Genomic DNA, 52,881 nt, shown 5'->3' with positions numbered 1-52,881 from the left:
CTCCAAAGCAGAAAGGCCCGCCAGCGTGAACAGGCGGGCCTCGTGCTCATCGACCGAGCCGTGAGCGGTGCATATCGAGATACGCATAGGCCGAAGCTCCGAAAAACAAATCAGACGAAACTGACGCAGATTAGGGCACGGGCGCTGTCTCGTACCTGCTTACTTTTCCCGATACAGTGACTTCGATGGGCGCCGTCGGCGGGTGGACGGCTCCGGCGTTTCTGCCAGCCTCAGCGCCGGGGCCGTTCCTCATGAAGCCCAGATACAAAGGACCTTGTCTCGTGCGGCCACTGCTCGCAATTCGCGATGGATTTGCTCCCCTCTGAGTGATCGGTGTCATGCGCTGGCTGGTGCCCACCAGGGCTACCCATAGATGCTTCCCGGTTGCCACTCTTTCCCAAAATGGTGACGCTGCGCTGCGCTCGAAAAAGCGGGCGGCTCCGGTGTCGCCAGCCCCCGGGGACGTCTGCTTCGCACGACGATCCACTGGGAGCAAGGAGCGTCAATGGACCTTGCCAGAACGCGAAGAATGAACAGATGTACGAGCTGACGGATAAAGGGCGGCGTGCCGCTCAATAGCCCTCACGAGTTCGGTGAGGGAGCGATGATTTGTACTCTGTTGGTCATGAAGATTGATGCAAGAGGCATCCACCAGGGGGACCGGGCGCCCAGGGCAAAACCATGGTGAGTTGAACCGCTACCCCGATGCAGATCACTCGTCGGACCTCTCAGAGCGAGCGCCTCTCTTCCGGTCCGGCGAGGCGGTATCCGCGTCGCGTTCTGTTTGGCGAGGGCGTGGCGTGGGCTTCGACATACCGGCTTGCCCGCCGTGTTTTCCTCCCTGATCTTGGACGCCTTCCAAGTCGTTTTCCTTTGGCACGCTGGTTCTCCCGTCGCTCCGAGCGCTCACCGGCGCTCGACCTTCTTTGCCGACCTTTTTTGACGGCCTTCTTCACCGCCGGGCGCTGTGTCCTTCCGCTGTCTTCGCCACGACGATCTCCTTCTAGAAGCGGAACGCTGCCGCATCTGCTAGGTTCCTTATGCATCTAGGTGTGGGGGAGTTGTCATTGGCGTTCCAGCGCAAGAAACCGGCGGCCATCGGCACTAAGGCTCCGTTTCCCGGCTTCATCGAACCCGCGCTGGCGACTTCCGTCGAGAAGGTCCCAAGCGGCGCTCGCTGGACACACGAGATCAAATTCGACGGATACCGGGTGCAGGTGCACATCGCTAATGAGGCGGTTAAGATTTACACCCGGCGCGGTAACGACTGGACCAAGCGCTTGCAAAAGATCGCCCACGATGCATGGCACATCGGCGCCGGATCGGCGATCATCGACGGCGAGGTCGTGGTGCCTTCAAAGGATGGAACCACGGACTTCACAGTGCTGCAAAACGAACTGAAGGGCAAATCGTCCAAGATCGTTCTGGTCGCGTTTGATCTGCTCTATCTAAACGGCCGCGATCTGCGGAAGCTGCCGCTGATGGAGCGCAAGTTGCACCTGAGGAAAATTATCCACAGCACCGACGTGCAGTACAGCGAGAGCTTCGAAGTCGACGGCAAGGATATGTATGCGCACGCCTGCAAGGTCGGGCTCGAGGGCGTGGTCTCGAAGGTGCGCGACAGCGTCTACACGTCCGGTCGAGGCAATAATTGGGTTAAAAAAACCTGCGTGCAGAGGGAGACGCTGGTGATCGCGGGCTTCGCCCTTGACGGCAACAAATGGGACGGCATCTATGTCGGCCGCCGCCAGGGCGAGAATCTGATCTATGCGGGCAAGGTCGATCACGGCTTCGACAAGGCATCCGCTGCCGATCTGCGCAAGCGGCTGACGCTGCTGATCCGCAAGACACAGCCCTACACCAAGCGGATTGCGCGCAAGGGTATCTGGGTCGAGCCCGAGCTTCTGGCCGAGGTCGAGTACCGGGCAAAGTCCGCGCAAGGCAAAGTCAGGCACCCATTCTTTCGGGGCGTTCGCGAGGACCTCTAGACCGGTACTACGCGGCTACACTTTGAATGCGGCTCTGCCGACGAGACCGAAGCGGCAGCTTAGGAGCATCGCTCCGGTCCCGTCTCCACGGCGGCTAGCTGACGGACCGCCGGCACCGGAAGCCAAGACGACAGATGCCTTCGGTTTCCCTGCCCGTCTCATTCCGAACAGTGGAAATCAAAATCATGCCGTCCGGGTTTCGAGTGCAACGCCAAGCACCGCCTCCGAGCAATCGGAGTGCTCTACCGCGTCGCCATTGTTCTGGCCGTGCCAAACGAGAGCGCAAAGTCCACGTTCCACGCAGAGCTGCGCCCCCTTGCAAGGTACCTGCCTCATTGCTCGCCCGCGCCGACGAGGTGATCGAATAGAGATAGGGTTTGCAGCGGCGCATGAGGCCGGTGATGGCCCTTCTGCGACGACTCCGCACGCCTCGCCGGTCAGTGGAACGGGATTTTGCGAATTCGGTTCGCAAACATGCACACCGAGACCATGAGCAGGGTAGCATGAGCTTGCGCACGAACGCGCTGCGGAGGATTAAAATGAAAATCGACGGGCGTTGTCACTGCGGATACATCACCTTTGAGGCCGAGATCGAGCCGGACAAGACCCTGCTCTGCAATGCACCGACTGCCAGACGTTTTCCGGCTCTGCATTCCGCGTGCACGCCTTCACGCGGGAAGACACTTTCAGGTTGCTCTCGGGCCAGCCGAAAATCTACGTCAAGACCGCCGAGAGCGGCAATAAGAGGCCACAAGCGTTTTGCCCGGAATGTGGAACGCATGTCTACGCGACGGCGCTCGGAGCAGGCCCCAAGATTTACGCCATCCGCGTGGGCTCCATTCGTCAACGCGACCAGATCGTCCCCCATACTCAGTGGTGGTCTCGCTCCGCGCAGCCATGGCTCACATCCGTAGGCTCGATGCGAACTTTCGAGAAGCAGCCTTAGAGCGATCAAACCGGCAACGTAACCTTGACACTGATGGCTGTCGGACGCAGTGGCCGCACCGATCGCTCTGCGATTGGCCCATCAGCAAAGTATCCGCGCGCCTCGTCGAGGTTCGGACACGGGGGTCAAGCGGACGAGATTTGCTCACATTGAGTTCTTCGCTTTTTGACCCAAGGCGGACGAAACTGGCCGTTCATTCCCTACTTCCTTTGGTCTTGATGAAATCGCATAATATCCCTGGCAAGGGGGGTGGCATGAAGCGGCGCGATTTCATGGCCGCCGCCGCCGGTGCGGTGGTCAGGCCGACGGCAGTGGGCGCTCAACAGGCTAGCAGGCTGCCGACGATAGGATTTCTCGGCGCGAATCCAACTTTGTTCGCGCCGTGGGTTGCTTCCTTCACGGCGCGCTTGCGCGAGCTTGGCTGGATAGACGGCCAAACGGTCACAATCGAATATCGATGGTCGGAAGGACGCACCGAGCGTTACGTTGAGATTGCGGAGGAATTTGTCCACCGAAAAGTGGACGTCATCGTTACCGTCGGAAGCGCTGTTCCCAGCGTAAGGCAGGCAACCAGTGTCATCCCTATCGTATTTGCCGTGGCGATCGATCCGATCCGTAGCGGCCTTGTCTCGAGCCTGGCGAATCCAGGCGGCAACGTGACCGGATTATCGTTGCAGGCCACCAACCTTGCTGGGAAGCGCCTGGAAATATTGCGCGAACTTATACCGCAGCTACGTCGGTTGGCTATTTTCTTCAACGGTGGCAATGCCCAGACAGTTCTGGAGATGAGTGATACGGAAGCAGCGGCGCGCGAACTTAAGATCGACGTCACTCCTATTGAAATTAGGGGTAGACAGGACATTGCTCCTGCCTTCGAGAAACTAAACTCCCAGGCGGACGCGCTTTATATCGTGGTCGATCAACTCATCGTTGCCAACTTCAATCGTATTCTTACCTTTGCGCTCAGCACCCGATTGCCCATGATCTACAGCACCCGTGATTTTGTCGAAACGGGGGGACTCATGTCCTATGGGCCAAGCTACGTGGACCTTTTTCGCCGTGCAGGTGATTACGTGCATCGAATTCTGCATGGCGCGAAACCGGCCGATATGCCGGTCGAACAGCCGACGAAATTCGAGCTGGTCCTCAATCTCACAACGGCGAGGGCTCTCGGTGTAAAGGTTTCCGAACAGTTCTTGCTGCGTGTGGACGAAGTGATCGAATAGGCTGATATGTCCGCTTCTGGCCCAAAGCGGCGGTCCCGGAATGTCTGCTCTCGTGCCGCTGTTGGGGATTAAGCAGACGTGAGCCCCGAGGTATTTTTTTTGACCTCCGCCCGAGGTTCGCGCACACAGCAGACACTCGCTGGAAATCTCCGACGCGTTTACCTATTCACAGCCACGACTGACGGTGGTCTTGCGGCGCTCTAATCCACGAGGGATTGATAATTTGCCAGCAAGGTCGTGCGCCGCTTTGATCGTGGCATGCCCGCCCTCACCCGCCGCCGCAGCAAGGACGATCCACATCGCGAGACATGGCTGATCTACAGCAGCGACCTCCGTGTCGGTGTCATCGGTCGCCGCGCCGGTGTCCCGAACTCGGCCCCGCAGTGGAGTTGGTCCTGCGGCTTCTATCCCGGCACTGATCCGGGTGAGGGCCGCTGCGGGATTGCCGAGACGTTTGACGAAGCCCGCACGAGTTTCCAAGCAGCGTGGCAGGAGCTGGCCGCCACACGCACCGAGGCAGACTTCGAGACGTGGCGTCGCCAGCGTGATTGGACCGATTGGAAAGACCGGATGCACCGGCTAGCACTTCCGCTGCCGACACAGCGCCCAGAGGGGACTGCACGCTGCTTCTGCGGCGAGGTAATCACGAACCCAACTCTTGATTCCCACATCCGCGTTGCCCACCGCCTCATCGATCCATGAAGCTCACCGCCGAACGTCCCTTCGCCAACCCGGAAGCCGCAGCCCGCAAGCTCGTCGAGATCGCCGCCGGCATCGAGCCTGTGCAAGACGGCCGCATCCATATCGAGAACATCAACGCGTCGTTCCTCTACACGCTGAAAGCAACCGGCCCCGAGTTCGGCGCCGGCCTCAAGGCGGCGGTCGAGCGCGGTTGGCTCGAGCTGCATGAGAGCGGCACGTATGTGCGGCTCTTGAAGACAGAGCCAGCCAAGCGATAACAAACCCCCGTTCGATCTTCTTTGGTTCTCTACGCGCACACTGAATGTGCTTTGTCGGTTGTAAAAGAACAAAACGTGTCAGCTCTGGCTCGCCTGCATGCGGTGTTCCTTAGATGCGCAGAAGCAAATTAAGACATCCCGTTCTTGCCTATCTTTCCCGACATAGTGATATGGGTGCGAACGGCGGCGGCCGAGCATGTGGACGGCCCCGGCGTTTCTGCCAGCCCCAAGCGCCGGGGCCGCTCCTCATGTACAAACAGAAGCAAAAACTCCGCCCGCTTAAATGTATCGCGGACGGCGGCGTTCCAGCCCCGGGGTGGGGATGATGCAAAAATCCCGGTACCAATTAGTCTGGTTGAACTAGGCTACGGTTCAACCCATTGCCACTTTCTCCCGTCTTCGCACTTGCGAACGCTCGGGATAACGCTAATGCCGCCGCGAACGCCCAGCATTGGCGTTACCAGTTTTTCCCAGTTTCTGCCTGTTCGTTGATCTAGCTCAACTGCCGCCCGGCAAAACAGAGCGCTTGCTGTTCTGGAGCAGGAGATCTCGAAGGGGGGCGATATGCGGACCCCGCCATCATGGACATTTCATGTGTTGGCTTGGTCGTTAGCGGCAATCGGCCTGATAGCGATTGCCTCTATGATCCCTCGGCCTGGAATTGAATGAGCGCCGGGCGGCCCTTTTGAAGCAGCAGTCCTGAAACCATTTTGAGCGCCCCAAGAAGAAATTCAGCAACGTTTCGGGGGGTAAGCCTTCTCCCAGCCGACGTGCCGAGCAGAAGTTGCGGTCAAACAGCTTCTGAGGCGGGCAGCTAACGTAGCCGCCTTGGCCAAGCCTCCGCAGTTGTCCCCCCACGCAGCTAGACTCGGGCGTTTATGAAGCACGAAAGATTGTGGCTCATTGTACCGGCTATCGGCGTCACAATTACGTCGGCAACAATAGTTCTGCTCATTGGCAGGTAAGCGTCCCGGCATATGCTTCCGCGCATCAGAGTCTCGCGCATGCCTCTCGGTTGCGGTTGGATTTCGCTCGGGTGATCCAAAGCAGAAGCCGAAGGCGATACGTCAGCGGGGCATTGGATTCGCAATTCCTGAGTTCGACGACCACGAGGTTCAGCTCTGCGCCTTCGATATTTTGGTCGAGGCAGTGATGATCTCCGCAAACTGCCGCTGCACTTGCGGAAGAACAACCTGGAGCGACTGCTCGCGCGCCGGCCGGACGGCATCACCGTTGCGCCTTTTCGAGCGAGGCGAGATCGGCCCAGACCTATTCCGTGCGGCGCGTCGCATGGGCCTTGAACGTCTCGTCTCGAAGCATCGCGAGCGGCCTTACCGCGGTGGACAAAAGTTCTGGATCAAGATTAAGAACCGAAGCCATCCAGCCGTGGAGCGCGAGCTATGAGTCCCTATCCGTACGCCTGAACACCGAAATGCGGTGGTCGTCCCGCCACAGCTCGACTGCTTCGCCATCCTTGGGTTGCCTAGCACGGGCCTTGGCCGCCTCGTCTTGGCACAGCGGCATCATAGTGCCGGCGAGATCGCTCAGTTGCGGGACTGGATTCTGGGTGGCGCAATTGGGAGATGCTGGCGATATGCTGAATGCCACCTGTTGCCTCTCCTGCAGCCCTTGGGTTGATGTGTGAACCTCGCAGCAGCCGAAACATACTCACATTCATAGTCTAAAAAATTTGCTCAGAAGCAGGGACGTCGCGATGCTGGTCGTGCGCTGGATCCCGCTAATCGGCTTTATCGCGCCTGTGGGGCTATTGCTGACGCCGCTACCGGCGATGGGGCGCGACCTCGACGGGCGTTACGCGAATTCTCTACTCAAGCCGTGGTTTGACCAACTGAAAAGTGGCAACGGCCTCTGCTGTTCGTCTGCCGACGGCTACGTTGTCCAAGACGCCGACTGGGAAGCGAAGAACGGTCACTATCGCGTACGAGTGCCAAAGAGCCCCGACTCCAACATCATGGTATGGGTCGATGTGCCGGACAATTCCGTCATCAGCGAGCCTAATAAGGCCGAGCGGACCATGGTCTGGCCTGTCTATTTCGAAGGCGATACCGACGACGAAGACTATCCATACATATTTATCCGCTGCTTTATGCCGGGGAGCATGACCTAGATCGGCAGCTCCAACGCCGAGGAGGTGATGGATGAGGCGAAGAGCGTCTGCTTCTGGCGTTTTAGCTTCTTTGGGTGTGAATGGGTTCACAACGGCGTCGCCAAGCGAATGCTATGCTTCCAGCCATTCAACTGCCGACTGGGTTTTTTTGAAGAGGGTCTCTATTCCGAACAGCCTCTAGGAGAGGGTCATGTTCAAACAATTCCTTCTGGTCGCGGCAATTGCCTCTCTCACGTTAACGACATCCTCTAGAGCCCATTGCGAATATGCTTTGGAGCGGAGCGCGACCACCGGGTCGCGTCCGGTTGCGTTGCATTCTGATGTAACTCAAGCTGCGGAAGATTTGTTCGATGAGATTGTGGCTTGGCTCACATCAAATTTTGACCTGCCTGCCATCAAAGAACGTCCCGCCATTGAATTTACTTCGAGGATGGAGCTTGCGAGGTTGCGTGCAAGGGACCTTGCTTCTTCTCAAAGCTTCATAGGAAACGATGGGCAACTCGCTCAGCGCGAGGTTGTCGCACTCTACGACAACAATACGAGAACGATCCTGCTTCCTGACGATTGGGGTGGGACTTCGCCGGCGGACCAATCGGTCCTGGTACACGAAATGGTTCATCACCTTCAAAATCTAGGAAAGCTCAAATTTGATTGTCCACAGGCGCGAGAGAAGACGGCCTACCTGGCTCAGGCTAAATGGCTAGAGCGGTTCGGAATGAGCCTGGAGAAAGAGTTCGACGTCGACATGTTTACGGTGCTGATTTCTTCAGCATGCATGTATTGATCGTGACCCGTCGATTTGGTCGCTGTTTGACGATTGCCTTTCCGAAACAGCGCAAAGCCAAGATTTCGTAGGCACGAACTTTTCAACGGATTTGACGGATGGCCAAACTCTTGGTGGTCCTTGCAATTGCATTGGCGATCCTGGTGATGGCGCGGGGGCAGCAGAATCAATTTGTACCGCAGCCAACGGAACCACTGCCAGCCGCGCTTATTCCCTGAGTTATCCTAAGGTGACGCGTTCGTGCAATCAGCCGGTGGCGCACAGGTCCACACATGGCCCACATCGACAGACCCCGACGGCTATCGACGTGTCGGCTGTGAGGGGTAAATCCGCCATGGCCGCGACGCGGAGACATCCACACGAATGGTATCGGCTCAAGCCGAGGCGGAGATCGGGTCGCAACCCCTTCCGGAGGGTCCGCCTGAACTGATATGATAATCAATACACGGCTTGGGAGCATTCATGCGGCGGCGCGATTTCATCACGCTGGCAGGGTGGCTGGCGCTGCTGTCGCCGCGCGCTGCTTTCGCGCAGCAAGGCGTGGGCCGTATGGCGCGGATCGTCTATCTCGGACCAACCGGCGCCACTGTGGTCGACCCGCGCCAGATCGAGGGCTTCAAGCAGGGCCTGCTCGAGAACGGATTGATAGAGGGCCGCAACGTCACCGTCGATTATCTTTGGGCGGATGGCGACCCCGCCCGGCTGCGGCAGCTCGCCGCCGAAATCAGCAAGGGCGGCTACGACGTCATCGTGACTGTGAGCGGGCCGGCGATCAAGGCACTGATCGCCACGGGGACGACCGCGCCAATTGTCTTTGCGGTTCTGGGCGACGCCATCGCCAGCGGCATCGTGACGTCGCTGGCACGGCCGGACGGCAATGTCACCGGACTCTCGATGTCGAACGCCGACCTTGAGAGCAAGCGGATCGAGATACTGAAGGAAGCGGTGCCGGCCGTCACACGACTGATGGCGCTGCAAGACGCCATAGTCGGTGCGGTCGGCCTGCAAGCAGCGGCTGCAACCGCCAAGGCACTCGGCCTCGAATTCGATGTCGTGGAGGTGCAACCGGATCAATTCGAGGCCGCGTTCGCAGCTGCTGTTGGCAAGGGCGACAACGGATTGACGGTGTTCGCCTCGTCCTTCTTCAATTTCCACCGCCGGCCGCTGATCGATCTGGCGCTCCGTTATCGCTTGCCGTCCATCTGGGAGGCCGCCACCTACGTCAGGGACGGCGGGCTGTTGTCCTACGGTCCAAGCTTTGCCGACATGTACCGCCGCTCGGCCGGCTATGTTGCCAAGATACTCAATGGCGCCAAGCCGGGAGACCTGCCGGTCGAGCAGCCAGTGCGATTTGAGCTATCCGCCAATCTTAGGACGGCGCGATTGCTCGGCATCACCCTGCCGCCAACGTTGATCGCCCGCGCCGACGAGGTGATCGAATAAACGCCGCCTGCTGGCCCATTTCGACCAGTCTAATCGCTCGTCAACACGTCGGCTTTCAGAACTAGGCTGGCAACGGCCGACCCGCTTCAATATCGACGCGAATGACCCATCTGCGACCTTCGGAACTTGAGAGAGAAAAGTCATCTATGAGAGAAGCACCGCCATAGAAGACGCAATGAGAACGATATCACATCAGCCAGCACATATCTTTGCGAAAGCTTACTGGCGAGATCGACTCTTGGCCCGAAGATTAGCTTCGTCGTCGGCTGATTAACGGGTCCAAGGGCATCAAGCGCACCAGCAGTTTTTGGATTCGCCGACCTTAAGACGGCTGAACAGGGCCGCCAACCGATCACTTTTGCTTGTTGGGCGGTGAAAATCGATCAGCGGCCAGGGCGATTAGAGGGCCGGCCTTCATTCGAAGGTGCGGGCTCAATATCGAGCGTTGGATCCGGGTCGAGTGTCACTGGTTTTGCGCCCGGTCGATCGACCCATTGTTTGCCGGTATTGTTATAGGTGAAACTCGTAGCGGTTTCTGGCAGCATGGTCGCATTCCAATTGTTCCATTCGGCGACGAGACGATCGTAGATATCCTTGCGCCGCTCTTTCAGATTGGCGCGCTCCATCGGATCGTCGGCAACGTTGAACAGAAATGTATTGTCGAGAATCTTTAGATATTTCCAGTCCCCGATGCGCGCGGCACGCTGCCAGAGCGCCTTGTAGCGCCAAAACAACCGCCGCTCCACCGGAGGCGCGCCCTCCGAAAGCTGTGGCAACAGATTCATCCCGTCCGATGGATAGGCCGGATCTTGTGCTGCGCCGGCTGCGGCAAGCAGCGTCGGAAGCCAGTCCATATTCGCGGTCACCTGCTGGCTAACGAGCCCCGCGGGAATGCGCGCGGGCCAGGAGACGAGGGCAGGAATGCGCAGACCACCCTCCAAAAGCTCCGTCTTTCGCCCACTGAAGGGCCAAGTGTCGGAAAAGCGTTCGCCGCCATTGTCGCTGGTGAAAATCACGATCGTGTTGCTGGCGAGGCCGTGGTCGTCTAGCGCTTTCAAGACGCGTCCAACCTGATCGTCGAGCGCAAGTATCATCCGCCGATACGTCTCGCTCGAACCGCCGTCAAGGTGGAACAGATTGCGTCCCCCAAGACGCTCGGCCTCGGCTTGGTCCTCCGGACCTTCCCAAGGCCAATGGGGCGCGCTGAAATGAAGACTAAGGAGAAACCGCTGATCCGCGCGTGCATAATCTTCAATGATCTTCACCGCCCGATCGCCAAGAAGGGTGGTCATATAGCCGGTTTGAGATACTGGTTGGTCTTCGTCCCAAAAATCCGGCTTGCCCTCCGTGTCGACGTGGAGGAAATAGTCAACCGCGCCGCTTCTATAGCCGTAAAAATGGTCATAGCCGCTCCTCAAAGGACTAAATTCAGGCAGGTTGCCGAGGTGCCACTTGCCGACCAGCGTCGTGCCGTAACCGACCTTCTTCAGAAGCGACGGCAAAGTCGGATGCTCTGGCGGCAAGCCAATGCCCGGTTTTGTGACTCGCGTAATCGGCTCTTCCATTCCAACCGGCAATCTGGCTTGGTACCGGCCTGTTATGATAGCAACGCGCGATGCCGTGCAGACCGGCGAGTTGGCGTACGCTTGGGAAAAACGCGCACCCTGCATGGCAATGCGATCGATGTTCGGCGTCATGAAGTCGCGTCGACCGTTGCATGAAATATCCGCGTAACCCATGTCGTCGGCGACGATGAAAACGATGTTTGGCCTCTGCGGCTCGGTCTGAGCGAGAGAAGCGGAGGAGCCCAACGCCAAGGTAACGCCGCCGGACGCAGCGTTCCGCAGAATTGCTCGTCGCGTGTATTTTGTCCTCATCGCTTGTCCTCCCTTCCTTTGGACTTTTGGCCCGCCTGATATCGTGTCGCCCCCTGAGCCCGCTTTAGAGAAACTTGACCAAGTCTGGCTCGCAGACCTGACCGATCATATTCTTTGGGAGACTGAAGCCAAAGACCTCACGTTCGAACAACCGTCGCTATTCAGAATGACTCTATCATTTTCGAGACTGCAAAGGCACGTGGCGACGCTTCCCATGCTGCGGTGTATGAGCCTGTTCTTGGCCCATCAGCGGCGGGGCCGTGCGCAAGGTCCGAACACGGAGGCATAGCGGACTAGATTTGCTCACGTTGAGTTCTTCGCCTGCTTAACCAGAGCCGACTTTGATCCATCACCGGTCGCCTGACACCCGTAAATAAGCAACCAAGTCAGTCGGTCGGCGCGTTCGCGACCAGTCGCCGCGCGACGAGAATATTGCTGATACACTGCAACACCGTCTCGCGTTTTTGATTTCGCAATAGGACTTGGTTTCGGACAATCCCCCGATCGGATTTGGACTTCGACTCGCGTTTTTCCAGAACCGTGATTTCCAGATCGAGCGCATCGTCCGGGCGTACAGCATTCGGCAGCATCAGCTCATCCCAGCCCAATCCGGCAAGGACATGAAGCCGCGGCTGAAGCCGGGTCGTCAACAAGATGAAGATGGAAAAGGTATGGGCGCTGGTTGCGGTTAGCCCCCCAAACACTGAACGCGCCGCAGCCTCCTCGTCGATGTGGCGGGGTATCGGATCATATTGTTTAGCGAATTGAATGATTTCGCTCTTGGTTACCAGATAAGGGCTAGCCCGGAGGCGGGTACCGACTTCCGCGTCTTCAAAGTACAAGTTTTCAGGGTACAAATTGCTCATCGAATTATCCCTCCGAGAACAGCTCGACTGAATCAATAAGGATACCAAGCTGCCCCGCGTCCATCGGCCCTTAGCGACAATATCCAACGTGTCGTCCGCCTGTCAGCTGCCGGGGTAAACCTAGGGCACGTTAACCGGTGGCATGGATGCGGTCGGGCGCGGCACGAAATCTGTTTGATGCTGGCCTCGTGTGGCCAACATAAGCGAAAACGCTATAAAGAGGATGAGAAGCCCTCGCATCACTCGCCCTCAAATTAGGGCATAGCCAACATAATGGCGAGCGCAGCCTCGCCGTTTCCAGGGCCGCCCGACGCAAAATAGAGCGCAGCAAGCGCGATTAACCCTAGGATGGCATAACCAGCAGTGATCCATCCGTCGTACTCTCGTGTCGCCCGAACTGATGACGCGGTATGATTATATTCTATGGTTGCCATGACCTCACTCCTTCGAGTTTGGCGCGCGATGGGCGCGCTGAGATGACGGCGAATGCCTCCCCGCCACTTGTAAAATGCGTCAGATGTTACTGGTTAGATCGGATGTCTTCACGCAAGGTGGCATGCTGTTCTATGCCGCCTGACGCGGTTACCCTGAAGCATCGTTGAAACCACCAAACCAGACTTCGGGAGAAAGTGGTAACGTGGTCTGGCACGTGCGAGAAACCTGTGAATTCGATCATGCATCTGGCTGCTCTGTTTCGGCGTGCGAGCACGCTTTCGGTCGGGCACTGGCTACCGGATGGTTGGGGCTTCTTTCGTCGCGATGCCATCGCTACCCCGATCGCCAGGGCCGGCAGGATTGCCGGCATCCCGATCCGCTTCTGGGATTTCGTCGCCAACAACCGGGACCAGGAGCTGCTTTCGCATTTCGGCGAGGCGGGCACGGCAGTATTCACGGTAAAGCATGTCGACCAGGGTGGACATGATCGAACCCTCGCTTGATCATCACCGTTGACGTCCTACGCGGCAAACTTCAACCATTTCAACGGCTGCAAACATATAGTGCCGGAGGTAAGTTTGTGTCCGACGAACTCTGATGATGGTGTGGCGGCCAAGGCACGACACGAAATCGGTATCAGAGAACTGCCGGTTCTACAGAACAGTCTGCGCCGCGGGTCGTTGATTTCGACCAATCGCGAATGACGCTAGAAACTGGATTTGCACTGGCACCTACCAGAGACGTCTAAATTGGATCCGATGGCAGCAATTAGAAATAGAGCCATCACGACCGTCACCTCTAATGGCGATTTTTGGCACCACGCTTTCACAATCACTATAGGCGTAATTTTCTGGCCGCCACGTGAACCAGTTCACATCAGCATTGATCACAGGTGAATGAGACTAGCACGTCAATGGTGCAACTTCTTGGACTCATGCGCACGGCTTAAGATATGCCAGTGCACGAACTGCAAATCACAGATACCGACCGTAATTTGCCGCAGCATCTAATCCCGACGTCTTATCAGGGCTGGAGGTCCCCATGTCTACGGACGCAGCCGAATTCGTGTCGCATCGATTCTCGACGCGCGAGCTTCCGGAGCGGATGAGAGTCCCCCTATGGCGGGAGAACTTTGGGCGAGACATAGTCCACGTCGATATAGAGCCCTTGTCGGACGTTCCGTTTCAGGCTGACGCAACGCTGCAAGCCGTCCCGGGTTTGCGCAGGCTCGCACTGAAAGGCTCCTCCATGCAATTCAAGCGCCTGCGAGCAAGCATCGCTGATGGTGACGACTCGATTGGAGTCATTGTCTGCTCTCCCGGCAGAAGTCTGCTGTCGCAGCGCTGCCAGGAAATTGAGCTTCGCGCCGGCGATGCAGTCGCAATTCTGCATTCCGAGCCCGTCACTGTCACCTATGTCGACGGATTGCTATTCGGTCTGGCCGTGCCCCGCGACGCGTTTGCACGGCGCGTGACGAATGTCGAAAGTCTCGCCATGCGGCCGATTTCTCACCGAAATGAAGCGCTCCGACTCCTCATGGCTTATCTAAAGTCGGCATTCAAGGATGGGGCTCTGGCCGCCCCCAGGCTGCGTGATGCGGTCCTGGCTCACATCCATGATCTCGTGGCGCTCGCGATCGGCGAGCGCACTCCCTTAGGCGAGAGCAGTGTGAGCGCGGTCGGGGGTGTGCGCTACAGCGCCGCCCTCGATTACATCGCGGCACACTTTCAGCAGCCAGAGCTTAGCGTCGAGATGGTAGCGCGCCGCCAAGGCATCTCACCTCGCTATCTGCAGCGACTGATCGCGTCATCAGGACTATCGTTCACCGGGCACGTGAATGAGTTACGTCTTCAACGGGCGCTCGAGCTGCTAACTGAGTCTCACGCAAGCACACAGCGAATTTCCGACATCGCGTTAGAAGCCGGCTTCTCGGATGTTTCGCATTTCAATCGATTGTTCCGGGCTCGCTTCGGCGATTCGCCACGTGGCGTGCGTTGCGCCGGGAGCTGCACCAGGTGACCTGGAGCCGCGAGTGCCACGAGATCTGGGGCCTTGACCGCAATCCGAGCTATCATCAACGGGCCCGTCCGCTCGGCCGCGCTTGAACCGATTCGTGTCGATCAAGACATACGTGGGAATGGGAGGTGGCGGTGGCATCAACTCTGATCGGCAAGCAGGCCGTCGTGATCGGCGCGGGAATGGGCGGGCTCGCGGCCGCAGGGGCGCTGGCCGACCACTTCGAGCAGGTCGTTGTTCTGGAGCGCGACACTCTGCCCTCGGAGCCCGCGCATCGCGCCGGGACGCCGCAGGCGCGGCATGTGCATGGGCTGCTGCTCAGCGGCCAGCGCGCCCTCAGCGAGCTGTTCCCGGGGTTCGAGCAGGATCTCGCACGGGCGGGAGCCGTGCGGCTCCAGGCCGGTCTCGATCCTCGCCTCGAGCCCCCGGGCTACAATCCCTTCCCACAACGCGATCTCGGCTGGTGCGGTTACGCGGCGTCACGGCCCACCATCGAGCGCGTCGTGCGGCGTCGGGTGGAAGGTCTCGCCAACATCATGCTGCGCCAGCGCTGCCGGGTCACGGAAGTGTTGGCGTCGCCAAATGGAGAGGCGGTCACCGGCGTGCGCTGCGAGAGTGGCAAGGGCGCGAGCGAGACGATCGCTGCGGATCTTGTCGTCGACGCCTCTGGACGCGGCACGCCCACTCTCGCCCTGCTGCAATCGATCGGTCGGCCGCTGCCCGAGGAGACCACAATCGGCATCGATCTCTCCTATTCCACATGCGTCTTTGCCGTCCCCGACGACGCCCCGACCGAGTGGAAAGGCGTCATCACCTTCGCCCAGGCGCCGCACAATCGCCGGGGCGGCATCTTGTTTCCGCTCGAGGGCAACCGGTGGATGGCAACGCTTGGCGGCCGCCTCGGTGAGGTCCCGCCCGGCGATGCGGAGGGCTTCCTGACGTATGCTCAATCGCTTCGGACGCCGACGATCTACAATGCGATCAAGCACGCAAGGCGCCTGGACGGGGTCGCGCGCTACGGCTTCCAGGAGAGCATGCGGCGCCATTTCGAGCGGCTCGATGGTTTTCCCCGCGGGCTGTTGCCGATCGGCGATGCAATTTGTCGGTTCAATCCCGTCTACGGGCAAGGCATGAGCGTGGCCGCCCTGGAGGCGCGCCTGCTCCAAGGACTTCTCGAGAGACTAGCAGGAAACAGCGATCCAATCGCCGGGCTGGCACCTGCTTTCTTCGCCGAAGTGCCGACGTTGATCGAGACGCCGTGGTCGGTGGCCCTACTCGACTTCGCGTTTCCCGATACGCGCGGGCAACGTCCGGCGGATTTTGAGATGACGCGCAACTTCGGTATCGCCCTGACCCGACTCGCCGCCGAAGATCCGGCCGTCCATAAGCTAACCGTCGAGGTCCAACATCTGTTGAAGCCACGCAGCGTCTATCGCGATCCTGCGCTCGTGCAGCGTGTGCTTACGAAAATGGCCGAGGTGTGACTCTTGGGGAGGATTTGACGCCGTTTTCAAGCGGCCGACGTGCACGCCGCCGCAATGGATCAACCAAGACGTAATTGCTGCTGTGCATGAGTCTCTTCATGGCCGATTCCGTTGAAAAAGGCGAAAGTAACGCCACGGCAAAAACATCGCTGAAATTAACTTAGAGCGAGCTCCGGCAAGAAACGCCTTCGTAGTAAAGCTAGGAAGATCACCGAGCGATCCTGACTATGTTGACGCGATCTCCCACGTCCCGCTGCGTCAAACGCATCAGAAGTCTTCAGAAAATGGGCATGCTCGCGACAAAGGCCTTTTTCAACAGAATCGGCCCCAAGCCGAACTGCGCTTAAGTCGGTGTGATGTCGGCTGTCGGCGGTAAACCGGACGCCGGGGTGTGCTTGCCTCGACCGCCGCTTGTGACCCATCTGAGACATCAACGAGTTAGTCGGTTTCTGCGACCCCAGACCAATCCGGGCCTTCCAGAGCGCTGCCCTCGCCCGATAAGATGCCGGTTCTGGACCGGATACGATGTCGTCTGAAACCAGCCCGAACCGAGGAGGACGCCGTGACACGGATCACATCGATCGAGGAATTGGAAAAACTCTACGATAAGCAAAGGCTGGCATCTGGTGTGAAGGAGATCGACTACATCTCGGACGACTACCGAGTGTTTATCGACAAGGCACCGTTCGTGGTCATCGCGACAGTCGGGCCGGAGGGCCTCGACTGTTCGCCGCGTGGCGATCCAGCGGGTTTCGTCAGGGTGCGCGACAGGAAAACGGTGCTGATCCCCGATCGGCGCGGCAACAATCGGCTCGACTCGCTGCGCAACATCGTGCGCGATCCCCGCATATCCTTGTTGTTCATGATCCCAGGTATCGGGAACACGCTTCGGATCAATGGCCGCGCCGAAATCCACGACGATCCCGCGTTGTGTGCCGAGTTCGAAATGCAAGGCAAGCTGCCGCGTACGGTCCTGTCGGTCACTACCGACAGCGTCTATTACCAGTGCCCGAAGGCACTCGTGCGCTCGCGGCTATGGAGTGCGGACGCCCAGATCCCACGCTCGGAACTACCGTCGATGGGCGCCATTTTGGAGAAGCTGTCGAAGGGCGACATCGACGCCGCCGAATTTGATAAGGCTTATCCTGCTCGCTTGAAAGCCGAGATCTACTGAGGCTGGTGCGGTCGCGTTATCGACCGAGAGTACCAAGTTCGTGACCCAGGCGACGGCCCGACGCTCGGTCGAACATACGCGGCGGCTGAGTTTCAGCTATTTCCGGTTATGGCCCTTCGCGTCATTTCGCGTGCGCGTAACAATCAGGTCGCTTTCAGGTAAGAGCCGACATCAAATAGCAGGCGGGACCGGCTGGCTCAGTCGAAGAGGAGCCGTCATCGCCCGCCAGTTTTATTGTGATGCACAACGTGGCTCTCACTTAACGATGTGGTAGCGTGTCGGCCTCGCTTGGAGAGAGGAGCCGCATGGAGAGAGGAGCCGCATGAGGCGACGCGACTTCATGACGCTGGTGGGCAACGCGGCGACTGCGTGGCCGCTCGCTGCGCGTGCGCAGCAAGCTCAACGCATGCGGCGTGTCAGCGTGCTGATCGGCTTTGCGGAGACCGATCCGGATGTGAAGTCTTGGTTCGCGGCTTTCCGGGGCGCGCTCGCGATGCTGGGGTGGACAGAAGGCAGCAATTTTCAAATCGAACTTCGCTGGGCCAGCGATGATCTGGATAGGATGAAGGCAGTCGCAAAGGAGCTTGTCGATCTGCGACCCGACGCAATCCTCAGTGTGACCACGCCCGTGACCAACGCTCTTGTCCGCGAGACGCAGACAATTCCAATCGTGATCGTGACCGTAGCCGATCCGATTGCCAGTGGTTTCGTCACGAACGTCGGACGTCCGGGCGGCAACGTTACCGGGTTCGCGCTTTACGAGCCCTCGATGGGTGGGAAATGGCTAGAACTGCTCAAGCGTATCGCGCCGGGCGTGACGCGAGTGGCGCTGCTTTTCAACCCGACGACAAGCGTCCCGATCAAATTCTATATGGCTTCAATTCAAGCCGCCGCGTCATCGTTTACCCTCCAGGCCAGTGCTGCTCCGGTTCACGCCCAGGATGAGATCGAAGGCGTTATCGCCGCACTAGCGGGTAATCCAGGTGCCGGCATTATCGCAATGCCGGACCTATTCAACACGATAAATCGTGACGTGATTATTGCGGCGGCCGCCCGCTACCGCATCCCCGCGATCTATTTCGTTCGCTCTTTCGCGGACTCAGGCGGCCTGATCTCTTATGGGCCAGATTTCGACGAACAGTATCCGCGGGCAGCAGGGTACATCGACCGCATCCTCAAGGGCGAGAAGCCAGGGGACCTTCCGATCCAAATGCCAATCAAAGTACCGTTGATCATCAACTTGAGGACGGCAAATGCGCTGGGCCTCGACGTACCGCTGGGCCTGCTGAACGCTGCCGACGAGATTATTGAATAGGTGCGCAGTTTTTCCGCGATTGATCACAGCCGGTTCTGGCCCGTAGCTGACCCTTTGCCGAGACCGCCGCAATGTCTAGTTGCATGAGACGAGCCGACCAAGGTCGAGCAGTCTGCCGAGGCCCGCTTGTGCCCTCTTGACCGACCGCCGGTCCAACCACCAACCGAGTAAACACTTGCGTTGGCATGTCATTCTTTCCCAGCCAATCGTGGCTCGATCGAAGATCACTGCGCCTGCTTCAAATAGGCTTCGACCTCCAACAGGTCCCGCTGCGCCGGAAATGACATGAGAGCCTGAGCCGGACTGCACCACGGGTAAGGAAGCGAAGATAGCCAGCGCATCTCGCCATCGAGTTGCGTGCCTGACAGGATTTTCATGACTTCTATGGTGATGACGAGCCTCACCACTTTTCCGTCCTGATTGAAATGCCAGTCGTAACGTCCACATCCAACTCGCAGCGGCTGTCCGGTGGCTCTTGCGGACATCCCAACCAACCAATGGCACTGAAAGCGGGCTCGGCCGGGCTCGGAGGGTTGGAATAGGCAGAACGTATAGATGTTCTCGTATTCGACACCGAAGCGACGAACCAAAACGTCCTCCACGGTGCTCAAGCCGGTCGCCGTGCTGGGAAATGAAATGGCGTCGGTCTTGACCACCATCTCTAGTGCAGCGTCTTCAGAGAACGTCTGTCTCATCAAGAACGGGCGGTTGCCGTCCTTGGCCAAGATATAGTTTCTTACTGCTTCGGCGGGCGACGGCATGGGCCCAAGCTTAGCACGTTCAAGTACCAATGCATCTCGCCCAGAGCGGCGTCCCGGAATATCTGCTCTCGTGACGCTGTCGGGGCCTAAATAGACGGGATCGCAGAAGGGTCCCGCACAGAACCTGGAGAGATGTCTGCGCACGAAAAGTGTCAGTAATCGGTACCGGTACCTGGTCACTTTCAATCCCGGCTCAGCGCCCCGGGGGCACCCACCACCCCTTCAACGACAGCTGTCCACTGTCAGAGCCGTAACGTGGCGTAGTTGGGCATACTTTGCTTTGTAGCCGGGCTTGAACCACCTCAGTTCAGTTGGCCCCTTCGCATCCTTGTCCCAAACAAACCAGCCATAGGCAGTTGTCCCACTGCCTTTCGGCTCGACACCGCTTGGGTAAAAGGTAATGCGCTCACTGAAGACCCAGACGCGGGCGGGTGGCATCTTGGAAAAAATCTTATTCGCTCTGTTCGCGCCCTCTAAGAAGGCCAACCGCAGGAGAAGAGCGAGCTTTCGCTTCGCCAGCTTGACGCCGCTCGCGACAAAACCCTCGGCGCAATTATAGGGCGGATTGGTGATGATGTTGTCGGTCGTCTGCTCTGCACGGAGAAAGTCAACGCCGACTTCTCCGTATCCACGATCGTACAAGTCCGAACTGCGAACAGGTTGACCAGCCTGCTCCAGCACGCGGGACATGCTGCCATCGCCGCACGCGCACTCCCAGATATCGCCGTTGAACTCTTCATTATCGATCAATGCGAACGTTGCCCAAGCCGGCGTCGGGAAAAAGTCCGGTCCACTGAGGTCAGCGAACCTCTTCGTTGTCGGCCTGAAGCCGCCGTTCAGATTGTAAGTGAGATCGGTCACGCGAGATCTCCTTGCTGGAATAGGCAGAGTATCAGACTCGTTGATGCCGCAATTCCGCAAGGAGCTTCTGTGAGTCAAATTGACTCACCCCTTCCCCATCAAGCATCGCGAGCTTCCGATGGCGGACCTGCTGGGCTCTTGGTCGCAATATCCAAATGCTGATCGAAATGGGAAATCTGCTTGGGGCGTGTACTCATTAACTCGCAGATGTCCGATCTTGAGGGTTAAGCGGAAATATTCTGCTCGGCCAGAGTATTACCGGTTTTGACCCTGAACGGACAATCTCCCACCTCCCCATCGATCCTATTATGCTGTAAATTGCCACGACTTCCCGCCTGATTGTCATTCTACCTGGCCGCCCGGGGAGACCGAATGCATCAAGTGAAACGGCGAGACTTCATCGCCCTGCTCGGAAGTGTGGCAGCGGCATGGCCGCGGGCCACCTTCGCCCAGTCGCCCGAACACATGCGCCGGATCGGCGTCGTGATGGCCTACGCGGAGGACGACCCCAATGGGCAAATACAGATTGGGGCTTTCCGAGAACACTTGCCGAAACTTGGTTGGATCGAGGGCAGCAATGTCACCATTGAAGTTCGGTATGCAAGGGGTGATCCGGCGCGCGCTCGGGAAATGGCTGCCGAGTTGCTCCGGCATGGGCCCGACTTGATGGTGTCCAATTCCAACCTGGTCACTACCATACTTCAGACGCAGGTCCGCACGATCCCGCTTGTGTTCGTATCAGTCTCCGATCCCGTCGGCAGTGGCTTTGTCAAGGATCTGGCGAGACCGGGCGGCAACATCACCGGCTTTGCCAATTTCCAGCCTTCCATGGGAAGCAAATGGCTGGAAAAACTGCACGAGGTGGCGCCGCAGGTCGAGCGTGTCGGGCTGCTTCTGCACCCGGAGCCGCCAAACCTCGGGTATCTCAAATCGGCTCAAGAGGCAGCGCCTTTGCTCAACTTGATGCTGGTTGATCTCAGGGTGCATGACCGCGCCGAAATTGAAAGTGCTTTCGCGACATTTGTAGGCGGCGCCCGCAGCGGTTTGATCGTCGCACCCAATGTCGTTAGCTTCGCGAACAGCGCGCTCATTGTGGCGTTAGCAGCGAGGTACCGGTTGCCCTCAATTTATCCGTTTGCTTTTTTTGCCAGGGAGGGTGGCCTGATTTCTTACGGGTTTGATGAGCGCGAACAATTCCGGCAAGGCGCCGTCTATGTCGATAAGATCCTAAGGGGCGCCAAGCCCGCCGAACTACCTGTGCAGTATCCGACGAAGTTCGAGATTGTGGTCAATCTCAAGACCGCGAAAGCGCTTGGGCTTGATGTGCCTTCGCAAGTTCAGCAATTCGCCGACACCATCATCGAATGAGCCGGGTCCGGGAATAGCAACCAACGTTTTGGCTCTCGGCGGTAAACCGGACGCCGTGCCGCGCGTGCTGCGACCGCTTCTTTTGACACCCATCGCGGACATTCGCTGCTGGCGGTTACTACGATCCAAAGGGCCTCTGTGATTGCACTCGACGAGAAATTCACCGTAAGATCTTGGACCGTCCTCGCCGCTTTCTGCCTTCGAAACCCAATGGATGGGATGCTCATGAAGGTGACATACTTCGAGGATCTGAAACGTCGGAGATAGTTGGACAACGACAGAGTGCTGACGTCGCTTCTTGGCCCTTCTGCGACCTCGGGCAATGTCCGCTCTTCCGCCGCTGTTGGGGGTTGAGCGGACATCAGTCGGCCAAGCCGCTTACTGAGTACACGCCCCAGTACTCAAGTGCCTCGCGGAAAATGATGTCGAAGACGCGCCACAATAACCGGTACCGGTACCTTGGTCGCTCCAATCCCGACTAATGCCCCCGGGTCCTCCCCCTCCCGCGACGCTAGGCGGAGCGTGTGCTTACTGTTGCGCCGGGCGTGATGGGTAGTCTGGCCGACCGGCCCGGCAGCCGTTAGCGGCGGCGAGGCACCGCCAGCTCCGCGCGCATCTCGTACTCTTCGATGATGAGACCGCCAAGCTCGCTGCTATGAAAGACGCCGGTGAGCTGACGCTCGATAAACTTGTATTCGGCGCTGCCCTCGCGCGCGTGCTTCAAGCGATAGGCCAGATCGGCGATCGTGTCTTCCAGTGCGATCTCTTCGGCGGTCTTCGGAGCGTCAGGATCGTAGTCGGCCATTGGCCCCTCGCTAGCGGCAATTTTTGCGGTGGCGCGTCAATGGAGGATCACAATGGCCCAAAGCGGACCCGTGACTCCTGAGAACCCGGCGCCGCCTAATGTCGGCGCGGCACAATCGGCAGGGCTACCGGATCGCCCGCGAGCGCAATCTGCCTTTTAAGCACCGCCGCTACGACTGGTCGACTCCTCTAATGCGCGGTGCAATAGCCGCTACTGCGAAAAAATCCGTTGCTGCAGTTGCAGAGTAGGCGGTGCGTCCTAGTCAATGTCCACTATGCGCCGATGGCGCATCGCCGCGAAATGACGCGATGGGCCAACAAGAGATGTCGCGGCGGGCTATTCGATCACCTCATCGGCGCGGGCCAGCAGCGTCGGAGGCACGCTGAGGCCGAGCGCCTTCGCGGTCTTCAAGTTGATAGCCAGTTCGAATTTTGTCGGTTGCTCGACCGGGATGTCACCCGGCTTCGCCCCGCGCAGAATCTTGTCGACAAGTTCGGCGGCGCGTCGGTGCAGTTCCACGAAGTTTGGTCCATAGGACATTAGACCGCCCGCTTCGACTAGCCCTTCGTGACTGTGTATCGTTGGCAGTCGCGCGCCCAGCGCTAGGCTGTTGATGCGAGTCCGGTTAGTGTTTATCAGCGGATCAAGGACGACATAAAGTGCGTCCGTGCGGCCCTTGATCCCGTCAAAGCCGGGCACAATATCCTCTGCACGCCGGATTTGGAGCTTGGTGGCCTCAAGGCCTAGCGTGCGGGTCGTTGCCTCGACCTCGTCCATATCCAGAAGAGCGCCGGCATTCCCGATGTTGGCCAAGATCGCAAGCCGTCGGAGGCCGGGGACAACCTCTCGCAAGAGTTCGAGTCGCTTAGCGGCAACATCGGTCTGCTGAATCGACAGGCCCGTGACATTGCCGCCAGGTCGCGCCAGACTAGCAACCAGACCCGTGCCTAGCGGGTCCCCTGCCGCCGCGAACACGATCGGGATGTCGGACGTCGCCCGCTTGGCGGCGGCGATGGCGGTCGTGCCCTCGGTGACAATGATCTCGACGTCGAGCCGGACAAACTCAGCAGCAATCTCGGTGTAGCGCTCGCTGCGGCCTTCTGCCCAGCGGTACGCGATCGCGACGTTTCGACCCTCGATCCAACCCAGTACGCGCAGCCGCTCAACAAAGGCGGCCCACCATTGACCCTGGACCTCAGGCGTTCCCGAGCCCAGAATTCCGATGGTCGGCAGCTTCGTCGGCTGCTGCTCGTGCGTGGCGAGCGGCCAAGCTGCAGCAACGCCGCAGAGAAGCGTGATGAAATCGCGCCGTCTCATCAAGCAGTCCCCAAAGCCTTTGGGCCACGCCTTGCGGAAGGCTGGATCATAACAGGATACGAACGAGCGGCGAGGGAGAAATGGCCCACAATCGGCCTCAGACGATCATCAGGTCGATTACCGGGTTGGGTCATTCGCAACTGGTTCAGCCAGCGGCAAGTCAGGGTATCGTCCGCTATGCGGCCCGAAGCGGAAGTTCACGGCGTTCTGTGTCAGCGCCTCCTTAGGCCTCCAGCAGGACTGTTCAATCAGTCTGCAACTTGTTGCCATCGAGATAAGGCCTCGCGATTGGGGCGCTATGGCCTACACGCTTCACTGGCGTGAAAACATGTGTCAGTAACCGGTACCGGTACCCTGCTCGCTTCAATCCCGGCTGACCGCCCCGGGTCCTCCCCCCTTCAGCGATAGCGTCCACCGCGAGGGCAGCAAGAGCCATTAGGCGCAGCGTGTGACGGTCTGGACATCCATCGATACGTCTGCGCTGATGTCCCGCAACGCGCGCTCCAGCGGCTCAGTGGGTCTTCGAGCGCTTCCAGTATATCTGCTCAGGGAAGCGCGAGCGCCGGAGATACCTCACCATCGCACTCACACGGCAGAAATGAATCGCTGCGATTCCGAAAACGCGGATCGTACAGATTCTAAACGGTGGTATAGTCAAATACAGCGGTTTTCATAGAGGTATCCCGTGACTCCCGAGCGGCCCCTTGTGACCTACCTGCGGGTTTCCACTTCAAAGCAAGGTCGTTCAGGTCTCGGTCTCGACGCGCAACGTGCAGCGTTAGTCCACTTTGCCGAGACCGAGCGCTTCACCATCGTGCATGAATTTGTCGAAGTTGACTCTGGCAAGGGCCACGATGCCCTCGACCGCCGCCCGCAGCTCAGAGCCGCGCTGGCGCACGCCAAGAAGCTCAAGTGCCACCTCGGCGTCGCCAAGCTAGATCGCCTCAGCCGCGACGTGCACTTCATCAGCGGGCTGATGGTGCATCGGGTGCCGTTCCTGGTCGCCGAACTGGGGGCCGATGTCGATCCGTTTGTGCTGCACCTATTTGCTGCGCTCGCCGAAAAGGAACGCACGCTGATTGGAACGCGAACGCGCGCCGCACTCGCGGCGGCAAAGGTGCGCGGCGTCAAGCTTGGTAATCCAGATCTCCAAGGCGCCCGAGAGCGAGCGATCCAGCAGATTCGACAAGCCGCCGACAACCACGCCGTCGCGGTGTTTCCCCTCATTCGGCAAATGCAGCAGACCGGGGCGAGTTCGCTGCGCCAGATCGCCGAGCGGCTGAACGCTCAAGGGATACTTGGGCCCCGTGGTGGCGCCTGGCACGCGACCAGCGTCAGAAACGTCTTGGCTCGCGGCCTCTAGGAATTTTCTTGCGCCGCCGCGGGGCCATGATCCTGGCCCTCGTCAGCCGTTTCGCCATCAAAGACAAACTCAAAGATCGCGACATCCGCGTCCCGATCTTCAGGGTGGAGCGCGTAGTGGCGATCCCGCGCCACTTCGGGGTCCTCGTGAATGCCTCGACGAACCTTCACGACCTTGAACGGGCGCCGATGGCTCCAACCCTCAATCTGCTCAACCGCGCGGAAGAGTCGGTTGATGGTAGACACGGTGACCATTGTGATCTCCCATATCCCGGGCCAGCACGGCCAGCCGCTGCTGAATGTCGATCAGTGTTTCCACCTCGAGGCAGGCGCGGATCTCTTTCAACGCGTAGATAAACCGGGTCATTTCGTCGGAGGGGATCCTCCCGTTCAAACCGAGCCGGTAGAGCCGCGCCATCTCTCCCCTCACCCCGGCAAGCGTATCCAAGGGCATCTTGTTCCGGGGTGATAGCACCTCAGCTTTTGGTTTCTGGGTCAATTACTTCTCACCGGTTCATCGGGGATGATAATAACCTAACACAACAATGATCCAGATGACGAACGCTTCCCATTTGTGACGTTCCCATCAGGAATTATCCTCAACGCCGAAGCCGATTAGTCGCGGGCCTCATACCTTGCCTCGTCTGCAACGTGCAGCTACCATATTTGCCTCACTGCAAGGCAAGGCATGGCTCGGACTTTCTTCTTTCACAGGAGGTCCTCATGGCCAATATATCTGAGTTGAACCGCGAGCGACGGCTACGCAGGCAGCTCGCGAACGCTGGCTACCATCTACGGAAAACGCCGTCGCGTTCGGCACTGCGTAACCATCAGCAAGTTGGCTTTGCAGTGCTGCACGCGGCGACGAATACCCACATCCTCGGTGATCGCTTCTCGGCGACGCTGGAGGATGTCGAGCAGTTTGCAAACAAGCGCGAGCGATAGGTCACTGGCGGCAGAGCGGGAGAAGTGCCCGCCCTGCTTGCGATCTCCCCGATATAGCTTTGCGGTTGGCCAGTTGATCTAGACGGCGAATGGTCCTCCTAACGTGGCGTAAAGTGGACGCGTGCCATAGCCCCCCATGCCGGCCGGCTGCCAGGTCCAAGCCGTGTCTTCTATTTTCGTCTTAGATTCGCGCGATGCTCCGCCTCATCCATGGCGGTTTCAGCGATGCGGTGAGCGGTCATAACCTCTTGTGCGGCATCAAAGGCTTGCTCCAGGCTGGCCTCGAACTTCAGAAGTGCGGCCTCAGCGACAAGAATAGCGGCATGTGAACGCTCCATAGCACGTTTGATGTTTTCGTCCGGGAAGACGTGATCCAGCGGGTTCTCCAACTTAGTCAGCGACCGCTTGTTCATCCGCTTGTTCATTGCTACCTCCACATCGATCGACGCGTCTGCCAACAATGGGCGAAGATAGCCGTTAGAGTTCGAAGATCTTTGGCGGGAACCACGAAACTGGTTGATAAACCGAGGCTCCGGACCCCGATTTGCCGGCGCCTCACAATCAATGATTTCGTTTAGTATTAGAATCTACCGATAGGTGCGCCTCAGGTCGCGATCGGATCATGTGTATTGGCTGCCCTGTTCGCCAATGTAGGTGCCTCGCTGCGGAGACTATGCCCGTTGGCGCCGCGACGCTGCGAGGACCCAGCTGGGAACGCTCTGAGTGGCTGGTCCAGCTTCCGACACGTCCCCGCCAAGGGGCGCTACAATGCTCTGCATCCAATGAAGGAAGCTGGCACTGTCCAGCTCGCTGAGGGTCCGGGCCTTGACCCAAACAGCTGGGCCAGAATCGTCTATCCAGTCGTCAAGATACTCCACTTCGAAATCGTGTTGGATGAGTTCGGCGATCCCGCGATTCACATCATTCGGGTTGAGAAACATCACTTCGGTCAGCATTTTTCTCAGCATGGCCTCGGCCTCCTCCATGAGGTCGATCGTAAAGATCAGCCAGTCCTCGTCCGATCGGATTGTTCGTGCTCAAGCCTTTCCATTGATCTCAGCCGTGGTGACCGACCGGGTTATAATTCTGAAACGGCGCATGGCCATCATTACGGACCGCTCAGCCTCCGCTTCAACTTTCGGGAGCGTGTGCAGTAGGCGCTCGGGCTGGACAAACTCGATGCCGCTCGCATCCGCCGCCTTGGTGGCTAGCACGTCTAAGGCCGCCTGCTTCACCTTCGCGAGCGTGGTCGATTCTGGTACGGCCATCCGGTAGCTTCCATCGACGTAGACGAAAAATCCGAGTTGCACCAGCATTGCAAATTCGGTGCTGCGCTCGCCAAAATCGTCGTCCGGCAAAAGACCAAGCGTTGCGATGTTCCCCCCGTGCGCTAGTTCCCCGAAGATTTCGCGCGCCCTGATTGCGAGATCAGGCACAACGATCGCATGAAGATCCCAGACGCGGTCTGCAAATTCAGGGTCCGCCAGTGCGGCTGACCAGAGGGCCTCAGCTTCTGCCACCTGGATAAGCCAAGCCCCGAAAAAGCGGCAGTTCGCCTCGTCTGTCATTTCTATCAGAACATGTGGATTTGCAGTCGGCATGACGACCTCCGTCGGTCGCCCCTACGGGGCTTTCAGGATCGATGACAGGAAGGCAATCGCCTTAGCCTTCCGATTTGCGTGCCAGGCTTCCCAGCAGCGGGAATGCAGCCAGGCATGGCCGGCCGGGTCGGTGCCGTATGGCAAGACCTTGTCTAAGCTATCCTCGCTGCTGCCACAGGCGACGCAGCGCCCGGGCGAAGATCGGATCGGACTGCGGTTCAGCCATTCGACCACACAGCATTCGAATGCGCGAGCTTCGGCAGACGACCTCGACAGCCCACCATCGAACTCGGCAACACCTGCCCGCTCGTCGAAAAAGACCGACCAGTCTGCAATCGACCAGCTGTCTGGGCCAGGCCGCAGCAGATCCACGATCTCAGCCTTATGCCGGGAAAGCGCATTGATCACCGCGTCGGGCGGCGCCGCGGCTGCGCTCGCGACGAGATCGTCACCGTCGAGTGCAAGCTTAACGCCGGCGGCTCGGGCCACTGTGAGAGCCTCGACCGCAGTCATAGCCGCATCCTCCAGCCCGGCACCATCGTCTCGGGTCCAGATCCGCTCGAGCGATGCCCGCCGTCCTCATCATCACCGACGTTCGCGGGCTGGGCAGTGCTATCGCTCGGCAATGTATCCGCGACGACGGTGCGGTCGCCATCGGCATAGGGACCATAGGGGTCATAGGGGCATTCCGGCGGAGACTCCTCCCTGTGCCCCCCATGGTCCCTATGCCCCCGACGGTCAGCGGACTTCGTCAACGCGTACGTCGCCGCGCCCCATGTGCCGGTGGATGCCTGCCGCGTCAGGACTAAGCCTGCCATGCGAGTTCCCGTCAGCTTGTCGACTTTGGACGCGACGTACTGGCGGCCGCGCCCCTGCGGGTCCAGAGCGTGCCTCACGTCCTCATGCAGTTGGCGGATGGGCACGGGGTTGTCACCGTGCTTGTCCCACCAGATCGCGAACAGGTCGGCGACTTCTTGTCGGCGCGCATCGCGCTGCTTGGCCTCACCAATCCGCTCGACAGGGTCCTGACAGCCCAAGGCCAGCAGCGGATCACGCACCCAGCGACACCACTGCGCAAAGCTTCCGAGCTCCATGCCGGGCTTGATGTTCCTCGCAATCCTTCCCCATCGCCAGATTGTCAGCAGCGCCGCCAGCAGCTCCGCGCGTCGCTGCCTGACCTCGACACGGATGTCGGTCGCGAAAGGCCGCAACTCTGGATCCTCGGTCCGGGCATCAAAACTCACCGTCAAAAACCGGCGGGCCAGGTCCTCGGAAACAGTCAGTCCGTTGCCGGTCAAGATAACAAACGCGGATGCGTTCAACGGCACCATCTGTGACCGGCCGAGCAGCCGCACCCGCGCCGGTCGTTCCGTGATAGCGCTCGCGAGAAGCTCTGATCTGAAAGCTCTGTTGTTGAGGTTGTCGAGAAACAGAGCAGGACTGCCCTCAATCAGCTCGGCGGCGATCCGCTTCTCCAGCTCGTCGGCGTTTGCACCGCCCGTCACAGCGTGCGGCTCGCGCCCGAAGGCAATAATGCACATGCAGCGGGCGAGCAGGCCCTTGCCCGCGCCAGCACCTGACACGGGCGCCGCCCGTAACAACAGGCCCGGGGCGAGATGCAGGCTCGGCCGGCAAACTGCCGTGAGCAATGCGACCAGAAACGAGGACTCGTCTCTTGCCGGAGCCTTGGATGTATCGACGGTGGCGACGCCGCCGGCGACGCAATCGATAATCGCGGCATCGGCGAAGCAGAAGGTCTTGAACGTATCGCGGATCGACCGAAGCGCAGCAGCCGCCTCAGCCATGCTCGGACTCGCAGGAACCAGGCCGGTGAGATCGGGCATGTTTTCGCACCACATCCCCGTCGTGCAGTCATACCCCTCGGTGCTATTGATCGTGCCGTCGTCCTGCAGCTGCGGCGCCGATGCGATGCCATTTAGCGGTGGCAGTTGCCACTCGCCACGCCAATCAAGATACATGACCGCCAGCGGCCGCGGCAGACGAACATCCACCTCGTCAACCGTGCCGTCCCGACGCACTTTTAAGGCGTACGGCCGACAGATCGTGTGTGCCATCAGCACAAGGACATCGGGCGTCATGCTCTGCGCGACCGTGCCCCGCTGTATCTGGTCGAAGGCAAGGCGGACCGGAACGCCGCGGTCATATAGACCGCCGGCATTTGCAAGCATGTCGCGCAGTGCGGCGACGGTTCGATCAGGACTGTGATTCTCTACCAGGAGCCGAGGCTTTTCGAGCAGCTCGGCGCCGTCGACCACCGCAGCGCTTGTCGTTGGACCGCTCGGCCCCCACAGCGGCGCCTCCTTCGCCTCCTTCGCCAGCCTTCCGCCAGCGGCGGCGTCGGCGATGAAATCCGAAACATCGGATCCGTCGTGCCGCTCTGGATACAGATCGAGGATCCGCACCGAAGCGGCGACGGCATGGATCGCTTTGGCGACCTTTTGCGCGTGGGCGCGGCCGGGTCGATCGGCGTCGGGAAGGATTACGACGTCCCGGTCGGCGAAGTACTGCGTCAGTTCGGGATCCCATTTGGCGGCGGCGCCCTCGGATGCCGTCGTGGCCACGAAGTCGATCTTCGCGAGGGTATCGGCGTCTTTCTCGCCCTCGCAGAAGTAGATCGTGGCTGTAACTGGAGAAGCGAGGAGCTGCGGCAGTCGATACGGAATTTTCGGACCATCGGGCTTGCCCTTGACCCACTCGTTACCGTCCCAGTGATATTGCGGGAATTCCTTTTTGCCGGTCTCATCCCGGCATTTGCGGACCTTGAGAAAGGGCTCGCCGTTTTGGTCGCGATAGATGTATTCATCGAGGACGCTCCACGCCCGCTTGCCGCCGCCGGTCTTCTTCTGCTGTCGCTGCGACCCCTTCTCGGGCTCCGGCAGCCCCAGCTTGTTGCGGACGTAGTCGCGACAATCTTTCCAGTCGTCGCCTGCGAAGCTGTGGGTCACGAAGCCTTCGCGATCCGCTGGGTCGGGTTTCACCGAGAGGCTACGATCACCGGCACTATGTCCAGGACCTGGGCAAAGCACCTCAGCGCCTTGCACGTCGCCGCCCAGCAGCTCGGCGATCTTCGCGATTGGCGGTACAGCGGCGGTCAGCATGAACGTCTCCGCCGATGCGGCGGCACCACCGGCTGATGGCGCTGCCATGGCGTAAACCGCTCGCGACGGGCGTCGCTCACGCGCCAGCCGCGACCGGGCGGTGGCTGGATGAAAACACCCTCGTCGACATGATCGCGGGTTGCCCGCATCTCGATAAACCACAGGATGGTTTGTTTGCGGCTCATGATTTTGCAGAGGCAGAACCAGGCTTTTCGGCGTGGTGATCGGCGTAGAAATGTAACCGTTGCCGCACCCTCTCACCAAGCCTGACCGGTGCCAGATTGAACATTCCGTTCTCCTAGCTCATGGGCCCGTTTCCTGGCCCACCATCTTCCAAAAATACCATTTTGTAAACAACTAATATAAGCGTATACATCCATCAATAACCGTGGGGCCAATGCACATGGCGAAGAACAAAGAACCGAAGCGGCGAAGGCCTCCGAAGGGAGGCTACAAACCCGAGCGTCCGGTGGTGTCGGTGCGCTTTGAGAAAATTATTTTTGCTAGTCTCAAAGCGGAGGCCGACGCGCGTGGCGTCACCATCTCGGACGTGATTCACCAGCACATGGAGTCCATATGGAGGCCATTGTTCGACGGAAGCCACCGAGACGCCGCGTGGAAGCAACTCACGGACCAGAGCAGGCGAAATGTTGAGGCAGGCCTTAGAGAGCTGGGCTACACGCGTATTGTCGGACCTGGGGGAACATTGTGGGCTGAGCCTGGCGCGAATATTCCTGCCAGCATTGTCAAAACGATTCAGGAGCCCAACAAGTAGACGGAGCCTGGGTTATCCCATGAAAACGACGGCCCGCTTCACCCTTGCCGACATTTCCCGCGCCACTCGCGCGGCGAAAGAGCAAGGTGCTGCGGCTGTTGACATCCTGCGTGACGGCACGATCCGCATCCGCATGAGCCTTACTGGCGCCGATGAGATCGAAGACAAGCCCGAAACCAAGACGCCGAAAATTCGTGATTTTAAGCTGTGACGAGAGCGATATGCCGAAACCACGCCTTCCCTTCCTTCACCGCCATCGAACCAGGCATGGCAAGACCGTCTACTACGTCAAGCTGACGAAGCGACAGAAAGGCAGAGGCATTCGCATTCGCGATCCGCTCTATCGGTCCGAACGGTTCATGGCGGAGTACCACGCCGCTGTACGCGGCGCGCCGGTCGTGCCAGTGCCGATCATCGGCAAAGATGGCAAGGGCAGCTTGGGTTGGCTGATCAAGCAGTATCGTCATTCGCGCGATTGGTGCGAGCTCCTGTCGACGGGAACGCACAAACAGCGCGGTCCGATCTTGCGGAAAGAAGAGACCGAGAACGGCGACATCCCATATGCCGCGGTCACCCGCGCCAAGATCGAGGATGCCATGATGGCGCGCACCGAGAACCAAGCGCGCCATTTTTTCGATACCATGCGCGGCTTGTTCAAATGGGCCGTCGAAAACGAACATCACGACCGCAACCCGACCGACGGCATCAAGGTCAAGAAGGACAGTGGCGACGGTCACCTGGCGTGGCCGATCGAACTGATCGAGAAGTATGAGGAGCGTTGGCCGGTCGGCACCAAGGAGCGGCTGGTGTTCGACGTCTATCTCTACGTCGGCGTGCGCCGTGGCGATGCTGCGCGGCTCGGCAAGCAGCACATCCGTCGCGGTATCATTCACCTGATGACCGAGAAGAGCCAGGGCAGGATGCCGATCTACGTGCCGGTGCATCCGGCGCTGGTAGCCTCGATCAACGGCTGCCCTTCATCAGGGCTCGCCATCATCGCGAAGAACGATGGCACCAACTATACCAAGGAAGCCTTGGGCAATTTCTTCCGCGAGGCCATCGAGGCCGCAGGCATCCCGGTCTCCAAAAAGGGATCGAAGGAAAAGGGCTACTCCGGTCACGGCCTGCGCAAGGCATCGGCGACCATCGCCGCCGAGAGCGGAGCCACCGAGGCGGAGCTCAATGCCATGTTCGGCTGGAGCGGCCATCAGATGGCGCAGCTTTACACTAAAAAGGCCGACCGCAAGCGGCTTGCCGCGCGCGCCATGGACAAGTGGACCAGGCCCTCACCCGAGGACGCCGTGGAGGAAGCCGAGCTCACCCATCTGATGCTCGAAAAAGAACGCGCATAGAACATCGGTGGTTACCACCTCTTGGGAGGTGGTAATTTCAGGCCGAAGATCAGAACAATATCAACGGCAGAAAGCCGGGATGGTGGGGGAGGCAGGACTCGAACCTGCGAAGCCATGAGGCGGCTGATTTACAGTCAGCTCCCTTTGCCACTCGGGACACTCCCCCGCTCGACGGCAGCACAATCGGACCGGACCTTGCCGGCGGACCGAAACGGCCATGGAGACGTGAAGACCGCGACTGCCCGAAGGGACACGGGGCGCGGCCGGGCGCGTTTATGGGCGAAGCAGCGGGGCAAAGTCAACCGAGCTAAGCAGCTAAAATCGCCTCTTTGGACACCCAAATTGCCATCTTTCGGAACCCGTGACACAACCGAGCCCATGAACGATCGCAAATTTGCCCAGAGAACCCGGCGCGGCGGGGCTAAGCCCTTCAACAAAGGGGCAAAATCCGCGTCCCGGCCGGCCTGGCGCGACCGTGATTCGCACTCCGACGGACCGGTCATCCTCTATGGCTGGCACACAGTTACAATGGCGCTCCAAAACCCGGAACGGCGGATCCGCAAGCTCACGCTGACCGAGAACGCGGCCCGCCGCCTCGCCGAGGAGAATATCGAGACCCGCATCGCCCCCGAGATCGTCCGCCCTCAGGAGATCGACCGGCTGCTGTCGCCGGACGCCGTGCACCAAGGCCTGCTGGCGGAGGCCGATCCCCTGCCCTCGCCTGACATCGAGACCCTGGAACAGGAAGGCATGGTGCTGGTGCTCGACCAGATCACCGACCCTCACAATGTCGGTGCGATCCTGCGCTCCGCTGCCGCCTTCGCCGTGAAGGCGATCGTCACCACCGCGCGCCACAGCCCCGAGGCGACTGGCGTGCTGGCGAAAGCCGCTTCCGGCGCGCTCGAGCTCGTGCCGATCGTGACCGTGCAAAACCTCGCCCGCGCGCTGACCGCGCTCAATGAGCGCGGCTTCCAGACCGTCGGCCTCGACAGCCAGGGCAGCGAGGATCTCTCCGAGGTCGCTTTGCGCGAGCCGCTTGCGCTGGTGCTCGGCGCCGAAGGCAAGGGCCTGCGGCAATTGACGCGCGAGACCTGCAGCGTGGTGGCAAGGCTCGACATGCCCGGCGAGATCAAGAGCCTCAATGTCTCCAACGCCGCCGTGCTCTCGCTCTATGTCGGCGCGAGCCGGCTCGGGCTCATGAAGCGCTGAATTCAAGACAAGCAAAACGCCCGTCCGCGTGATGCGAACGGGCGTTTCGTGATTCAACTCAACCGATCAGGGATCAGTAATAGCGGCGCAGCACGCGCTGGCCGTGGTAATGGTACGGCGCGTAACGATAGCCATAGCGCGGGCCGTAGCCATAGTGCACGCGCGGCAGATAGCCGTAGCGCGGACCGTAGCCGTAGCGATACGGACGGTAATACGGCCGGTGGTGATAGTAGCCGGGCGCTGCGACGGCCGCGCCATAACCGTAAGACCGTGGGCCGTAGTTCACGACAGCGTCTTCCCGATAGGTCGGATACGGCGCGAACGCGCCGGGGCCGGTGTAGGTCGGGCCCTGGTTGACGTAGTAATATTGCGTGCTCGGTTCGACGAGGCGATCAAAGCCCCAGCCGCCGCAGCCCGTATTGCAGCCCGAATACACCGGCGCAACCGGCGCCGCACAGGGGCTCCAGCCGCAGGCCATGGCGGGCGCCGTCCCCACCACCATCACGGCTGCTGCCGCGACCAATCCTGAAATCATCTGACGCATTACTCTCTCCTGTAGATTTCCGTTTGTTGGATTTTGCTTCGGATTTGATCTGCCTGGACTTACCTGTGCAGCTCATGATTGCCGGGCACCTCCGCGTGAGGCGACGGGCGGACACGGCGATGCGGATCGACGTCGACCTGCGGAGCAAGGATCACCGGCGGCGGATCGGCCGGCACATCCACCTGCGGCGGCAGCGGCGCCGATTGCACGCCCCAGCTCCGGTAGTAGCTTTCCGCTGGTTGCGGCACCTTGCGGTTCGCCGGCGGCTCGACCTCGAGGCGGCCATAGCCGGGCCGCAAGCCCATGCTTGGATAATAATGGCCAACATCGCTCGGCTGTCGCTCGCCGATGTAGCGCCCGCCATAGATCGTGGGCTGCACCTGCACGTTCTTCGCCAGACCCCATTCGCCTTCGACGACGGCGTAGGAGGCATCGATGCCGTTGATGATGACGGGCACGCCGGGACGGCCTGGAATCACGATGTCGAAGCCGTCACCGGCAAGCGCCGTCGAGGGCAGTCCGACAAAAAACGCAAGGAGCGCGACAGCGCGCATGAAAAGGTCCCGGGTTAATCGGCCGAGAACCTATCCGATCACCACGGTCAGAGTGTTAAGGTCGGCTGCTGAAATTCCGGTAAGCCTAACGCGTAAGGATCGACGGGCGCTCAAATGCGCTCGCCGGCGCTATCGAAGCGTTAACGGCCCGTTCGCGTGACGCCACTGCCACGCAGTTGCGTGGCGGCAAGCGAACATCCTGCACGTGTTCACGTCGATGTGACCCCGCGTGCGACAAAACGGGGAACTGCGGCCGGACGTCGCACTTACCCAAGGTCTCAACCACATGGAGCAGATGCCATGACGAGCCCCAAACTTCTTGGCGCGGCAGCACTTCTCGTGTCCGCGCTGGCGACACCTGCCTTCGCTCAAACCATGACCGACAACCCCCGCTGCACGGGTCTCTTCCAGGATCCCGGCTGCCAGTACATGACACCCGGCACCGCCGCCGACCGGCGCTATCGTCACCGCCACACCGCCTATCGGCAGGCGAACCCGAATGATCAGACCGGCTTCTGGCCGGCCGATGCGGCAGGCGCTGCCGCCGGCGCCGCCGTCGGCACTGCGGCCGCCGTGACGGGTGCTGCCGTTGGCACCGCGGGCGCTATCGCAACAGCGCCGTTCGGAGGCTGGAACAATTCCTACGCCTCTTATGACCAAGGCGGTCCCGCCTGGCACGGCGACTGGAACACCTATGCCGCCCGCAACGGCATCGTTTGCAGGCCCGGCACATGGTTCAAGGGCGACGACGGCCGCCAGCATATCTGTCAGTAGGACGTTCGCCTTCAAGCTGAATGGTTCAGGCGGCCCTCGGGCCGCCTGTTTTTGCGTGAGCGGCCCCCGGGTCAGCGCGCCTGCGGCTTCTGGCACTTTTCAAACAAGTCTGGTATTGCGACCGCACCCAAGCGGACCCGCCGGCGCCATGTCGGTGGTTGCTCTGTGTTTCCTGAAAGTGGCCGGCTTAGCTCAGCGGTAGAGCAGCGGTTTTGTAAACCGAAGGTCGGGGGTTCAATCCCCTCAGCCGGCACCATCTTCCTGGCCGAATACTAACCTTCTCGCCTCATCCATCCGCCTTGACTGCGTCGGCGGCGCGATCGCGCAGCAGGGCGGCTTCGAGATCGATCACGATGTGGTGCAGCAGTCGCGCGGCGAGCGGGTCCGTCACCTCCTGCGCCAAAATCCTGTAGCGGGCGATCTCGCTCTCACGCTCGTCGAAACCTGCATCTGTGACCATCGCTGCACCCTCCAGCAGAACTGACGCAAAGGGCCCGCAGATCGTTTCGCTAAAATTTTCCGATCATTTTTCATGGTTCACAGCTCGTAAATAATGTCGACTGGCGTTCGTCCCGCAGCAGGACAGTCCGGAGACGAGCACAAAAAAAACGGCCTCAGCATCTGGGGGCCCTGGTGGAGGCTTAATGCTGAGGCCGCACGTCCGCGCCGGTGTTGAAGCGGCACTCCGGCAAGCTGCTCCGCTTCGCGGGTTCCCGCACTTGCTTATGTGAATCCAGCTGCGCCCCGCTCACGCGCCGCGGGGCCTCCCCAACTTCACTTCCCCACCTCGAACGCCAGCAGCACGTTGCCGGCGGCGCCGCTCCATTGGCCGTAGCCGGAGTTGGTGTAGAGCATGCCGTCGACGATCACCGGGCCCGGGCCGTCGATCGCACCGCCTGACGCCGCAACGCCGTTGACGGCCTTGTAGTCGCGCGAGGTGTCGAACTCCCAAAGCAGTTTTGCATTCGCGGTCGCATAGGCGCGCAAGTAGCCGCTGACGCCGCCGGAGAACACGACGCCGGGAATGATGCTGATCGCGGCCGACAGCGCCGGGCTGCATTGCGGGCGCTCGCCGCAGGGCACCGGCGCCACCTCCATCGAGACCTTGCCACTCGCAAGATCGAGCGCGAACAGCCCGCCACCTTGCGTGGAGTCGAGCCGCCGCGTGCCGTCGCGCAGGAAGCGCACATCGGAGATCGCGACATAGATGCGGTCCTGGTCTGCGGCCGAGCCCCATTCGGTGCCGCCGAGCGGACCGCCCTTCCCGATCCGCGTCTGCCAGAGAATCTTGCCCTCGCTATCTGGATCGAGTGCGTGCACGACGCCGGACTTTTGGCCGATGACGAGGACGCGCTTGCCGTCGCGCAGCTTCACCAGGATCGGCGACTGGCCGAAATCATGGTCCGGCCCGTGTTCGTCAGGACAGTTGGTCTGATCGGCGGTGAAGCAGGCCACGACGAAGGCATCCTTCGGCGACGCCTGCTGCTTCCAGAGCAGCCGTCCACTCGCAAGCTCAAACGCAAGCACCGCATCGCTGGTCGCTGCCGGCGGGTTCGAATAGGAATTGCTGGTTGCGACATAGATCGCTTTCCGCTCGATGTCGATCGTCGGCGCTGACCAGATGGCGGCGCCGGACGGACCATAGAGCTGCGTGCCGCGCGCATTCCTCGTCGTCGGATGCGGCACCTCGGGGATCGTGTAGGCCTTCCAGATCAGCTTGCCCGTCGCAGCCTCCAGCGCGACGAGGCTGCCGCGGAACGTGCAGCATTCGTAATTCGCCTGCGATCCCGCCACCTCCTCGAGCGAAGAAACCGGCACGTAAAGCACGCCGGAATAAAGCACCGGAGAGCCGGTGATCCGGGCGGCCGGATGCTCTTCAACATTCACTTTCCAGATCAGCGCGCCGGTCAGCGCATTGACGGCATAGGCGCTGGCGCGGCCATCGCCGAAGAATATCGCGAACTGATCCGTGCCCGGGACCTGCCCGAAGCTGATCGCCGCGCGGACCGCGAGGTCGGGTGCAAAGGTCCACACCGTGCAGCCGCTCTTCGCATCGAGTGCACGCACCTTGCGATCGGCGCCGCCGACGAACAACAGCCCGCCGGCGATCGTCGGCTGCGCAAAGGCGAGCGACGCGCCGGGAAATGCATACGCCCATTTCAGCGTCAGATGCGGCACCTGCTCGGCCGTCAGCCCGGCCATCCCGTCCGGCTGGAAGCGGCTGTTGTTGAGATCGGCGCCCCAGCCATTCCAGCGCGGCCCGTCGATGCTTCGCGGAAAGGCGGTGATGGCTTGCGTGCAACGGCCGGACGCGTCGGCCGCTGCAACCCCGCCGCTCGCGGCCACCTTGCCGGTGACGAAGGATGCGATGGCCCTGCGCTCGTCATCGCTGCGCCCCTGCGCCATCGCGGCCATGCTGCCGGTAGAAAGCGCGGCCAGCACGTGCTCGAATGACATCGCCTGCATCGCGCTGCGAGGCGGCACCCGGCTCTGCGCGTCGCTGCTGTCGTGGCACTGCGCGCAATGTGTTGCGTAGAGCGTGGCGCCATCCTGCGCGATGGCAGGAGCGCCGCAGGAGATCAGCAACAAGGCCACGATCGCGTTCAGCTTCATCGTTCCCCCCGGCAAGAGCAGCGAAGCGAAATCCCGTCACGCAAGACAATTGTAGTGCGAAGACGTCGAAGAGCGCAACCGACGTCGTCGGCGTGATCAGTCACACAGCCTTCGCAATGTCTCCTGTCTCACCGGAGAGATCGGCGAGCCGCCACAGCCCGAGGCTCTTGTCCCGCCAGCCGCCTCCGCCCTCCTCGCAACGCTCGTTGATCAGCTCCAGCGGCGCCGGCCAGCCGAACGGCGCCCGCTCGAGATTCAATGCGCGCCAGTCGCCATCCTCGCAATCGAGGTTGTCCTGCCATTCCGCAAACGTGGTGGCGAGGAGGAAACGCGCGCCGCTGGCGCGGAAACGCCCCAGGGCGCGGGAGATGTTCTGAAAGCTCAGATGCACCAGGCAATCCCGGCACAGGATGACATCGGCCCGAGGCAGGTCATCGCGCGTAATGTCGGCGCTGATGAAACGGCCCGGGAGCTCGCCCTGCGCGACCCGCCGGCGGTTGCCTTCTATCAGCGACGGCACGATATCGACGCCGATATAGTCGACATCGAGTCCGCATCCGCCGATCCAGCCCGCATCCCCGCAGGGCGCATCGAGCAGCGAACGCACGCCGAGCCGTCGGAGCAGAGGCGGCAGCGCTACCTTGATCGCGGAGGTGGCCGGGTCTTCGGAGCCGAGCCCCGACGCCGAGGTCGAAGCGCCCCACAGATTGGTACGAACGATGCGCTCGAACCGTTCGGCGAGATCGAGACCGGCAAAGTTCTCGCGGTCGGCGACGAAGCGCTGGTGGGCGAGCACGGGCGGACGATCTGGGATCATCGGACAGGGCCTCGAGACAACTGCACGGTCAAATTTCGGTCGCAGGCGCACTATACAGGCGACGCTCCCCGATCGGAATCCTGAAGAGAGCTGAGCGATGATCACACGACGAACCGCGCTCGCAGGTCTGGCCCTGCTCACGCTATCACCTGCCGCGCGCGCCGAGCCCGGTCATGACGCCGTGACGCGTCACGCCGCGGACGCATCCGGAAAACGCCCCGCCGTGATCCTGCTGCACGGCTCGCGCGGAATCGAGATCAAGCCGCTCGCCTATCAGCGATATGCGGACGCGCTGTCGACCAAAGGCATCGATGCCTATCTTCTCCGCTACATGACCGAGACCGACATTGCGGCGCTGCATTCGAAGACCAGCACGAAGGAAAGCCGCGAGGCCTATGACACGACGCGGTTCGATGGCTGGTCCGACACGGTCTCCGCGACCGTGACGAGCATCCTGGGCCGGCCAGACAGTTCGGGGCGTGTCGGCCTCTTGGGCTTTTCGCTCGGCGGCTTCATCGCCGCCAACACCGCCGCACGCGATGCCCGCATCGCCGCGCTCGCGGTGCTCTATGGCGGCATGCCCGATGCGATGGCCGGCAAGGTCAAGCACCTGCCGCCGATGATCGAGCTACATGGCGAGGCGGACCAGAACGTTTCGATCGCGAACGGAAAGAGGCTGATCGCACTTGCGAAGTCCGTCGGTGCGGAGGCGGAGTTCGTGCCCTATCCCGGCAAGCCGCACGCCTTTGACTTCTCCGACACCGATCCGATGACGACGGATGCGATCGACCGCGTCAGCCGGTTCTTCCAGGCACGGCTCGCCAGCTAGACGATACAGCGCCCTCAAGCCGGCTTCTGCCACTCCATGATGTGGAAATACGGTACGCGGCGACGCAACGCGTTCCTTTCAGGATCCCCGCCGACAGGAGCGGGCTCGACGAACAGGCGTAGTGTCAGCCCGTGATCGAGCAGCAGCGTCATAGGTGCTCAGCGGACGGTACCAGTTCTGAATGCGGATGCCGCGCCAGGGGACCCAGACCGCGCGCTCGTCTGCGGCGCGCCTCCATTGCAAATGCTTGAACCTCCACCCGTAATCAAGCGACTTAATGGACCAAGGCGTCTACGCGATGGACAAATCAGTGGCCTACCGGGCGATCACCGATCAAGAGTTCGAGCAAGTCCTCACTTTGCGGGATTCTTACCGCATTATGGAGCGCTTCCTGTCCGATTATTTGGCCCGAGGCGACGCGCCAGTGTCAGAATTCCTGCATGCGTATGCGGGAGAAACGATAGGCGGGCAGACGACGGACCCTGCGGCGCTATCTGACTATCTCGCCTCCGCGCGCAGCGTATTATGCTGATGCGCGATCACGCCAAGAGCGGAACGACGCCAATCCCATGCGCCCATATTCCAACCAGGAGAGAGCCAAGATCACCGCCGGTGCGATCGCGGCCGTCGTCGCGACTGGCATGCTGTTCGCGGTCGCGTTGGCTTTGCTGATCGGGACATAAGGTCTGCGGCGCCGGCGGCACAAGGCCGCCGGGTCACACCCCCCACACCTAACCGGCGCGCACCGTCGACAGGAATTTGCCGACTTCGAGCTTCAGCCGGTTGCTGTCGGTCGCCAGCATCTTCGCGGTCGAGAGCACCTGCGAGGAGGCCGAGCCGGTTTCGGCGGCGCCGCGCTGCACGTCGCCGATGTTCGAGGACACTTGCTGGGTACCGTGGGCGGCCTGCTGAACGTTGCGCGCGATCTCCTGCGTCGCGGCGCCCTGCTCTTCCACCGCCGCGGCAATCGTCGAGGACACTTCCGACAGCCGCTCGATGGTCGCCGAGATCTCGCGGATCGCCGTGACCGAGTCCTGGGTGGCGGTCTGGATGCCGGAAATCTGCTGGCTGATCTCGCCGGTCGCCTTCGCAGTCTGCTCGGCCAGCGACTTGACCTCGGAGGCGACGACCGCAAAGCCGCGGCCGGCCTCGCCCGCGCGCGCTGCCTCGATGGTGGCGTTCAGCGCAAGCAGATTGGTCTGGCCCGCAATCGTGTTGATCAGCTCGACGACGTCGCCGATCCGCGTCGCCGCAGTCGAGAGCTGACTGACCCGCTCGGTCGTCGAGCGTGCCTGGCCCACCGCATCGATCGCCATCCGCGCGGATTCCTGCACCTGGCGGCTGATCTCGTTGACCGAGGACGACAGCTCCTCGGTCGCGGTGGCGACCGACTGGACGTTGCCGGTGGCTTCACCCGAGGCCGCCACGACGACCGACGTCAGCTGCTGCGCACGCTGCGCCGTGTTCGCCAGCGTCGAGGAGGACGCTTCGAGCTCGGTGGAGGCGGAGCCGACGGTGTCGATGATCTCGCCGACCGCGCGCTCGAAACCATCCGCAAGATTGACCATGTCCTGTCGACGTTGCGCGGTAGCCTGCCGCTCGACTTCCTCCTGCGCCTTCTTGAGCCGCTCGACCTCGACCGCGTTGGTCTTGAAGATCTCGACCGTCTTCGCCATCTCACCGATCTCGTCGCGACGGTCCTTCTCGGGCACTTCGGCGGTGAGATCGTTCCTCGCCAACCCCTCCATCGCGAGCTTGAGGCGGGCGATCGGCTGCGACATCGCCTTGAGGCCGATGAAGAGTGCAATCATGACGCCGAGCAGCAGGCCGCCCGCGCTGACACCGATCACGGTGCGGATCGAGGCGCTGGCCTCCGCGCCGAGTCCCTGCCTGCGCTTGGCAACCTGTTCGGCCGTCTGTGCGGCGAAGTTGGCGATATCGGAGAGCGCGGCATCCATGACCGGATCGCACTCCTTGTGGGCGCGGTCCGCCGCCTTCGCATTCTCCTCCGTGGTGCTCGCCTTGGCGCCGGCTTCGAGCACCGGATCGCAAGCGGCAAACACGCCCTTCAGCTTGTCGCCGATGGCGCGGATTTCGCCGGCACGGCCCGCATCCTCCTTGATCGCGGCTGCGAGGAAGCCGGCGATCTGATCGCGGTTCTCGCTCGCGGTCCTCAGGCGTCTGGCGTTGCCTTCCTCGGTGGTCTCGGTCAGCGTGGCATAGAGCGCGGCATGATAGGTTTCCGCCCGTCGCTGCGCGCGGGTCAGGCCCAGCGCCGCCGCTTCGGCTTCCGTCAACTCCGAAAAACGATCGACCGTCGAAGAGAGCTGCACGGCGCTGAACGCGGCCACCCCGAGGAGTGCACAGCCAAGCACCGCAACGATCAGGCCGACTTTCAAGACAATCTTCAGATCATTCAAAAGGCGCATCACAATTCATCCGATTGGAGCCATTCGATAGCGTTCCCGGCACGGGACCCAATGGAACCCACGGACGTTAAAATTTGATACAATATGCCGCGCGTAAAATTACGGAAAAATAGCTTTTGGCGCCGGCTTTGTAAGCTTCGTGTAAGACTTCTATGGCTGCCGCGACATGGACCGGATCGCGCGCGACATGAAGGCGGTTTGTCCAAAGCCCTTCCAGTCGGTGTGCTCGACGAGGTCCCAGCCGAGCCGCTGGTAGAACCCGGTAGCGCTGGTCGTGTAGAGGAAGATTCGCGCAAAGCCGCGCAGGCGGGCCTCTGCCTCGATCGCGCGCACCAGAACGGCGCCTGCCCCATGTCGCCGATGCTCGGGCGCCACGAACAATCCTGCAAGCCACGGCGAGACCTGGTGGTTGGGCTCGATCTCGGAGGGCACCAGCAGGCAGGTGCCGACCGGCACCATCCCACGCTTGGCGATCAGGGCTACCTGCCGCGTCTGATCCGCCGCGAAGCGATTGAGCGTGCGTCGCTCCTGCTCAACGCTCGCCTCGAGCACCGAAAACGTCTCCGCGCGCCAGCGCGCACAGATGTCGATCTCGGGCGTGTCGGGGTTGACGACGTACGTCTCTATCTCGGCCATTTCCATCTCGGTCATGGCGCCGATAAGAGCCGAGGCCACACGAATGCGCAAGCTGTGCAGGGAATGGCTACAGCCTGAACGCGAGCGCCGATCGATCTAGCTCAGGTCGGGGACGCTTCCGTCCCCTCCTCGTGGCGCTCCTGTGCGCGCGCAAGCTCATCGGCGAATTTGAGCACGAGGCGCCGCTTGTCGGGTGGCAGCAACAGGAAGGCGCGCACCAGGCTCAGGCCCTCGGCCTCTTCCGACCATTCATCCTTCGGTTTCATTGCCGCAGTTTCGGGCGATCGGGAAAAATATGCAATCCCCTGCAAGCATGCCTTGATTCGGAGCAGCCGGTTTGCTGGAATAGGGTGCGCGCAGAGGTAGACCATGAAGTGGATCAGGGAACGCGATGCGCTGATCGCGCAGACATTGGCCTTTGTTCAATCCGTGACCGGGCGGAAGGAGGAGTCGTTCCTGGCGGGGCCTGCTCCTGTGCCGCCTCCGACTGCCGTGGAGGTCACCTCCGTGGTGGTGATCGAAGACGTTCGTGAGGTCGACGAGCCGCCGCAAGCGGCGCCCCAGCCCTTCCAGCTCGCGCCGCCCAGGAGATCGGGCGATTTCCGCAGCGAAGTGCAGGCCAGGGTCGCCAATTTCCGCAAGCATCAGGAGCGTTTCGAGCGCGAGCGCGAGGAGTTTTGCCAGTCGACCCTCGCCAAGGTCAGGGATGCCATCCACAATCCCCCGCCCCGGCCGCCGGCCGGGAGTTCGGGCCATTAGAGCCAGGACCAGACCAGCAGCAGATTGGCCGCGCAGGCGCAAAACAGCGCCAGCGTGAGCGGCAGGAGCATGTGCTCGCAGGAGGTTTTCAGGCCGGTCGTCATGGCCAGAAACATCCGCTGATTCCAGCCGAGGAGTCCCAGGGATTCTTTTTTTTGGGATTCAGGACTCGTTTACGACTCACACCCCGACGCCTCGTTCACGGATCCGTGATCAGGCGCCGCAGGGTGAAGCCATGCTGAAACCCTCAATCCGCTCAAGCGTTAAGGCAGTTCCGAAAGGCAGAACCGATGCCCTACGCGCTGTTTTGCAACGACGCCCAACTCAGCAAGGCCTACCCAAGCGAGGCAGACGTCTGGAAAATTGCGCAGCAGAGCGGCCTGGTCGTTGATGTCGCCACCGACGAGGACAGGCCGGGGCCGCGCCGCATCCTGGACAATGACTACGAGATCAAGCCGTGCCTCACTGGTCCCGGCGAGGATCCTGCCAAGAACAAGGCGGACGCCGAGCGGCAATCTCGATTGGAGCTGCAGTTCAATTCGTGAAGACGCGCATCAGGGCGTTGCGATCGCCAGAGATGCCTGCTCGCCCGACAGCACCACGCAGGCCTTGCGCCGATGCAGGCCGCGGATCGCGCCGGTGACCTTCAGCACCCGGCCGAGGCCGCAGGAGAAATCCTGCACGAAGGCCACCTCATAGGGCGCCAGGACCAGCGGTTCGGATTTAAGGATCGTCTGTGCCGAGCACGGCAGCGTGACGAATAACGAGATCACCACCGACGCCAAGATACGCATGTTCGTCATCCCACCCAGCCCGGCAATCACATAATAACGCGCGCCGGCGCGCGTGTTCCGTAAAAGGCAAAAATTATTTTTGCTTTACCGCTAGCCCATGACGCTGGTGAGACCGGCTCCGCAAAAAACAAAGACCGGCGAAGCCGGCCTTTGCAGTCTGTCGTTTGCGGCCTGCGGATCAGTAGCGCGTAGCCGTGGGACCGCCCCAGCCGAAGCGGTAGTTCACGCCGACCTTGACGGTATGCTCGTCGTCGCGGCCGCGGACGCCGACGACGTCGGCGGGGCCGGCGGTGACGGTGGTGCTGCCGAAATTATAATATTGGTACTCGGCCTTGGCCGACCAGTTCGGCGCGAACATGTATTCGAGGCCGGCACCGACGGTGTAACCGTCCTTGTTGTTGCCGGTGGTGGTGACTGCGGTCGGCACGCCGCCGACGCTGGCGCCGAAATTGTTGTTGCGCCAGGCGTAGCCGCCCTTGGCGTAGACGAGCGCCGGGCCCCAGGTATAGCCGACGCGGCCGGTGACCGAGCCGAGCTGGTCGGTGTTGGAGGTCACGAGCGTGTTGGCCGGAAACAGGACGCCATTGTTGTTGGACGGCAGCCAGGAGTACTGGGCCTCGAGACCGACCACCCAATTGGGCGCGAACTGGTAGTCGAAGCCGCCCTGCACACCGCCCAGGAAACGGGCGTCGCTCGACTGGAACGTGTTGTCGCCGGCAAACGCACCGCCGACATGGCCGCCGATGTAGAAGCCGGTCCAGTTATAGATCACCTGCGGCGGCGTATAGGCCGGAGCCTTGGTGTAGGGCCGCGCCGGTATGTCGGCTGCGGCGGCTGGCGCTGCCAGCGCGAGCACGGCAGCTGCGCCAAGCAAGAACGTCTTCATGGATGATCCCCGTTATCTCGAATTCACCCTCAGCAAACAACGTGGCCTGAATTTGGTTGCTTCGCGGCGATGCCGAAGCCTTGATCCCTGGGTGCCGTGACGAGGCCGCAACAACGGCTTTATGTTCCTCGGCGTTCCCTCGTCACGACAGATTTTTTCGCTCGCGCGCACACTGCCGTAACGATTTGTCGCAAGGAGAAGCAACCCCGTTCAAGGCTCCCCGAAATGTGATCAACGGCTTCCGGCCGCCCCTGTCCTAGCAGGCGTCTGTGAAGACGTGCTTTGTGCTACCGCGTCATCTTTTCCAGTTCTGGAAAGGGTGCGTAAACCGCACCCGCGCACATTTCGCCGGCCCGTTCGATGACCCGGTCGGCGCGTCCGTTGACATAGACGATCGCCCGCTCGCGCATGCTCCTGTAACTGGCGTCGCTCTCGCGCGGGGTGAAGTGCAGGCAGCTCACATAAAACGGCCGGCCGCCGACCGTTCGCAGCACCGGATCCGCCATGGCAGCATCGCGCACACCGACCGGATCGTTCAGATAGCTGTGCATGATGGCGAGCGCCTCGCTGCGGAAATTGTCCGGAAACGGCTGTTGCACTGGATTTCCCGCATCGTCCACCAGGGACGGCCGGCCGCCGTCGCTGCCGAAACAGGCCGCAAGCACCAGCGGTAGTACCAGGACGCTCGCGCGTTTTGCCAATCCCCCCACGACTCCCCTCTCTCGACCGGACGCAAAGCTGTTCTAGCCGCAAGGTCGCGCCGAGGGAATTCGCTTCTCGCTCCTGAAACGGCTCAACCGGCCCGCCACCATCGCTCACGCTTTCGCGAGGCAATGGCAGTCGGGTCGGGCCTGAACCCTGCGCACGGTGGCAGGGCAATGTGGGTCGCCACCGCGCGGGATCAGTTACGCCTATCAGTAGCCGGACTTCGCCTTGCCAGTGGTCACTGGCTCTGTCGGCTTGGCACCGACGCTCGGCTGGGTCGTACCCGACGGGACCTTGGCCGATGAAGACTTGGCCGCCGCCATCTGGTGGTGATGGCGATGCGAGCGGACGTGCTTGGTGTGCTCGGGTCCGACCATGGCGTTAGCATTCATCGCCTTCGACTTGACGTCCGACTTCGCAGTGGATTTGACCGCGGTCTTCGACTGCGTCTGTTCGGACTTGATCACCGGCGCCTGTGTTGCGGTCTTGCTGGTGTCAGTCTTGCCCGCTTCAGCGGCGAAGGCCGGGGCTGCGATGACGGAAGCTGCGAGCATGGCTGCGGAAATCGTCTTCAACATGGTGGTCTCCTCTTGAAGGATCTTGAGACGGCGCCCTCGCCGACCCTTCGATCATGGAGCAGACGTTAGGCGCGGTGCGCTGAACCCATTCTGAAGCGCAATGTTCGCTTCCGTTCATCTGGATGACAACTTTGTCATGTTCCGGAGAACCGGGCGCCGGCGAGAGCGATGGCGGTCGGCCGGGAATGTTTTTGCAACCCGGGTGTTCCCGTCTTGAGGCAATCGTGTAGGATCGCCGCATTCCATACGGGAGAGATAGATGAGCAAAGTTGCAAAGCTTCTGGTTCCGGCACTCGTCTGCGTGACGCTGGTCGCCGTGCCGGCAATCCAGAGCGCCTATGCCAATGGCAGCGATAGCCCCTCCGGCTCCGGGTCATCGAATACGACGTCGACCAAAAAGGGAAAGAAGAAGAGCTCCTCCGTCAGCGATCCCAAATTCCTCGCCGCCTACCGCACGGCCTACACCACGATCTACGATCGCCACGACTATGCGAACGCGATCGACCAGCTCAAGACGCTCAAGCGCGACGACGTCGCCGACGTCGCCAACCTGATCGGCTACTCCTATCGCAAGCTCGGCGACTACAAGCAGTCGCAGATCTATTACGAGCTGGCGCTCAAGGACGATCCGAACCACGTCCGCACCTGGCAGTATTACGGACTCTGGCAGCTCGAACAGGGCAACCGCGAACAGGCGCAGTATCATCTGAACAAGATCGCCTCGCTCGCCGGCACCAGCAGCGAAGAATATCGCTCGCTCGCAGCAGCGCTCGACAAGCCGACGGGCGCGACGCTCGTGTACTGACCACCGCGCCAATCCAGAGAGCGATGAACCGGCGCAACCCTCAGGGGTTGCGCCGGTTCTGTCTTGTCGGCTAGCTTTCGCGAAGGACCTCTCCTTCGCGTGTGGTGGGCAATGGATGCGTGGTTACGAGCCGCAATCGACTACATCGGCTCATGGATCGAGTTTCAACTGATCGGATCGCAACAGCCGGGGCTCATCATCGCGATCACGCACCGTGGCGAAGTCGTCGCCGAGCACGCGTTCGGCATTGCCAATCTCGACACCGGCGAAAAGCTGACGCCGCGTCACCGCTTTCGCATCGCCTCTCATTCCAAGAGCTTCACAGCTGCCGGCATCCTGAAACTGCGCGAGCAGCGCAAGCTGCGGCTCGACGACACCGTTGGCCAATATGTCGACGGCCTGCATCCGCGCGTTGCCGAGACGACGATCGCCCAGTTGCTCTCCCATAGCGCAGGCCTGACGCGGGACGGCGCCGACTCTGGCCAGTTCATCGACAGCCGTCCCTATCTCGACGAGAAGGAACTGTTGGCGGAGCTGCAAATGCCTACCGCGATCGAACCCGGCACGCGCTTCAAATACTCCAATCACGGCTTTGGCCTGATCGGTCTCATGATCGAAGCCATCACGAAAGAGCCCTACCCCGCCTGGATCAAGCGCGAGGTCATCGCAGCCGCCGGCCTGCGCGAAACCGAGCCGAGCGCGCCGCTTGCCAAGGGCGCACCGTTCGCCCGCGGCCACACGCGCAAGCTGCCGCTCGGCGAGCGCTGCGTGATCCCGGGCGACAACCTCACCCACGCGATGACGTCCGCTGCCGGCTTCGTTGCAACCGCAGCCGACACCGCCCGCTTCTTCGCGCAGCTCGCGCCCAATGCAAGAAAGAGCGTGCTGTCTGCCGCAAGCCGCCGCGAGATGACGCGAAACCACTGGCGCATTCCGCAGAGCCTTGAGGGCTATTACGGCCTCGGCGTCAGCGCCGGCAAGTCCGACGGCTGGGACTGGTTCGGCCATGGTGGCGGCTTCCAGGGCTATATCTCCCGGACCTGCTCCATTCCGGCCTGCGAGCTCGCGATCACGATGCTCAGCAACTGCATCGACGGCGCCGCGCCGATCTGGATGGACGGCGCGATGCAGATCCTGCGTGCGTTCCAGAACCGTGGGAGGCCTAACCGGCGGTCACGCGACTGGACCGGCCGCTGGTGGACCATCTGGGGCGCGGTTGATCTCGTGCCGATGGGCAACCGCGTCGTGGTCGCCAATCCGCACTTCAACAATCCGTTCATGGATGCGGCCGAGATCGAAGTCACCGGCCGCGATTCCGGCACCTTCGCCGCGGCCGCTGGCTACGCCAACCATGGCGAGCCGGTCCGCCGTATCCGCGACAAGCGCGGCAAGGTCCGCGACATCTGGCTCGCCGGCATCAATGTCAAGCCGGAGAGCGTCATCGCCCGCGAGATCGCGCGCAAATATACGCCGCGGAAACGCCGGCCTACTGTTTGATCATCGCCTCGACCTCGGCGCGAAACGCCTGCCGCGACGCATCGCGCGAATAGAACATGTGGCCGCCCGGATAGATCACGAGTTTCACCCGTGGCGCCGACGCAAAGGCAGGCAACTGGTCGAGTGCGATTTGCGAGCCGAAATAGGGCGTGGCGAGATCGAACAGGCCGTGTCCGACCAACACCGTCATCTTCGCGTCCGTTGCGAGGATCTGGCGCAGCTCAGACACCGACTGCGCGGGATTGATGCCGTGGCCGAAATCCCAGGCCCGTTCGACTGCGCCGTTGAGCACCTCATAGGAGCCGTCCGGCCGCCAGTTCAGCTTGCGCGTCAGGAGGTCGACGGCGGCACTGGTCAGCGGCGCCTGAAGCGTGTCGCCCGAGGGATCGCCGAAGCGGGAGCTGCTGGAATCCGGATAAGGGTCGAAGCCACGCACGGAGGCATCGTAGCGGCCGGTCACCTTGCCGTTCTTGCGGTCGAGCTCGCGGCGGAATTCGCCGACGTCGAAACGTCCCGAGAGCCTGCGGCTCACCGCCTGGTCGATGCCGGTCAGCGCGGCGACCCTATCGGCCAGACGCGTGGCCGCCTCCCTGTCCGCCTCGCCTTTGACGAGGTCGGCCAGGAACTCCCCGCGCGCATAGGCTTCCACATCGGCGAGATCGGCCCGCTTCACCGGCCCCTTGGCTTCGCGCACGGTCGCGACATAGCTCGGCAGCGTTGCGACGTATTGCAGAAGGCTCGTGCCGGTGAACTCGCGGAAGTCGAACAAAGGCGATATCATGATCAGGCCCTTGACGCCGACGCCCTGCTGCATCTGCAACTGGCGCACGACCTTCGGCCCGCGAATGCCGCCATAGCTCTCGCCCGCGACATATTTCGGCGACAGCAGCCGGTCGTGCTTCTCTAGCCAGCGGCGGATCACCAGCGCGAGCGCGTTGACATCGCCGTCGACGGAATAAAACCGCCTGCGGACATCCTCGCCGGTCGCGACGAAGCGGCTATAGCCCGTCCCGACCGGATCGATGAAGACGAGGTCGGTGAAATCGAGCCAGGTCTCCGCATTGGGCTTCACCTCCGGAGAGGTCGATGGCGTGACCTCGTCGGCATTGATCGGCAGCCGCCAGGGACCGGCATTGCCGAGCTGCAGCCAGGCCGACGATGCGCCGGGCCCGCCGTTGAAGAAGAACGTGACCGGCCGCGTTGCGCGGTCGGTACCGTCGAGCTGATAAGAGGTGTAGGCGATCTCGGCCTGCGGCTCGCCCTTGTCGTCGAACACGCGGATCGAGCCTGCGGTCGCGGCGAAGGCGAGCGTCCTGCCAGGCAGCTCGAGCGTCTGCCTGGTGGTGGAGTCCGGCGGCAGGCGATGTTGCTCGGCCGTTGCCGGGGGATTTTGCTGCGCATTTTGCGCGTTGCCGCCGCGCCCACCGCCCTTTTGGCCAGCGGGCGTCGCGGCATCGGGACGCTGCGGCGGGTCGTCTGCCTGGGCCGGGCCGAGCGTGGCAAAGGCGAGGAGCGCCAGCAAAAGCCCCCCACGGCGAAGCGCCGGCGATATGATGATCACGCTGCTTACTCCCTGTTATCCGCTACAGGCTGTAGCACAAGATTGCGACAATGGCGCGGCATCACGGCCTATTGACCGTTTGCTATGGCGCAGGGTCACGCTCGACAAGAACCGCCGAGGTCGTATAGACGACCTCGGCACACCTTTTCGAGCCGGCCTGACCCTTTCGAGCCCCGCGATTTCATGACAAAGCCCAAGCGATATGATCGGATCGCCTTCGTCGCCAGCGCGGGCACCGAGGCCCAGGAAGCCTATGCGCAGCTGACGGGGCTGTACGGCAATTGCAAGCCCGATGAAGCCGATGTCGTTGTGGCGCTCGGCGGCGACGGCCTCATGCTGCAGACGCTGCACCAGAACATGCGCACGGGAAAGCCAATCTACGGCATGCACCGCGGCACGGTCGGCTTCCTGATGAACGAATTCTCGACGGTCGACCTGCGCGTTCGGCTCGAGGCTGCACATGTGTCCGTGATCCATCCGCTGCTGATGCGCGCAACCGACGTGCAGGGCGAGGTGCACATTCATCACGCGATCAACGAGGTCGCCCTGTTTCGTCAGACCTATCAGGTGGCGCGGCTGAAGATCCTGGTCGACGAGCATGAGCGCATGTCCGAGCTGATGGCCGACGGCATCATGGTGGCGACGCCGGCTGGCTCGACCGCGTACAATCTCTCCGCCCAGGGGCCCATCCTGCCAATCAACGCCGCCCTGCTCGCCCTCACGCCGATCAGTCCCTTCCGCCCGCGCCGTTGGCGCGGCGCCCTCCTGCCCAACACGGCCTATGTCGTGTTCGAGGTGCTCGATTGCGAGAAGCGCCCGGTCGCCGCGGTCGCCGACCATGACGAAGTACGCGACGTCCGCCGCGTCGAGGTGCTGTCGGACAAGACCATCTCGATGCGGATGCTGTTCGACCCCGGCCACAGCCTCGAAGAACGAATTCTGCGCGAGCAGTTCGGCTACTAGGAGCTGTATCCGGACCTGCCCGCCGGGCCGCGGGAGGCAACGCTTCGTTAACCTCGTACGCGATATGGTTAACGAAGTTTGACCGCTTCGGCCTGGGCGTCATGTTCCGCATCGATTTCAACAAGCTGCGCTTCCTCGTCTGCGACGACAATCCGCACATGCGCCGCATCCTGCGGACGCTTTTGCACTCCTTCGGCGCGCGCGAGGTTTATGAAGCCGAAGACGGCGCCACGGCGCTCGAAATGTACAGCCACTACGTGCCCGACATCGTCATCACAGACTGGGCGATGCCGATCTTCGATGGGCTCGAGCTGGCGCAGATGATCCGGCAGCCGGAATCCAAGGGTAATCCCTACGCACCGATCATCATGCTGACAGGTCACTCCGAAAAACGTCGCGTCACGGTGGCGCGCGATGCCGGCGTCACCGAATTCCTGGCCAAGCCGATCTCGGCCAAGGGTCTCTACCAGCGCATCCTGAACGTGGTCGCCAATCCCCGGCCCTTCATCAAGACCAAGACCTATTTCGGGCCGGATCGCCGTCGCAACACCAGCTCCGCCTATATGGGCCCCGAGCGCCGCGTCGGCGAAAAGCACGAAGTGCTGCAGCAACCCTCGTTGCTCGACAAAGCGCGGTCCTCCATCTAGCGAGCGCCCTCAACCATCGAGGCAGGCATCATGGCCAAGAACAGCCCCAGAGACATCGAGGTCAAGGCCTTCGCCACCCACCACGTGATCACGCAGCCCAATCCGCTGCGCAAGGTGCTGCGCCGGGTCGAAGAGAAGGACATGGATGATCCGGTCGGTCGCGCCGAGCAGGCGCTCGCCGGACTCTCCGGGGAATTCAAGGACTGGATGGCGATCGAAGCCGGACGGCTGGCTGCGGCCTACGCGGCCGTGCAGAAGGACGGCTTCACCAAGGAGGCGCGCGACGAGCTGTTTCGTGCAGCCCATGACATCAAGGGCGATGCGGCGACGTTCGGCTATCCGTCCGCCGCAGTCATCGCCGAAAGCCTGTGCCG

General features: G+C 61.2%; 59 protein-coding genes and 2 tRNA genes (1 of these 61 running past the window's edge). 32 read left to right on the top strand and 29 right to left on the bottom strand.

Annotated elements, in window-relative coordinates; genetic code table 11:
• The first annotated feature begins 1,067 nt into the window (after positions 1–1,067).
• The 8 genes from ligD to Q3C01_RS12395 all read left to right on the top strand — a co-directional run bounded on the left by ligD (position 1,068) and on the right by Q3C01_RS12395 (position 9,474).
• The gene (ligD, locus tag Q3C01_RS12430; RefSeq protein WP_458145607.1) at positions 1,068–1,988 is read left to right on the top strand and encodes a non-homologous end-joining DNA ligase; all 921 of its coding nucleotides are present in this window, start codon (positions 1,068–1,070) and stop codon (positions 1,986–1,988) included.
• A 658-nt stretch (positions 1,989–2,646) separates the two neighbouring features.
• Complete coding sequence (locus tag Q3C01_RS12425) at positions 2,647–2,934, top strand: GFA family protein (protein ID WP_458145606.1); 288 nt, start codon at positions 2,647–2,649, stop codon at positions 2,932–2,934.
• Positions 2,935–3,188: 254 nt separating this feature from the next.
• Positions 3,189–4,160, top strand: a complete 972-nt coding sequence (locus tag Q3C01_RS12420) for an ABC transporter substrate-binding protein (protein WP_458145605.1) — start codon at positions 3,189–3,191, stop codon at positions 4,158–4,160.
• Positions 4,161–4,418: 258 nt separating this feature from the next.
• Positions 4,419–4,862, top strand: coding sequence for a hypothetical protein (locus tag Q3C01_RS12415; RefSeq protein ID WP_458145604.1), 444 nt, complete (start codon positions 4,419–4,421; stop codon positions 4,860–4,862).
• Positions 4,859–5,119: a hypothetical protein gene (locus tag Q3C01_RS12410; RefSeq protein WP_458145603.1), complete on the top strand. Its 261-nt coding sequence runs from the start codon at positions 4,859–4,861 to the stop codon at positions 5,117–5,119. Before Q3C01_RS12415 ends, Q3C01_RS12410 begins: the two co-directional genes overlap by 4 nt.
• A gap of 1,714 nt (positions 5,120–6,833) precedes the next feature.
• On the top strand, positions 6,834–7,247 hold the full coding sequence (locus Q3C01_RS12405) for a hypothetical protein (protein ID WP_458145602.1): 414 nt from the start codon (positions 6,834–6,836) through the stop codon (positions 7,245–7,247).
• Between the two features lie 190 nt (positions 7,248–7,437).
• Positions 7,438–8,031, top strand: coding sequence for a DUF6647 family protein (locus Q3C01_RS12400; RefSeq protein WP_458145601.1), 594 nt, complete (start codon positions 7,438–7,440; stop codon positions 8,029–8,031).
• 462 nt (positions 8,032–8,493) lie between these two features.
• Entirely contained in the window at positions 8,494–9,474 is a 981-nt protein-coding gene (locus Q3C01_RS12395; protein WP_458145600.1) for an ABC transporter substrate-binding protein, read from the top strand.
• A gap of 383 nt (positions 9,475–9,857) precedes the next feature.
• Here the strand turns inward: Q3C01_RS12395 and Q3C01_RS12390 are convergent, their stop codons facing one another.
• From Q3C01_RS12390 to Q3C01_RS12380, 3 genes are all read right to left on the bottom strand, one after another.
• On the bottom strand, positions 9,858–11,351 hold the full coding sequence (locus Q3C01_RS12390) for a sulfatase family protein (RefSeq protein ID WP_458145599.1): 1,494 nt from the start codon (positions 11,349–11,351) through the stop codon (positions 9,858–9,860).
• A gap of 386 nt (positions 11,352–11,737) precedes the next feature.
• Complete coding sequence (locus Q3C01_RS12385) at positions 11,738–12,217, bottom strand: MaoC/PaaZ C-terminal domain-containing protein (protein ID WP_458145598.1); 480 nt, start codon at positions 12,215–12,217, stop codon at positions 11,738–11,740.
• A 254-nt stretch (positions 12,218–12,471) separates the two neighbouring features.
• On the bottom strand, positions 12,472–12,651 hold the full coding sequence (locus tag Q3C01_RS12380) for a hypothetical protein (RefSeq protein WP_458145597.1): 180 nt from the start codon (positions 12,649–12,651) through the stop codon (positions 12,472–12,474).
• A 228-nt stretch (positions 12,652–12,879) separates the two neighbouring features.
• Between Q3C01_RS12380 and Q3C01_RS12375 the strand changes: the two genes are divergently transcribed.
• The 5 genes from Q3C01_RS12375 to Q3C01_RS12355 all read left to right on the top strand — a co-directional run bounded on the left by Q3C01_RS12375 (position 12,880) and on the right by Q3C01_RS12355 (position 18,641).
• Positions 12,880–13,155, top strand: coding sequence for a hypothetical protein (locus tag Q3C01_RS12375; protein ID WP_458145596.1), 276 nt, complete (start codon positions 12,880–12,882; stop codon positions 13,153–13,155).
• Between the two features lie 538 nt (positions 13,156–13,693).
• Positions 13,694–14,671, top strand: a complete 978-nt coding sequence (locus Q3C01_RS12370) for a helix-turn-helix transcriptional regulator (RefSeq protein WP_458145595.1) — start codon at positions 13,694–13,696, stop codon at positions 14,669–14,671.
• Between the two features lie 131 nt (positions 14,672–14,802).
• On the top strand, positions 14,803–16,152 hold the full coding sequence (locus Q3C01_RS12365; RefSeq protein ID WP_458145594.1) for an NAD(P)/FAD-dependent oxidoreductase: 1,350 nt from the start codon (positions 14,803–14,805) through the stop codon (positions 16,150–16,152).
• A 562-nt stretch (positions 16,153–16,714) separates the two neighbouring features.
• On the top strand, positions 16,715–17,326 hold the full coding sequence (locus Q3C01_RS12360) for a pyridoxamine 5'-phosphate oxidase family protein (protein ID WP_458145612.1): 612 nt from the start codon (positions 16,715–16,717) through the stop codon (positions 17,324–17,326).
• Between the two features lie 322 nt (positions 17,327–17,648).
• Positions 17,649–18,641 carry an ABC transporter substrate-binding protein gene (locus tag Q3C01_RS12355; protein ID WP_458145593.1) on the top strand — a complete coding sequence of 331 codons (993 nt, stop codon included), beginning with the start codon at positions 17,649–17,651 and terminating at the stop codon, positions 18,639–18,641.
• A 224-nt stretch (positions 18,642–18,865) separates the two neighbouring features.
• On the opposite strand, the gene Q3C01_RS12350 is transcribed toward Q3C01_RS12355, so the two are convergent.
• Together Q3C01_RS12350 and Q3C01_RS12345 are read right to left on the bottom strand one after the other, a co-directional pair.
• Complete coding sequence (locus Q3C01_RS12350; RefSeq protein WP_458145592.1) at positions 18,866–19,366, bottom strand: hypothetical protein; 501 nt, start codon at positions 19,364–19,366, stop codon at positions 18,866–18,868.
• 258 nt (positions 19,367–19,624) lie between these two features.
• The gene (locus Q3C01_RS12345) at positions 19,625–20,263 is read right to left on the bottom strand and encodes a hypothetical protein (protein ID WP_458145591.1); all 639 of its coding nucleotides are present in this window, start codon (positions 20,261–20,263) and stop codon (positions 19,625–19,627) included.
• 372 nt (positions 20,264–20,635) lie between these two features.
• Here Q3C01_RS12345 and Q3C01_RS12340 point away from each other — a divergent pair, with 372 nt between their 5' ends.
• Positions 20,636–21,631 (top strand): ABC transporter substrate-binding protein, encoded by a 996-nt coding sequence (locus Q3C01_RS12340; protein WP_458145590.1) that lies wholly within the window; start codon positions 20,636–20,638, stop codon positions 21,629–21,631.
• Between the two features lie 580 nt (positions 21,632–22,211).
• Here Q3C01_RS12340 and Q3C01_RS12335 read toward each other — a convergent pair.
• Together Q3C01_RS12335 and Q3C01_RS12330 are read right to left on the bottom strand one after the other, a co-directional pair.
• Positions 22,212–22,436 (bottom strand): hypothetical protein, encoded by a 225-nt coding sequence (locus tag Q3C01_RS12335; RefSeq protein ID WP_458145589.1) that lies wholly within the window; start codon positions 22,434–22,436, stop codon positions 22,212–22,214.
• Positions 22,437–22,772: 336 nt separating this feature from the next.
• Positions 22,773–23,753, bottom strand: coding sequence for an ABC transporter substrate-binding protein (locus tag Q3C01_RS12330; RefSeq protein WP_458145588.1), 981 nt, complete (start codon positions 23,751–23,753; stop codon positions 22,773–22,775).
• A 685-nt stretch (positions 23,754–24,438) separates the two neighbouring features.
• Here Q3C01_RS12330 and Q3C01_RS12325 point away from each other — a divergent pair.
• Positions 24,439–25,116, top strand: coding sequence for a recombinase family protein (locus Q3C01_RS12325; RefSeq protein WP_458145587.1), 678 nt, complete (start codon positions 24,439–24,441; stop codon positions 25,114–25,116).
• Here Q3C01_RS12325 and Q3C01_RS12320 read toward each other — a convergent pair.
• On the bottom strand, positions 25,113–25,370 hold the full coding sequence (locus tag Q3C01_RS12320) for a hypothetical protein (RefSeq protein ID WP_458145586.1): 258 nt from the start codon (positions 25,368–25,370) through the stop codon (positions 25,113–25,115). The two genes, Q3C01_RS12325 and Q3C01_RS12320, sit on opposite strands and share 4 nt — an antisense overlap.
• Entirely contained in the window at positions 25,327–25,563 is a 237-nt protein-coding gene (locus Q3C01_RS12315) for a hypothetical protein (protein WP_458145585.1), read from the bottom strand. The genes Q3C01_RS12320 and Q3C01_RS12315 overlap by 44 nt, the downstream gene beginning before the upstream one ends.
• A gap of 275 nt (positions 25,564–25,838) precedes the next feature.
• On the opposite strand from Q3C01_RS12315, the gene Q3C01_RS12310 reads away from it, so the two are divergent.
• Positions 25,839–26,060: a hypothetical protein gene (locus Q3C01_RS12310; RefSeq protein ID WP_458145584.1), complete on the top strand. Its 222-nt coding sequence runs from the start codon at positions 25,839–25,841 to the stop codon at positions 26,058–26,060.
• A gap of 170 nt (positions 26,061–26,230) precedes the next feature.
• Here the strand turns inward: Q3C01_RS12310 and Q3C01_RS12305 are convergent, their stop codons facing one another.
• From Q3C01_RS12305 to Q3C01_RS12285, 5 genes are all read right to left on the bottom strand, one after another.
• A complete protein-coding gene (locus Q3C01_RS12305) occupies positions 26,231–26,485 on the bottom strand; it encodes a hypothetical protein (RefSeq protein WP_458145583.1) in 255 nt (84 codons plus the stop codon).
• 246 nt (positions 26,486–26,731) lie between these two features.
• The gene (locus Q3C01_RS12300; RefSeq protein ID WP_458145582.1) at positions 26,732–27,046 is read right to left on the bottom strand and encodes a hypothetical protein; all 315 of its coding nucleotides are present in this window, start codon (positions 27,044–27,046) and stop codon (positions 26,732–26,734) included.
• Between the two features lie 51 nt (positions 27,047–27,097).
• Positions 27,098–27,661, bottom strand: coding sequence for a hypothetical protein (locus tag Q3C01_RS12295; RefSeq protein ID WP_458145581.1), 564 nt, complete (start codon positions 27,659–27,661; stop codon positions 27,098–27,100).
• Positions 27,662–27,682: 21 nt separating this feature from the next.
• A complete protein-coding gene (locus tag Q3C01_RS12290; protein WP_458145580.1) occupies positions 27,683–28,174 on the bottom strand; it encodes a hypothetical protein in 492 nt (163 codons plus the stop codon).
• Complete coding sequence (locus Q3C01_RS12285) at positions 28,171–30,780, bottom strand: hypothetical protein (protein WP_458145579.1); 2,610 nt, start codon at positions 30,778–30,780, stop codon at positions 28,171–28,173. Before Q3C01_RS12285 ends, Q3C01_RS12290 begins: the two co-directional genes overlap by 4 nt.
• A gap of 14 nt (positions 30,781–30,794) precedes the next feature.
• Here Q3C01_RS12285 and Q3C01_RS12280 point away from each other — a divergent pair, with 14 nt between their 5' ends.
• The 4 genes from Q3C01_RS12280 to Q3C01_RS12265 all read left to right on the top strand — a co-directional run bounded on the left by Q3C01_RS12280 (position 30,795) and on the right by Q3C01_RS12265 (position 32,907).
• On the top strand, positions 30,795–31,004 hold the full coding sequence (locus Q3C01_RS12280; protein WP_458145578.1) for a hypothetical protein: 210 nt from the start codon (positions 30,795–30,797) through the stop codon (positions 31,002–31,004).
• Positions 31,005–31,183: 179 nt separating this feature from the next.
• Positions 31,184–31,555, top strand: coding sequence for a hypothetical protein (locus Q3C01_RS12275; RefSeq protein WP_458145577.1), 372 nt, complete (start codon positions 31,184–31,186; stop codon positions 31,553–31,555).
• Positions 31,556–31,574: 19 nt separating this feature from the next.
• The gene (locus Q3C01_RS12270; protein WP_458145576.1) at positions 31,575–31,766 is read left to right on the top strand and encodes a hypothetical protein; all 192 of its coding nucleotides are present in this window, start codon (positions 31,575–31,577) and stop codon (positions 31,764–31,766) included.
• 10 nt (positions 31,767–31,776) lie between these two features.
• Complete coding sequence (locus Q3C01_RS12265) at positions 31,777–32,907, top strand: tyrosine-type recombinase/integrase (RefSeq protein ID WP_458145575.1); 1,131 nt, start codon at positions 31,777–31,779, stop codon at positions 32,905–32,907.
• Between the two features lie 80 nt (positions 32,908–32,987).
• On the opposite strand, the gene Q3C01_RS12260 is transcribed toward Q3C01_RS12265, so the two are convergent.
• Positions 32,988–33,073 (bottom strand) — tRNA-Tyr (locus Q3C01_RS12260).
• 212 nt (positions 33,074–33,285) lie between these two features.
• Between Q3C01_RS12260 and rlmB the strand changes: the two genes are divergently transcribed.
• Entirely contained in the window at positions 33,286–34,116 is an 831-nt protein-coding gene (gene rlmB, locus Q3C01_RS12255) for a 23S rRNA (guanosine(2251)-2'-O)-methyltransferase RlmB (RefSeq protein ID WP_458145574.1), read from the top strand.
• 73 nt (positions 34,117–34,189) lie between these two features.
• On the opposite strand, the gene Q3C01_RS12250 is transcribed toward rlmB, so the two are convergent.
• Positions 34,190–34,660: a hypothetical protein gene (locus tag Q3C01_RS12250; RefSeq protein WP_458145573.1), complete on the bottom strand. Its 471-nt coding sequence runs from the start codon at positions 34,658–34,660 to the stop codon at positions 34,190–34,192.
• Positions 34,661–34,719: 59 nt separating this feature from the next.
• Positions 34,720–35,214 carry a hypothetical protein gene (locus tag Q3C01_RS12245; protein ID WP_458145572.1) on the bottom strand — a complete coding sequence of 165 codons (495 nt, stop codon included), beginning with the start codon at positions 35,212–35,214 and terminating at the stop codon, positions 34,720–34,722.
• Between the two features lie 300 nt (positions 35,215–35,514).
• Between Q3C01_RS12245 and Q3C01_RS12240 the strand changes: the two genes are divergently transcribed.
• Together Q3C01_RS12240 and Q3C01_RS12235 are read left to right on the top strand one after the other, a co-directional pair.
• A complete protein-coding gene (locus Q3C01_RS12240; RefSeq protein ID WP_458145571.1) occupies positions 35,515–35,988 on the top strand; it encodes a hypothetical protein in 474 nt (157 codons plus the stop codon).
• Between the two features lie 181 nt (positions 35,989–36,169).
• A tRNA-Thr gene (locus Q3C01_RS12235) sits at positions 36,170–36,244 on the top strand.
• Between the two features lie 30 nt (positions 36,245–36,274).
• On the opposite strand, the gene Q3C01_RS12230 is transcribed toward Q3C01_RS12235, so the two are convergent.
• From Q3C01_RS12230 to Q3C01_RS12220, 3 genes are all read right to left on the bottom strand, one after another.
• Positions 36,275–36,448 (bottom strand): hypothetical protein, encoded by a 174-nt coding sequence (locus Q3C01_RS12230; protein ID WP_458145570.1) that lies wholly within the window; start codon positions 36,446–36,448, stop codon positions 36,275–36,277.
• Positions 36,449–36,762: 314 nt separating this feature from the next.
• The gene (locus tag Q3C01_RS12225) at positions 36,763–38,601 is read right to left on the bottom strand and encodes an outer membrane protein assembly factor BamB family protein (RefSeq protein ID WP_458145569.1); all 1,839 of its coding nucleotides are present in this window, start codon (positions 38,599–38,601) and stop codon (positions 36,763–36,765) included.
• A gap of 100 nt (positions 38,602–38,701) precedes the next feature.
• Positions 38,702–39,418, bottom strand: a complete 717-nt coding sequence (locus Q3C01_RS12220) for a class I SAM-dependent methyltransferase (RefSeq protein ID WP_458145568.1) — start codon at positions 39,416–39,418, stop codon at positions 38,702–38,704.
• Positions 39,419–39,515: 97 nt separating this feature from the next.
• On the opposite strand from Q3C01_RS12220, the gene Q3C01_RS12215 reads away from it, so the two are divergent.
• A complete protein-coding gene (locus Q3C01_RS12215) occupies positions 39,516–40,247 on the top strand; it encodes a dienelactone hydrolase family protein (protein ID WP_458145567.1) in 732 nt (243 codons plus the stop codon).
• Positions 40,248–40,261: 14 nt separating this feature from the next.
• Here the strand turns inward: Q3C01_RS12215 and Q3C01_RS12210 are convergent, their stop codons facing one another.
• Complete coding sequence (locus Q3C01_RS12210; protein WP_458145566.1) at positions 40,262–40,399, bottom strand: hypothetical protein; 138 nt, start codon at positions 40,397–40,399, stop codon at positions 40,262–40,264.
• 146 nt (positions 40,400–40,545) lie between these two features.
• On the opposite strand from Q3C01_RS12210, the gene Q3C01_RS12205 reads away from it, so the two are divergent.
• Entirely contained in the window at positions 40,546–40,779 is a 234-nt protein-coding gene (locus Q3C01_RS12205; protein ID WP_458145565.1) for a hypothetical protein, read from the top strand.
• A gap of 199 nt (positions 40,780–40,978) precedes the next feature.
• On the opposite strand, the gene Q3C01_RS12200 is transcribed toward Q3C01_RS12205, so the two are convergent.
• From Q3C01_RS12200 to Q3C01_RS12190, 3 genes are all read right to left on the bottom strand, one after another.
• Positions 40,979–42,676, bottom strand: a complete 1,698-nt coding sequence (locus Q3C01_RS12200; RefSeq protein ID WP_458145564.1) for a methyl-accepting chemotaxis protein — start codon at positions 42,674–42,676, stop codon at positions 40,979–40,981.
• A gap of 150 nt (positions 42,677–42,826) precedes the next feature.
• Positions 42,827–43,312, bottom strand: a complete 486-nt coding sequence (locus Q3C01_RS12195) for a GNAT family N-acetyltransferase (protein WP_458145563.1) — start codon at positions 43,310–43,312, stop codon at positions 42,827–42,829.
• Positions 43,313–43,413: 101 nt separating this feature from the next.
• Entirely contained in the window at positions 43,414–43,578 is a 165-nt protein-coding gene (locus tag Q3C01_RS12190; RefSeq protein WP_458145562.1) for a hypothetical protein, read from the bottom strand.
• A 103-nt stretch (positions 43,579–43,681) separates the two neighbouring features.
• Here Q3C01_RS12190 and Q3C01_RS12185 point away from each other — a divergent pair, with 103 nt between their 5' ends.
• Both Q3C01_RS12185 and Q3C01_RS12180 read left to right on the top strand, forming a co-directional pair.
• Complete coding sequence (locus Q3C01_RS12185; RefSeq protein WP_458145561.1) at positions 43,682–44,071, top strand: hypothetical protein; 390 nt, start codon at positions 43,682–43,684, stop codon at positions 44,069–44,071.
• Positions 44,072–44,361: 290 nt separating this feature from the next.
• Positions 44,362–44,616: a hypothetical protein gene (locus tag Q3C01_RS12180; RefSeq protein WP_458145560.1), complete on the top strand. Its 255-nt coding sequence runs from the start codon at positions 44,362–44,364 to the stop codon at positions 44,614–44,616.
• Positions 44,617–44,625: 9 nt separating this feature from the next.
• On the opposite strand, the gene Q3C01_RS12175 is transcribed toward Q3C01_RS12180, so the two are convergent.
• From Q3C01_RS12175 to Q3C01_RS12160, 4 genes are all read right to left on the bottom strand, one after another.
• On the bottom strand, positions 44,626–44,865 hold the full coding sequence (locus tag Q3C01_RS12175) for a hypothetical protein (RefSeq protein WP_458145559.1): 240 nt from the start codon (positions 44,863–44,865) through the stop codon (positions 44,626–44,628).
• Between the two features lie 178 nt (positions 44,866–45,043).
• Entirely contained in the window at positions 45,044–45,751 is a 708-nt protein-coding gene (locus Q3C01_RS12170) for an outer membrane protein (protein ID WP_458145558.1), read from the bottom strand.
• A 287-nt stretch (positions 45,752–46,038) separates the two neighbouring features.
• A complete protein-coding gene (locus Q3C01_RS12165) occupies positions 46,039–46,461 on the bottom strand; it encodes a hypothetical protein (RefSeq protein WP_458145557.1) in 423 nt (140 codons plus the stop codon).
• A gap of 204 nt (positions 46,462–46,665) precedes the next feature.
• A complete protein-coding gene (locus Q3C01_RS12160) occupies positions 46,666–47,034 on the bottom strand; it encodes a His-rich protein BRANT (protein WP_458145556.1) in 369 nt (122 codons plus the stop codon).
• A gap of 259 nt (positions 47,035–47,293) precedes the next feature.
• On the opposite strand from Q3C01_RS12160, the gene Q3C01_RS12155 reads away from it, so the two are divergent.
• Together Q3C01_RS12155 and Q3C01_RS12150 are read left to right on the top strand one after the other, a co-directional pair.
• Positions 47,294–47,839 (top strand): tetratricopeptide repeat protein, encoded by a 546-nt coding sequence (locus Q3C01_RS12155; RefSeq protein ID WP_458145555.1) that lies wholly within the window; start codon positions 47,294–47,296, stop codon positions 47,837–47,839.
• Between the two features lie 111 nt (positions 47,840–47,950).
• Positions 47,951–49,336 (top strand): serine hydrolase domain-containing protein, encoded by a 1,386-nt coding sequence (locus tag Q3C01_RS12150; protein ID WP_458145554.1) that lies wholly within the window; start codon positions 47,951–47,953, stop codon positions 49,334–49,336.
• On the opposite strand, the gene Q3C01_RS12145 is transcribed toward Q3C01_RS12150, so the two are convergent.
• Complete coding sequence (locus Q3C01_RS12145; protein ID WP_458145553.1) at positions 49,326–50,897, bottom strand: S10 family peptidase; 1,572 nt, start codon at positions 50,895–50,897, stop codon at positions 49,326–49,328. The genes Q3C01_RS12150 and Q3C01_RS12145 overlap by 11 nt on opposite strands.
• Positions 50,898–51,080: 183 nt before the next feature.
• Here Q3C01_RS12145 and Q3C01_RS12140 point away from each other — a divergent pair, with 183 nt between their 5' ends.
• From Q3C01_RS12140 to Q3C01_RS12130, 3 genes are all read left to right on the top strand, one after another.
• Entirely contained in the window at positions 51,081–51,860 is a 780-nt protein-coding gene (locus Q3C01_RS12140; RefSeq protein WP_458145552.1) for an NAD kinase, read from the top strand.
• 101 nt (positions 51,861–51,961) lie between these two features.
• Positions 51,962–52,507 carry a response regulator gene (locus Q3C01_RS12135; RefSeq protein WP_027525630.1) on the top strand — a complete coding sequence of 182 codons (546 nt, stop codon included), beginning with the start codon at positions 51,962–51,964 and terminating at the stop codon, positions 52,505–52,507.
• Between the two features lie 30 nt (positions 52,508–52,537).
• Positions 52,538–52,881 carry the 5' portion of an Hpt domain-containing protein gene (locus Q3C01_RS12130; protein ID WP_458145551.1) on the top strand. 235 nt of this gene lie beyond the right edge of the window, so only the first 344 of its 579 coding nucleotides appear in the window; its start codon is at positions 52,538–52,540; its stop codon lies beyond the right edge, outside the window.

This window comes from Bradyrhizobium sp. UFLA05-109, from assembly GCF_054185165.1.
Note: the sequence above shows the minus strand (reverse complement) of the source record. Positions and strands in the feature narration are given on the sequence as shown.

Excerpts from the sequence above, each read along its gene's own strand:
- Q3C01_RS12420 (WP_458145605.1), top strand. The coding sequence starts at position 3,189 with ATGAAGCGGCGCGATTTCATGGCCGCCGCCGCCGGTGCGGTGGTCAGG.
- Q3C01_RS12205 (WP_458145565.1), top strand. The coding sequence starts at position 40,546 with ATGGACAAATCAGTGGCCTACCGGGCGATCACCGATCAAGAGTTCGAG.
- Q3C01_RS12355 (WP_458145593.1), top strand. The coding sequence starts at position 17,649 with ATGAGGCGACGCGACTTCATGACGCTGGTGGGCAACGCGGCGACTGCG.
- rlmB (WP_458145574.1), top strand. The coding sequence starts at position 33,286 with ATGAACGATCGCAAATTTGCCCAGAGAACCCGGCGCGGCGGGGCTAAG.
- Q3C01_RS12380 (WP_458145597.1), bottom strand. The coding sequence starts at position 12,651 with ATGGCAACCATAGAATATAATCATACCGCGTCATCAGTTCGGGCGACA.
- Q3C01_RS12290 (WP_458145580.1), bottom strand. The coding sequence starts at position 28,174 with ATGACTGCGGTCGAGGCTCTCACAGTGGCCCGAGCCGCCGGCGTTAAG.
- Q3C01_RS12195 (WP_458145563.1), bottom strand. The coding sequence starts at position 43,312 with ATGGCCGAGATAGAGACGTACGTCGTCAACCCCGACACGCCCGAGATC.
- Q3C01_RS12135 (WP_027525630.1), top strand. The coding sequence starts at position 51,962 with ATGTTCCGCATCGATTTCAACAAGCTGCGCTTCCTCGTCTGCGACGAC.
- Q3C01_RS12310 (WP_458145584.1), top strand. The coding sequence starts at position 25,839 with ATGGCCAATATATCTGAGTTGAACCGCGAGCGACGGCTACGCAGGCAG.
- Q3C01_RS12410 (WP_458145603.1), top strand. The coding sequence starts at position 4,859 with ATGAAGCTCACCGCCGAACGTCCCTTCGCCAACCCGGAAGCCGCAGCC.
- Q3C01_RS12285 (WP_458145579.1), bottom strand. The coding sequence starts at position 30,780 with ATGCTGACCGCCGCTGTACCGCCAATCGCGAAGATCGCCGAGCTGCTG.
- Q3C01_RS12275 (WP_458145577.1), top strand. The coding sequence starts at position 31,184 with ATGGCGAAGAACAAAGAACCGAAGCGGCGAAGGCCTCCGAAGGGAGGC.
- Q3C01_RS12405 (WP_458145602.1), top strand. The coding sequence starts at position 6,834 with ATGCTGGTCGTGCGCTGGATCCCGCTAATCGGCTTTATCGCGCCTGTG.
- Q3C01_RS12330 (WP_458145588.1), bottom strand. The coding sequence starts at position 23,753 with ATGAGACGGCGCGATTTCATCACGCTTCTCTGCGGCGTTGCTGCAGCT.
- Q3C01_RS12320 (WP_458145586.1), bottom strand. The coding sequence starts at position 25,370 with ATGGTCACCGTGTCTACCATCAACCGACTCTTCCGCGCGGTTGAGCAG.
- Q3C01_RS12265 (WP_458145575.1), top strand. The coding sequence starts at position 31,777 with ATGCCGAAACCACGCCTTCCCTTCCTTCACCGCCATCGAACCAGGCAT.
- Q3C01_RS12270 (WP_458145576.1), top strand. The coding sequence starts at position 31,575 with ATGAAAACGACGGCCCGCTTCACCCTTGCCGACATTTCCCGCGCCACT.
- Q3C01_RS12245 (WP_458145572.1), bottom strand. The coding sequence starts at position 35,214 with ATGCGCGCTGTCGCGCTCCTTGCGTTTTTTGTCGGACTGCCCTCGACG.
- Q3C01_RS12210 (WP_458145566.1), bottom strand. The coding sequence starts at position 40,399 with ATGACGCTGCTGCTCGATCACGGGCTGACACTACGCCTGTTCGTCGAG.
- Q3C01_RS12170 (WP_458145558.1), bottom strand. The coding sequence starts at position 45,751 with ATGAAGACGTTCTTGCTTGGCGCAGCTGCCGTGCTCGCGCTGGCAGCG.
- Q3C01_RS12295 (WP_458145581.1), bottom strand. The coding sequence starts at position 27,661 with ATGCCGACTGCAAATCCACATGTTCTGATAGAAATGACAGACGAGGCG.
- Q3C01_RS12305 (WP_458145583.1), bottom strand. The coding sequence starts at position 26,485 with ATGAACAAGCGGATGAACAAGCGGTCGCTGACTAAGTTGGAGAACCCG.
- Q3C01_RS12300 (WP_458145582.1), bottom strand. The coding sequence starts at position 27,046 with ATGGAGGAGGCCGAGGCCATGCTGAGAAAAATGCTGACCGAAGTGATG.
- Q3C01_RS12385 (WP_458145598.1), bottom strand. The coding sequence starts at position 12,217 with ATGAGCAATTTGTACCCTGAAAACTTGTACTTTGAAGACGCGGAAGTC.
- Q3C01_RS12190 (WP_458145562.1), bottom strand. The coding sequence starts at position 43,578 with ATGAAACCGAAGGATGAATGGTCGGAAGAGGCCGAGGGCCTGAGCCTG.
- Q3C01_RS12225 (WP_458145569.1), bottom strand. The coding sequence starts at position 38,601 with ATGAAGCTGAACGCGATCGTGGCCTTGTTGCTGATCTCCTGCGGCGCT.
- Q3C01_RS12200 (WP_458145564.1), bottom strand. The coding sequence starts at position 42,676 with ATGCGCCTTTTGAATGATCTGAAGATTGTCTTGAAAGTCGGCCTGATC.
- Q3C01_RS12150 (WP_458145554.1), top strand. The coding sequence starts at position 47,951 with ATGGATGCGTGGTTACGAGCCGCAATCGACTACATCGGCTCATGGATC.
- Q3C01_RS12160 (WP_458145556.1), bottom strand. The coding sequence starts at position 47,034 with ATGTTGAAGACGATTTCCGCAGCCATGCTCGCAGCTTCCGTCATCGCA.
- Q3C01_RS12415 (WP_458145604.1), top strand. The coding sequence starts at position 4,419 with ATGCCCGCCCTCACCCGCCGCCGCAGCAAGGACGATCCACATCGCGAG.
- Q3C01_RS12155 (WP_458145555.1), top strand. The coding sequence starts at position 47,294 with ATGAGCAAAGTTGCAAAGCTTCTGGTTCCGGCACTCGTCTGCGTGACG.
- Q3C01_RS12280 (WP_458145578.1), top strand. The coding sequence starts at position 30,795 with ATGCGGCGGCACCACCGGCTGATGGCGCTGCCATGGCGTAAACCGCTC.
- Q3C01_RS12390 (WP_458145599.1), bottom strand. The coding sequence starts at position 11,351 with ATGAGGACAAAATACACGCGACGAGCAATTCTGCGGAACGCTGCGTCC.
- Q3C01_RS12340 (WP_458145590.1), top strand. The coding sequence starts at position 20,636 with ATGCATCAAGTGAAACGGCGAGACTTCATCGCCCTGCTCGGAAGTGTG.
- Q3C01_RS12185 (WP_458145561.1), top strand. The coding sequence starts at position 43,682 with ATGAAGTGGATCAGGGAACGCGATGCGCTGATCGCGCAGACATTGGCC.
- Q3C01_RS12240 (WP_458145571.1), top strand. The coding sequence starts at position 35,515 with ATGACGAGCCCCAAACTTCTTGGCGCGGCAGCACTTCTCGTGTCCGCG.
- Q3C01_RS12230 (WP_458145570.1), bottom strand. The coding sequence starts at position 36,448 with ATGGTCACAGATGCAGGTTTCGACGAGCGTGAGAGCGAGATCGCCCGC.
- Q3C01_RS12335 (WP_458145589.1), bottom strand. The coding sequence starts at position 22,436 with ATGGCCGACTACGATCCTGACGCTCCGAAGACCGCCGAAGAGATCGCA.
- Q3C01_RS12140 (WP_458145552.1), top strand. The coding sequence starts at position 51,081 with ATGACAAAGCCCAAGCGATATGATCGGATCGCCTTCGTCGCCAGCGCG.
- Q3C01_RS12370 (WP_458145595.1), top strand. The coding sequence starts at position 13,694 with ATGTCTACGGACGCAGCCGAATTCGTGTCGCATCGATTCTCGACGCGC.
- Q3C01_RS12180 (WP_458145560.1), top strand. The coding sequence starts at position 44,362 with ATGCCCTACGCGCTGTTTTGCAACGACGCCCAACTCAGCAAGGCCTAC.
- Q3C01_RS12220 (WP_458145568.1), bottom strand. The coding sequence starts at position 39,418 with ATGATCCCAGATCGTCCGCCCGTGCTCGCCCACCAGCGCTTCGTCGCC.
- Q3C01_RS12395 (WP_458145600.1), top strand. The coding sequence starts at position 8,494 with ATGCGGCGGCGCGATTTCATCACGCTGGCAGGGTGGCTGGCGCTGCTG.
- Q3C01_RS12250 (WP_458145573.1), bottom strand. The coding sequence starts at position 34,660 with ATGCGTCAGATGATTTCAGGATTGGTCGCGGCAGCAGCCGTGATGGTG.
- Q3C01_RS12175 (WP_458145559.1), bottom strand. The coding sequence starts at position 44,865 with ATGCGTATCTTGGCGTCGGTGGTGATCTCGTTATTCGTCACGCTGCCG.
- Q3C01_RS12215 (WP_458145567.1), top strand. The coding sequence starts at position 39,516 with ATGATCACACGACGAACCGCGCTCGCAGGTCTGGCCCTGCTCACGCTA.
- Q3C01_RS12400 (WP_458145601.1), top strand. The coding sequence starts at position 7,438 with ATGTTCAAACAATTCCTTCTGGTCGCGGCAATTGCCTCTCTCACGTTA.